The following is a 55816-nucleotide window of genomic DNA, read 5'->3' on the forward strand; positions in this document are numbered from 1 at the left end:
GGCCACCGCGGTGCAGAGCCGCGTCAGGACGGCGTCCCGCATCGTGCCGCTCAGCAGGTCGACGGCGGCCGGCAGGCGCGCCTCGATCGTTTCGCTGCAGGCCCCGCCGCCGTAGCGGTAGTCCCGGGCCCGGAGTTCGGCGACGGCGTACTCGATCCGCCGCACGTCGACGAGACCGACCCGTGCGCCGCGCACGTCGTCCCGCCCGTCACTGCCGGTCATGGCAGCCCTCCATCCGTAGAGAGCCGCCGGCTCGGGCAGCTCCCGCTCATTCCCCTCCCGGCCAGGCCGGAGCCCGGTCCTTCGAGGGACTGGCACCGGGCCACACCCCGGTGGCGGTCAGCACCACGCCGGTGGCGGTTTCCGCGATCTTGACGGCGGCCAGGAGGCCGGTGAGGGCGAGCGAGCCGCCGAGCCCCAGGCGGGCGAACTCGTCTTCGGAGGTTTCGGGGCCGCGTTGCCGCGGTAGCGCACCGGTCACGATTCCGCCTTCCGGGTTGTTCCGGACGTACTCGAACGATACCCGCGAGGAATCAATCGCTCCCGGGCGAAAGAAATCCACCGAACGGTAAGATTCTTCGTTTCCTGCTGCCCTCGCAGCGAGTCCGTCTTGAACTGAATACGCGCGCTCACAGCGCCGCCTCCTGCACATTTCGAACTAGGGTGACACCGGGGTCCGAGGTGCCGAGATTCGCCGGGCCTGCCACGCGGGGCGGCGCCGAACTTTCTCCACGATAACCAGCGGATGTCCGCCCTTCAGCCGCCAACCAGGTCAAATCGGCACGGCTCGCGCGTGCAGCCGCACGCGCAGTGACAGCTCGGCCCCTGCACGGGACGAATGCAATTTCACCGCACGGAACACGATTACCCGGGACCGAAAAACATCGGCGGAAATCGTTTCATCCCGCCGATGTTCCGGGGGTTCAGCAGTTCGATCAGGATTTGACGAGTTCCACCCAGGTGCGCACCGTTTCCGCATCGACCGGCGACGACCAGCCGCCCGGCCGGACCGCGCTCCCGACATGGAACCCGCGCACCCCGCCCGCGCGCAAGAGGTGCACCTGCTGCGCGCGGAGCCCGCCGCCGACGAGCAGCTCCGGCCCGCTCTCACGCTGCGCGAGCCGTTGCAGCACCGAAAGACCACTGGCTACGCCGTTCGGGTGCCCGGCCGCGAGCACGGTGTCACAGCCGAGCTCGGCGAGCTGGTCGTACGCGCGCAGCGGGTCGCGGGTGCGGTCGATGGCGCGGTGGAACGTCCAGGACAGGTCGCCGACCTCCTTGATCAGCGCTTCGCACGCGTCCAGGTCGATCTCGCTGTCGATGTTGAGGAAGCCGAAGACGAACTCGCGCGCGCCCGCGTCGATCAGCCGGGCGGTGTCCGCGCGCAGCCCCTCGAGGTCGCCGATCGCGAAGGAACCGTTGTCCCGCAACATGACCCGCACCGGGAGGTCGGTCGCCGAAAGCACGTCACGCAGCGTCTCCACCGACGGGGTCAGGCCGTCCTGAGCCATGTCCGCAACCAGTTCGAGGCGGTCGGCCCCACCCGCTTGCGCGCCTTCGGCGTCCACCGCGTCCAGCGCGATCACTTCCAGCAGGGGCGTCTTCGAGCTCATGCCTCATCCGTTTCACTGGTTCCGGGTGTCGTCTCCCCTCGCGTGCCGCCCTCGCCGGAAGCCGCCTTGAAGGCTTGTCATCCGCTCGCGCACCGCTTCCGGGGAAAGAGAGAGTATCGGCCGCTGCTCCGGCACCGCTCCGGGGCTCGCCGCCGCATCGGCGGGCTGCAGGAACGGCCAGGTGTCCTCGGCGCCGTCCTCCTGCTCCAGCTCGGCCGGGGTCGGCCACTGGTAGTCGGGCTCGATCGCGGCGGGCGGTGCAACCGGCGGGAACTGCGGATCGGTGTCCTCGTCGTCCGGGTTCGGCTCGGCCTGCTCCGGCGCGACGGCGGGCAGCGGCGGTGGCGGAGGCGGCGGGGGCGGCGGGGGCGGCGGCGAAGAGAGGGCGTGCCGCGGCTCGGGCGGCGCCGGACGTGGTTCCGCCGCGGCCGGCGGCAGCTCTTCGGCGACCGGGCGCGGTTCCGGCGCCCGTCGCGGCTGCTCGGGTGCCGCGGAGGCGTCGAACCAGCGCGACAGGACGTCGCGGTAGGCGGGCATCCGCTCGGTCGGGGCGTCGAAGTCCAGGTGCGAGTCGTCGTCCGCGGTCGGCCACTCCGGGTTGTGGTCGCGGGCCACCACCGGGGCCCGGCGCGGCGGGCCGGCCTCGATCGACGGCGGGGACAGCTCTTCCGGCTCCGGCTCGGGTTCCGGCTCCGGCGGGGTGAGCGGGGCCAGCGGCGCCAGCAGTTCGGGTTCCTCGGCGGCGGCCGGTTCGGCCGGCGGGGGCGGCGCCGGCATCGGCGGCAGCTCGACGATCAGCGCGGTCGGCACCAGCACGGTCGCGACCAGCCCGCTGTCCCGGCCCGAACTCAGGCTGACGTCGATGTGGTGGCGCTTGGCCAGCGTCGCCACCACGAACAGGCCCATCCGGCGCGAGACCTCGACGTCGACGTCCGGCGGGTTCGCCAGCCGCAGGTTGGTGCGGTTGATCTCGGCCTGCGGCATGCCGGCGCCGTGGTCGATGATCTCGATCTGCCAGTCGCCGTCGTGGGTTTCGGCGCTCGCGACGGTGACCGGCGAGTTTCCGGAGTAGCGCGTCGCGTTCTCCAGCAGCTCCGAAACGACGTGCACCAGGTCGTTGACGGCGCCCCCGCGGACCGCGACCTGCGGCGCCGGGCCGAGCTCGATGCGCTGGTAGTGCTCGACCTCCGAGAGCGCGGCGCCGATGATCTCGTCGGCCGAGACGGCGCCGGCGTCCTCGCGCGCCGAGTCCTGGCCGGACAGGACCAGCAGGTTCTCGCTGTTGCGCCGCATCCGCGTCGCGAGGTGGTCGAGCTCGAACAGCCCGGAGAGGGTGTCCGGGTCCTGCTCGTCGGCCTCCATCCGGTCGAGCACCGACAGCTGCCGCTCGACGAGGTCCTGGCTCCGCTGCGAGAGGTTGACGAACATCGCGTTGACGTTCTCTCGCAGCATCGCCTGTTCGCCGGCGAGCCGGACCGCTTCGCCGTGGACCGCGTCGAACGCGCGGGCCACCTGGCCGAGCTCTTCGCGGGTGAACACCGGCACCGGCGCGACGGCGAGCCGCTTCCGCAGGTTCTCCGGCGCGGGCTCGGGGTCGGTGAGCAGGCCCTGGACCGCCGCGGGCAGCCGGTGCTCGGCCACCTCCAGCGCGGTCCGGCGCAGGATCCGCAAGGGGCGCAACAGGGACCGCGCGATCACGACCGACAGCACCCCGGCGACGAGCAGGACGGCGAGCACCACACCGCCGTCCCAGATCGCGGCCGTCCGTGCTTGCGCCGCAAGGGTGTCCGTGCGTTCCTGCAACTGGACCAGCAGCGCTTCCTGCACCTGGTGGGCGAGGTTCACCGTGTGGGTCGCCGAGGTGTCCCACTGGTTCGGGTCGAGGCCCGAGAGGTTCTGGTTGTTCTCGGTGCGGGTGAGCGCGGATTCGACCATGTCGTTGCCGATGTCGACGACCAGGCCGATCACCGTGTCGTCGAACATCCGCTGCTGGTCGGGTGTCGCGAAGGTGCGGTAGTCGTTGCGCGCGGCGGCCAGCTCGGCCTCCGCGCCGAGCAGCGCGCGCGTCCGGTCGCGGTTGAGGGTGCCCGCGGCGAGCGCCTCGGCCATCACCGCCCGCTTGACCGACATCTGGTCCTTGATCCGGGCCAGCGCGTTGCCCGCCAGGCGCAGCCGCGCGAGCTCCGGGTCGGAGACGTCGGCGGCGGCCGAGTCGCTGATGTCGAGCAGCCCGGAGATCAGCTCGCTGTAGGAGCGCAGGACGGCGTCGGCGGGGAACGCCGAATGCTCCGCGGAGAACCGGAGGCCGCCGAGCACGCGCAGCCGGTCGTCGGTCTGCTGCAGGCTTTCCGCGGCCTTGGCGTCGAGGCGGGGCTTGCTGTCGGCGAGGGTCCGCTCGAACGTCCCGATCGCCTGGTCGACGCGTTTGCGCTGGCCGGCGAGGTCGGCGGTGTCACCCTGGCGGTTCTGCGCGACGAACCGCACGGTGAGGTCGCGCTCGCGCTGCAGCTCGTGCAAGGCTTCGGCCACCGTGTTGTCGACGCGGCCGCGCGTGGCGAACTCCGCGAGCTGCCGGGCGTCACGCAGGTCCGAGCTGATCCTCAGGCCGACGAGCGCGATGACGGCGAGCGCGGGGATCAGGAGGACGGCGAAGAGCTTGGTGCCGAGGCGCCAGTTCCGCAGCCGCCAGCGGCCGCCGGCCGGACGTGGATCCGCCGCGTCGCCGCCCTTGCGGGGACGCTTGTCACGACGGGTCACCTGGTTTCCTTTTCCACCGCGGGAGGAACCCGCGGACCTACCGACATCTCGAACCTACTGAACGGTAGCCCGCCCCATGCAGATCCGAAAGCCGTGCTGGCGCGAGACGGCCCTGCCCGCGATCGTATGGGGCGCGGACCATACGATCCAGCACGAGAACCAGATTCTCGCGGTAGGTGAAGGTTCATGATCAGACGCGGACGGACGATTCCGCTGGTGGCGGCGCTTCTGGCGACCGCCGGGTGCAGTGTGTTCTCTTCCGGCACACCGGCCCCGCCGCCGGCATTGGAACGGACCACTCTGCGCGTCGGTGTGGGAAATGCCATCGACACGGCCCCGCTCCGCATCGCCGTCGCGGCCGGGAAGTTCGGCTCCGCCGGCCTGAACGTCCAGCTCGTGGAACTCGGCGGCGACGACGGTCTGGCCAAGCTGACCAGTGGCGACCTCGACGTCACCTTCGCCTCCGACATCGCGATGTTCCGCGCCGCGGCCGGCGGGACGGCGTTGCAGCTGCAGGGCGAGGCCTACACGTCCGGCCCCAACACCATGGCGCTGGTCACACTGCCCGGCTCCGACTACACCGAGCTGACGGCGAAGAAGGCGCCCGAGATCGCGGTCAACATGCTCGACGACGTCGGCGCACTCGCCGCGCGTTCGGTGCTGGGCACCGCGGGCGTGGACGTCACGAAGATCAAGTTCAAGGCGGTCGGGTTCGACCAGATGCCGCAAACGCTGCAGGCAGGCGACGCGGACACGGCGCTGATGATCGAGCCGTACATCACCCGCGCCGAGAAGGACCTCGGCGCCCACATCCTCGCCGACGGCGCCCGCGGCTCGACCCTCGACTTCCCGCTGTCCGGCTACGCGTCGGCCAAGCCGTTCGCCCAGGGCAACCCCCGCACGCTGGCGGCGTTCCGCAAGGCACTGGGCACGGCCCAGCAGAGCGCCACCGACCCGGCCATCGTGCGCGACGCGCTCCCGACGTTCTCCGACATCGACACGACCACGGCGTCCCTGATCTCGCTGGGCTCGTACCCGGCGTCGCTCAACGGCATCCGGCTGCAGCGGGTCGCGGACCTGATGCACAACTCGGGACAGCTGGCGAACCGCCTGGACGTCCAGTCCCTGCTGCCCGACCAGAACAGCTACTGACTTCTTCCGGCTGGTCCCGAGCGCCCCAAGGCCACATTGGTTGCGTCTGACGCACCGAAGGCCGCCTTGGGTGCGTCAGACGCAACGAAGGCCACATTGGGGCGCTCGTCGCCATCCCGACTCGAGCCCTTATTGACTTTCGCCAAACTTGCACTTGGTCTACTTTTGCACTCAGTCTACTTGAGGAGTGCGTGATGACCGACGTCCTGATCACCGGAGCCGGCCCCACCGGGCTGCTGCTCGCCGCCGAACTCGCCCTCGCCGGCGTCGAGGTGACCGTCCTCGAACGGCGGGACGGCCCCGGGCTGCCACGGCCCGTCGGACTCCAGCCGCGCACCGCCGAACTCCTCGAACTACGCGGCCTCCACCCTGCCGACCAGGAGCTCGGCGGCCCGAGCGGGCACTTCGCCGGGCTGCCGGTGCCGCTCGACCACAGCGTCTGGCGGACCCGCCACCCACGTGTCATCAACCGCACGCAGGACGACGTCGAGGCGATGCTCGCCGAACACGCGGTCAAGCACGGCGCCGTGATCAAACGCGGCCACGAGGTGACCGCCGTCGAGGCCGGCGCGGACGGCGTCACGGTCGACGGGCTCCGGGCGCGCTGGCTGGTGGCCTGCGACGGCGCGCACAGCACCGTCCGGCAGTTGCTCGGGGTGCCGTTCCCCGGCCGCACCGAGACCTACGTCGCCACGCTCGCGCACATCCGGCTCGACGCCGCGTCGGAGCTGGTCCCGGCCCGCGCCGCGCACTTCAGCGAAGTCACCCGGCAGGCCAACGGCCACTGGTCGATGCTCACCCCGCTCGGCGACGGCGGTCACCGGTTCGTCTTCGGCTCCACGACGACGCAGCCCGGCCGCGACGCGCCCGTGTCGGACACCGAAGTGACCGAAGCGCTGACAGCCCTGTACGGCCCCGAGACGCGTCTGGGCGAGTTGTACGGCGCTTCGCGGTTCAACGACGCCACACGGCAGCTGGAGCGGTACCGGCACGGCCGTGTGCTGTTCGCGGGCGACGCCGCGCACATCCACTCGCCGCTCGGCGGGCAGGGGCTCAACCTGGGTGTCCAGGACGCGATGAACCTCGGCTGGAAACTGGCGGCGACCGTCCGCGGCAGCGCGCCGGACGGTCTGCTCGACAGCTACCACGCCGAACGCCACCCGGCCGCCGAACGGGTGCTGCGGCACACCGCGGCGCAGCGCGTGTTCACGACGCCGAACCGCAGCGAGAACGTCGAGGCGCTGCGCGAGATCGTCGTCGACCTGATGCGGCTGCCGGACGCCAACCTCTACTTCAGCGGGCTGCTGTCCGGCCTCGGCCTGAGCTACCCGGGCGCGCACCGGGTCCCGGACCTCGACCTGACGACGGCGGCCGGCCCGACGCGGCTTTACGCGCTGCTGCACGGCGGCCGCGGGCTGCTCCTCGACCTCGGCGACCACCCCGAGCCGGCCGGCCTCACCGGGCAGGTCGACTTCGTGCGCGCGGCCACCGACGACGGCGAGCACCGCGGCCGGCTGCTCCTGATCCGGCCGGACGGGTACGCCGTCGACCCCGCCGGCCTGGGCCGGTGGTTCGGCTAGATGTTCTCGCCCGGTGGCGCGAGGCAGACGGTGCGACGCGGCGGGCCCGAGTAGGTGAAGACCTTCTCGGCCTCGCCGCAGGCGTCTTCGCCGCCGAGCCCCGAGAGGACCTCGGCGCGTTCCTCGGCCGCCGGGTCGGTGCAGCTGACCTTGCCGATCGTGGCCTCGTCGTCGACGTTGCGCAGGCAGTCGCCGGTGTCGACGTTCAGCGCCAGGCAGAGCGTCCGGTCCGAGGCGGAGCCGGTGCCGCTGATCTGGAACCGCACGTAGTCGCCGGAGCCGCACCGGAAGGACCCGCGGTAGCTGTCGTCGACCTTGTACGTCGCGGTGTCGTAGCTGCAGCCGACGCGGTGGTAGGCCAGCTTGCCGCCGCCTTCGCGCGTCAGGTACAGGCAGTCGCCGTCGGACGGCGGGCCGTTGCTCCCGATCCAGTAGATGCCCATCGCGCCCAGCGCGCCCAGGCCCAGCGCGGCGACGACGCACGCGACCAGCGTGATCCGCACCTTCACGGTGAACCAGTGCGGGATCGGCGCCTGCCCCGGCGCCGCCGGCATCGGCGCGCCCGGCATCGGCGCGCCCGGCATCGGTGTCGGCGCCGACGGCGTCGCGTAGTCCGGCGTCCGGAACGGGTTGTCGTCGGTCACATGCCCTCCAGTGATCCCCTCGGCACATCTCCCCACCGGCGGACCCGCGACGGGTGCGGGCCGGGGCGAGGCACGTATAACAGTAGTTGTGACTGATGGCCCGCTGATCGTCCAGTCCGACAAGACCGTGCTCCTGGAGGTCGACCACCCCCAGGCGAACGACGCGCGGATCTCCATCGCGCCGTTCGCCGAGCTCGAACGGGCGCCGGAGCACGTCCACACCTACCGCATCACCCCCCTGGCCTTGTGGAACGCGCGCGCCGCGGGCCACGACGCCGAGCAGGTCGTCGACGCGCTGACGACGTACTCGCGCTTCCCGGTGCCGCAGCCGCTGCTGATCGACGTCGTCGACGTGATGGGCCGGTTCGGCCGGCTGCAGATCGCCAACCACCCGGCGCACGGGCTGGTCATGTCGACCACCGACCGCGCGGTGCTGACCGAGGTCTCCCGGAACAAGAAGATCAGCCCGATGCTCGGCGCCCGGATCGACGACGACACCGTCCTCGTCCACCCGTCCGAGCGCGGGCGGCTGAAGCAGGCGCTGCTGAAGGTCGGCTGGCCGGCCGAGGACCTCGCCGGGTACGTCGACGGCGAGGCGCACCCGATCGCGCTCGACGAGCGGGACTGGCACCTGCGCGACTACCAGCGGATGGCCGCGGACGCGTTCTGGGCGGGCGGCTCCGGCGTCATCGTGCTGCCGTGCGGCGCGGGCAAGACGCTCGTCGGCGCCGCGGCCATGGCGAAGGCGCAGGCCACGACGCTGATCCTGGTGACGAACACCGTCGCCGGGCGGCAGTGGAAGCGTGAGCTCATCGCGCGGACGTCGCTCACCGAAGAGGAGATCGGCGAGTACTCCGGCGAGAAGAAGGAAGTCCGGCCGGTCACCATCGCGACGTACCAGGTGGTCACCCGCAAGACCAAGGGCGAGTACCGGCACCTGGAGCTGTTCGACTCGCGGGACTGGGGCTTGGTCGTCTACGACGAGGTCCACCTGCTGCCCGCGCCGGTCTTCCGGATGACGGCGGACCTGCAGTCGCGGCGCCGGCTCGGCCTGACCGCGACGCTCGTGCGCGAGGACGGCCGCGAAGGTGACGTCTTCTCGCTGATCGGCCCGAAGCGCTACGACGTGCCGTGGCGCGACATCGAGGCGCAGGGCTGGATCGCGCCAGCGGAGTGCACCGAGGTCCGCGTGACGCTGACCGACGCGGAACGCCTGGAGTACGCGACCGCCGAGGCCGACGAGCGGTACAAGCTGGCGGCGACGGCGCAGACGAAGACCCCGGTGATCAAGTCCATCGTCGAGAAGCACGCCGGCGAGCCGACGCTGGTCATCGGCGCCTACCTCGACCAGCTCGAGATGCTCGGCGACGAGCTCGACGCGCCGGTGATCCAGGGCTCGACGAAGAACAAGGAGCGCGAGGAGCTGTTCGACAAGTTCCGGCGCGGCGAGCTCCGGACGCTCGTGGTGTCCAAGGTCGCGAACTTCTCGATCGACCTGCCCGAGGCGTCGGTGGCGATCCAGATCTCCGGCACGTTCGGCTCGCGCCAGGAGGAGGCCCAGCGGCTCGGCCGCCTCCTGCGGCCGAAGGGTGACGGGCGGCAGGCGCACTTCTACTCGATCGTCTCGCGCGACACCGTCGACACCGAGTACGCGGCGCACCGGCAGCGGTTCCTCGCGGAGCAGGGCTACGCCTACCACATCGTCGACGCGGACGACCTGCTCCGGCCGCTCTGACCCAGAACGCGGAAGTGCGGGCCACGCCCCCTCGGCGTGGCCCGCACTTCGTGGATCAGTAGCTGGTGAGCTGGAAGTCGCCCACCCCGCCGGTCTGCTCGACCCAGGCGCCGTACGGGCCGCCGTCCTTGACCGCCAGCGAACCGTCGGCGCGCAGCACGCCCACCCGGCCGGTCGGGGCGTCGACCTCGACCTTCGCCGCCCCCGGGAGCTGGTTGATCCAGCCCGTGTAGAGGTTGCCCTGCTTGACCGAGGCGAGGCCGTCGGTGAACACGACCCCGAGGTAGTCCCCGGACAGGTCGACCTGCTTCACCCCGGACGTCTGCTCGACCCAAGCGCCGTACAGGCCGCCGTCCTTCACCGTGAGCGAACCGTCGGTGCGCACGACCGCGAGCCGGCCGGTGCTCGCGTCCACCTCGACGTCGGCGCCGCCGCTCAGCTCGCCGACCCAGGCCGCGTACAGGTTGCCCTGCTTGGCGTACACCGCGCCGTTGTTGTCGACGACGGCGATGTAGTCACCCGACAGCTCGACTTCCTTGGCGTTGTTGGTTTCTTCGACCCAGCCGCCCTGCAGGCCGCCCTCCTTGACCGCGACGGTGCCGTCGGTGCGCAGGACGGCGATGCGGCCCGCCGACGACTCCAGCGCGAAGTCCTTGACGCCGCTCGCCTGGTGGACCCACTGCTCGTACAGGTTGCCCTGCTTGACGAACAGGTCACCGGCGCCGGTGAGCACACCGACCATGTCACCGTGCACTTCGGACTTGACGACGCCGCCGCCGTACACGTTCGTCCAGCCCTCGAAGAGGTTGCCTTCCTTCACCTGCGCCGAACTGTCCCCGAAGAGCACGCCGAGGCGCGGGGTGACGGGCTTCGCGGGCCCGGACACCCCGGCCGGGCTGACGAACGCGGAGATCTGCTGGCCGGCGAGGTACTGGCCGACCCGGCCGGGCCCCGACCCGAACTCGACGCTGTTGCTGCCGGGGCCGCCGGTGCCCCAGTTGCCGTTGATCGTGCGGATGCTGCCGTCGGCGTTCACCGTGTTGACCATCGCGACGTGGTCGGCGTACCCGTTGCCCTGGTAGTTGAAGACGACGGCGTCACCCACCTGCGGGACGTAGCCGGCATCGGTGTGCAGCGTGCCCCGCTGCTGGCCGTACAGGTAGAAGCTGCCCGCCCCGGCGGTCAGCCGGTCGACGTCGATGTTCCGGTTGCCCCACACCCATCTGACGAAGTCGGCGCACCAGGCCCACTGCATCCGGCAGCTGTCCATGAACCCGGTGCCGCCGAGGCTGTTCGTGCTGCAGGTCTGCTTGTGCAGGTTCGCCGCGGCGAGGTCGCGGACGTCGGTCCGCGTGTCGGCGTGGGCGGGGACGGCGCCCAGCAGGGCGAGGACGGCGGCGGCGAGGACGGTCGTGGTGGCGCGTTTGAGCGACATGGCGTTCTCCTTGCAGGGAAACGGAATCAGCGGGTGCAGGTGATGGCGCCGTCGGCGACGGGCAGCGAACCGCCGTTGAAGTAGGCGAGGGCCTTCTTGTAGTCCGCGCACCGGTTGAGCGACTCGGCCGGGTCGAGGGCGTAGGAGTAGCCGATCGCGCGGCCCACCGCGCCCATGTCGTAGTTGTCCGCGGCCGCGTTGATGGTGCGGGATCCCCAGTACCAACGGGCGATCTTGGCGCTCCAGTCGAGCGTGGCGGCGGCGTCCGGGTTGCTCAGGAAGTCGTACCCGAGCGCGGCGCCCGCGGCCCGGTAGTTGAAGTCGTTGGTCAGCTGGATGAAGCCGCGGCCGCGGTAGGTCTCGGAGTGGCCCGCTTCGCCCGCGTTGTATCGGAAGCCGCTTTCGTGCTTGAGCGTGGCGAGCAGCGCGGCCTTGCGGCTCGGCGTGGTGATCGCCCCGGCCACCATCTCGGCGTTGAGGCTCGGCAGCCCGGCCGCGACGGTGTCCGTGGCGTAGGTGGAGCCGTAGACGGCGGTGATGTCGGCCAGCGACACCTGGCCACCCGTCGAGGGCGCGCCGGCGGCGGCGAGGGCCAGCTGCTGGACACCGCCGATCTGCTCGACCCACGTCCCGTAGAGGCCGCCGTCCTTGACGGTGGCGGACCCGTCCGTGCGCAGCACACCGATGCGGTCACCGGCGATCTGCAGGTTCGCGGCGCCCGGGAGCTGGTTCACCCAGCCCGCGTAGAGATTGCCCTCCTTGACCGTCGCGAGCCCGTTGTCCAGCACGACCCCGATGCGGCTGCCGGACAGCTCCAGCTGCTTCACACCGGAGATCTCTTCGACCCAGGCGGACCACAGGTTCGACTCCTTGACCGCCACTGTCCCGTCGGTGCGCAGCACGCCGATCCGGTCGGCGGAGAGCTCGAGGTCGGCGACCGAGCCCACCTGGTCGACCCACGGCGCGTAGAGGTCGCCCTCCTTCACCGTCGCCAGGCCGTTTTCGAACACCACGCCGACCCGGTTCGGCGTCAGCTCCAGGTCCTTGACGCCGCTGGTCTGCTCGACCCAGGCCGCGTTCAGCGCGCCGTCCTTGACCGCGGCCGTGGAGTCGTTGCGCACCACGCCGATCCGGTTGCCGGCGAGCCGGAAGTCGCGGACACCACCGCTTCTTCGACCCAGTTCGTCCAGAGGTTGCCTTCCTTGACCAGCAGGCGCGAGTCCGCGGTCAGCACGCCGATCCGGTCGCCCGCGATCTCGAACTTCTGCACCCCGTCGATCTCCGGGACCCAGGAGTCGTAGAGGTTCCCTTCCTTCACGAGCAGCTGCCCGCCGGCCAGCACCCCGACGCGGGGCGACCCCGGCGGCAGCTCCCCCGCCGACGCGGTCGCCTGCAGCCCACCGGCCGCGATGCCCGCGACGAGCGCCGCGGCGGTCAACGTGATCCTGACCGAAGACATGGCTGATCCCTTCATCACCGTGGGAAAGATCCGAGACGTCCCGAGTGCGGTGCCGCGCACCGCCCCCTGTTCCTCCTCGGGACGGGGATCAGCCTCTCCCGGCGGGGTCAAAGAAACCTGAAAGCCGTTCTTCAGCTGCCGACCGGGCGGGGCCGTTCGACCGGGCTCGCGACGCGGCGCGGCTCCCGGGCCTCACGGCTGCCGTGCAGCCGGAAGATGCCCTCGGCCTCCGTCCACGCCGCTTCGGCGCCCGCGGCCTCGCCGAGGGCGTCGAGCGTCGTGGCGAGGTCGCGCAGGGCGCGCGCCCGCCAGACCGGCAGCAGGAGCGCGTCCCACCACTGGACCGACCGCTCGAGGTGGGCGCGCGCTTCGGGGAACCGCCCGGCGGCGAGCTCCAGTTCGCCGAGGGTGCGCAGCATCAGTCCCTGGCCGAAGCCGTCCTGCATCTCGTGGCACGTGGCGAGGCACGCGAGCATCTCCTCGCGCACTTCGTCGCCGCGGCCCTGGCGGATGCGGACCTTGGCGAGCGCCTGCACGGCGTAGGCGGACATCAGCGGGTCGTCGACACCGCGCAGCAGGTCCACCGCCTCCTGGCTGTATCGGGCCGCTTCGCCGAGCCGTCCGGCGGCGCGGTGCACGAGGCTCACCGAGCGCAGGGCGACCGCCCGGCTGCTCGCGTCCGCGTACCCCGCCACCGCGGCTTCGGCGGCGACGAGCGCGCCGGCCAGCTCGCCCAGCTCGGTGAGGACGCGGCCGAGCCCGTGCAGCGCCTGCACCTCCGCCCGCTCCTCGCCCAGCTCCCGCAGCTCGGGCAGGACGAGCTCGAGGGAGTGCCGCGCCTGGGCGAACTGGCCGTACTCGCACTGCACGGTGCTGAGGTCGAGGCGGCTCATGGCCTGCCCGTGCCGGTCGCCGCCGAGCTCGTACGCGGCGAGAGCCTGCTCGTGGTAGGCGATCGACTCGTCGAAGCGGTCCTGCTCGTAGCGCAGCCAGCCCAGGCCCGACAGCAGCCTCGCCTCCCCGATGCGGTCACCGGTCCGGCGCGCCGCCGCGAGCGCCGCGTTGTGCGTGCGCCACCACTGGCCGAACAGGTTGCGCACGGCGAACACCGACGAGCACAGCGCCGCGGCCAGCCGGGTGGCGACGTCGGTGAGGTCCAGCCCGCTGACCCGCTCGACGACGCCGACGAGACCGGTCTGCTCGGCGTCGAACCACGCCTCGGGGCCGGTCAGGATCTCGTCGACCCGCGCCGGGTCGAGGTGGCGGATCAGCGAGCCCGACCCGGCGGGGACGTGCGGCGCCCGGCCGCCCGCCAGTTCGACCAGCTCGAGCCAGCACTCGGCGGCCCGCGCGTTCACCGCCTTGACGTCGTCCCCGGATTCCTCCGCCTCCCCGCGCTCGCGGGCGAAAGCGCGGGTCAGGTCGTGGATCTGGTAGCGCGCCGCGCCACCGTCGTCCACTGTGGACACGTCGAGCAGCTGGGCGTCGACGAGCCGCTCGACGACCTCTTCCGCCTCGTGGCCGTCGCAGTCGAGCAGCGGCGCCGCGACCCATGCGCCGAACGAAGAGACGTCGAGCAGGCCGAGCCGGCGCAACGCGGTGCGCTCCCGTTCGCCCAGGTCGTCGTAGCTGAGGGCGAGGCTGCCACGCACCTCCAGGTCGCCGAGGGTGAGCTCCTCCAGGATGCGGTGCTGCGCGCGAAGGCGTTCGGCGAGCTTGGCGACCGGCCACCGCGGCCGCGCGGCGAGCCGGGCGCCGGCGATGCGCACGGCGAGCGGCAGGTTGCCGCACAGGCGGACCAGCTCGCGGGCCGCGTCCGGTTGCTCCGCCACCCGCGGGCCGCCGACGACCCGGCTCAGCAGCTCCAGCGCTTCCGCCTCGTCCAGCACGGGCAGGTGCAGGTGGTGGGCGCCGCCGACCGCGCCGAGGCGTTCCCGGCTGGTCACCAGCGCGGCGCAGGTGTGCCCGCCGGGCAGCAGCGGCCGGACCTGGCGTTCGCCGGCGGCGTCGTCGAGCACGACCAGGATGCGCCGGTCGGCGAGCAGCGTGCGGTAGAGCTGGGCGCGTTCCTCCAGGCGGACGGGGATGTCCCGGTCCGGCACGCCCAGCGCGCGCAGGAACCCCGCCAGCACCTCGGCCGGGTCGGCGCGGACGGCCTGCACACCACGCAACGACGCGTAGAGCTGACCGTCGGGGAAGTGCTCGCGGACGCGGTGCGCGACGTGCGCGGCGACGGTGCTCTTGCCCGAGCCGGGCTTGCCGTAGACGGCGCACAGCCGTGACCCGCCGGCCGGTTCGGCCAGTTTCCGGGCCAGCTCCGCGACTTCGTGCGCGCGTCCGGTGAAGTCGGCGATGTCGAAGGGGAGCTGGCTCGGGACCCGCTGGGCGGCTGCTCGCGATCGGCCGGCCGGCGGTCCGGGTTCGTCGCGCAGGACGCGCTCGTGGGCCGCCTGCAGCCCCGGGCCGGGTTCCAGGCCCAGCTCGCCGAGGAGCGTCGTGCGGCCGTCCTGGTAACAGGCGAGCGCGTCGGCCCGGCGGCCGCTCTGGTGCAGCGCGAGCATGAGCTGGGCGCGCAGGCGCTCCCGCAGCGGGTGCGCGGCGACGGCCGAGGTCAGTTCCGGGACCAGCGATTCGCCTTCACCGGTCTCGAGTTCGACGTCGACGCGTTCCTCCAGCGCCGCGACGCGGAGTTCTTCCAGCCGGACGCGTTCGTTCTCCGCCCAGCGGCCCTGCGTGCCGCCCAGCGCGGGCCCCCGCCACACGGCGAGGGCCTGCCGGACGAGGGTGATCGCGCGCCCGGGTTCCCCGGCCGCCCGCGCGCGGCGGCCTGCCGACAGGTCGTGGGTGAAGCGGTGCAGGTCGACCTGGTCGAGGTCGACGGCCAGCCGGTAGCCGCCCCCGCTGCGCGCGATCACGTCCGGCTCGCCGCCGCCCGCCAACGCCCGCCGCAGGGTCGAGACGTAGGTGTAGACGGCGGCGCGGGCCTGGTCCGGTGGTTCCTCGCCCCAGATCGCGTCGACGACCTGCTCGAGCGGGACGACGCGCCCGGCGTGCACCGCCAGCAGCGCGAGCAGGGTGCGCGGTTTCGGGCCACCGAGGCCGACCGCCCGGCCGGCGATCGCCACCTCGACCTGGCCCAGCACGTGGAACTCCATGCACCCCCTCCGATGCCCGGCCGTGTCGCCGGGGTCACGCAGAGCTTGGCAACGGATCCCCGGCTGGGCAAGATCCGCGCCGGTGACCGGTCTGCCGGATTCCTCCTCGACGCCGATTGCTCGTTCGGCCCAGCGAATCGTCACAGGAACAACTTGCGCCACAGGCGTCTCTTTCACGGCTTTGACCTGCGGATTTCCAGATTCACTCGAACGGATGAGCGGGTCGAACGCTGGAAAATGTCAGACCCTCGAACTACTGTTCGACATGCACCAGCCGAACACAAGTTCGAGGGGACGTCCATGACGATCGCACCGCTCCGCCCCGGTACGCCCGCACCGCCGGTCCAGACCCTGCCACCGGGGTCGTGGCACGGCCGGCTGTGGGTGTCCGACCTGCCGCTGACCCGGCCCGAGCGTTATCTCGGCTGCGTGGCCGAGTTCGAGCGGTCCGGGCTCTGGCCGGTGCTGATCCCGCACGACCAGCGCTTCGCGGCGAACGGCGAGGACTGGATCGACGACCGCGGCCGCCTCGCCCCGGCCGGCCACCGGATCGCGTCGGCCGACCCGGCCGGAGTCCTGGACCGCTGGTGGGACGGTTCTTGCTGTGACGGCGCCTGCCTGCGCCCGTTCGGCGCCCGGTTCCCCGGGCTGGCCAGGCGAAGCCCGCTCAAGTCGGACCCGCTGGCGGAAGCGGGCAACACGGGCTCGATCCTGGCGAACCGGGCCGAGCACCGGCTGGGTCTGGTGCAGACCGAGCGGCCCGCGGACATCCCGGCTCTCCTGGGCTGGACGGGCATGATCAAGTGCACGGACCGCGTGGCGGAGCTGTCGGCGGTGCTGCGCAGCTGGGAAGACCGCTTCGGCGCGACGCTGGTGGTGCTGGGCTTCGACACACTGGAGCTGTCGGTGGCGGCCCCGCCGCGCAACCAGGCCCGGGCGTTGACGGTGGCGGCGGAGCACCGGGCGTTCAGCCTGCCGACGTTCGCGGGGCAGCCGGGGAACCTACGCGAGTACGCGTCGGGGTTGGTGCAGACGCGGCACTGGCGGTTTTCTTGGGCCTGAGCGCAGCGGGGCGGCGGCCGGGTTTGCTTCCTGCGCCGGCCACATTCCGCGCTCCGGCAGGATCGTGGCGGCCGGGCGGCCCCCAGCCTGGCCGGCCCGCCGATCACCACCCGCGCCCCACACAATCGCGACGGCAGCCGGCCGGACCGCGGCCCAGCGGCCACTGCTCGGGTCGCTCACTGGTCGCCGTGCGCCGCGCGATGCCCGGCACCTCGCGTCCGCCGGCGGCCCGATGAGCAAACGCCTCAAAGGGCCGGTGAGACGGCCGTCCCCAAAACTGGGTCGGCTGTCCCGGCCGACGGTCCACCGGTCCGGGCGCGGGCGCGTTTGGCCGCGCCGGCGAACGGGAACCACCCACCGCGGAAAGGCGGTGAGGGCGATCGCCGAGATCCGGATCGGCACTTCGGGGTGGCGCTACCCACCCTGGCGCGGGGTGTTCTACCCGCAGGGACTCGTGCAGCGACGCGAGCTCGAGTACCTGTCGCGGCGGCTGAACACGGTCGAAATCAACGGCTCGTTCTACTCCCTCCAACGGCCCGAGCGGTTCCGCGCCTGGTTCGACGAGACCCCGGCGGACTTCCTCTTCGCCGTCAAGGGCGGCCGCTTCATCACGCACATGAAGCAGCTACGCGACGTCGAGACGGCCTTGGCAAACTTCTACGCGTCCGGAGTGCTGGCACTCGGCGCCAAACTGGGCCCGTTCCTCTGGCAGCTGCCCCCGAGGCTGACGTTCGACCCCGACCGGCTCGCGGACTTCTTCACCCTGCTGCCGCGCACCACCACGGACGCCGCGCAGCTCGCGACGAAGCACGACAACAAGCTGAAGGGCACGCCCTACCTGGAAGCCGGCGCGCGGAGGCCGTTGCGTCACGCGCTGGAGGTCCGGCACCCGAGCTTCGCGGAACCCGCGGCGAAGGAACTGCTGCGCGAACACGGCATCGCGCTGGTGGTCGCCGACACCGCCGGCAAGTGGCCGTTCCTCGAGGACCAGACCGCCGACTTCGCCTACGTCCGCCTCCACGGCGACGAGGAGTTGTACGTCAGCGGCTACTCGGACCAGGCTCTGCGCACCTGGGCCGACAAGATCCGGACCTGGCACGACGACGGAAAGCGGGACGTCCACGTCTACTTCGACAACGACGTGAAGGTGGAGGCGCCCCGCAACGCCGAGACCCTCGCCGAACTGCTCGAGGTGACGCCGCAAACGAGACAGTGAGCGGACAGTGAGCGCCATCAGCTTGAGTAGTACCCGCGGGCCGGACCGGCTTGCGTGCTGTCGCTGGGGGTCGGCACGCGAACGGTCCGCCGCCACGCAAACCCCTCGCCGGCCCGCACAGCCGGCGCCGAGAGTCGCCAATTGGGCGCCGGCGGCTGCAGCCGGTGGCACCGCGACCAGCACCGTGCGGCCGCTGCTGCCAGGCCTCCTGACTGCAGTCGTCATCGCTGCCGCAAAGCCGCCGCCGGCACCGCCCCGCGGCCACCACCACCGCCGCGCAGCAACCCCGGCCGACGCCGCACACGGCAGCGCGAAAACCCTCAGCCGCCCGCCCCCACCAGCGCCGCCAGCTTCGCCCGCACGTCATCCGCATCCGGATGGCCCAGCTCCGTCAGCAACCGCACCGACCGAAGCAGGCACTCCCTGGCCCCCACGGCGTCGCCGTACCGGAGCTGAATCGTCCCCAGCTGGGCCAGCACATCCGCCGCCTCGTACTGCTCGCCCATGGCGAAAAACATCGACACGGACTCCCGGATGCACACAATCCCCTCGTCGAGCCGACCCAAGCCCACCAACGCCAAACCGCGCGTGTGCTGCGTGAACCGCGTGTCCACCGGCTCGCCGTCCGGGCCGAGCACCGCCAGTGCCGCGTCGGCCAGCCGCAGCGCCTGTTCGTGATCACCCATCGACGTGCAGATGTCGCCCAGCGCGCGCAGCACACTCGCCTCGAACGCGCCCAGCCCCAGCTCGCGGACGATCTCCAGCGCCTGCATCCCGTGCTCGTACGCCCAGGCGTAATCGTCCAGGTTGTGCGCCGCCATCGCCAGGTTGTACTGCGCCCGGGCCTCGCCCTCCCGCGCGCCGAGTGAGCGCTGGATCTCCAGCACCTGCTCCAGGTACCGGCGTGACTCGTCGTACTGCCGCGCGACGCCGTTGACCACGCCCAGCCCGCTGAGGATGCCCGCCTCGCCCGGCCGGTGGCCGCTTGCCTGGGCGGCTTCGAGCGCCACCGCGAACACCGAACGCCACTCGTCGAGCCGCGAGCGCGTCACAAAATGGCTCTGCAGCAGCCAAGCGAGCTTCCAGCAGACGTCGTCACGACGGCGGCGCCGCGCCAGGTGCACCGCCGCGATGAGGTTGCCGGACTCTTCGCCGAACCAGTCGAAAGCGCTGTGGTAGTCGGAAAACTCGAGACCGCCGTCGAGGTTGTCCAACTCCAGCAAGCGGTAGTAGCGCTCCGGCCGCATGCGTCGTGACGCGTTCAGCGCCGACACCAGGTACCAGCTCAACAGCCGGTCCAAGGCGGCGTCGCGCTCCGAAGCCGAGTCGAGCTGCGAAGCGGCTTCGTCGGCGTAGGCCCGGATGAGGTCGTGGAACTGGTAGCGGCCCGGCCGCGGCTGAGCGAGCAGGTGCGCGGCGGCCAGCGTCTCCAGCATCGGCCGGGTCGTCGTGAGGTCCAGGCCGGCGACCGCGGCCGCCGCCGGGGCGGTGAAGTCGACGCCGGTGGACAGCCCGAGCAGCCGCAGCAGCCGCGCCGTCGAAGGCTCCAGTGCCTGGTAGGAGTACAAAAGCACCGAGCGGATGTTCGTGCCTTCACCGTCGGCGAGGTCGAACGCGCCGAGCACGTCGCTGTCGAGGGAGTCGACGAACTCGTCGAGCGCCAGGTCGGGGAACTGCGCGGCCCGCACGGCGAGGATCCGGATCGCCAGCGGCAAGCCGCCGCAGTAGCGCACGAACCGCTCGGTCGCCGCCGGGTCGCGGGCGACCCGCTCGAGGCCGATCGTGGACGCCAGCAGCTCGACGGCGTCCTCCTCGCCGAGCTCCTCCAGCGCGATCCGCCGCGCACCGTGCGTCGCGACCAGCGCACGCAGCTGCCAGCGGCTGGTGATCACGACCAGGCAGCCCGGCCCGGGCAGCAGCGGCCGCACCTGCTCGGTGCGGTTGGCGTTGTCGAGCAGCACCAGCAGCCGCCGCCCCGCGCTGTGCGTCCGCCAGCTCGCCGCGCGGCCATCGAGGTCACCCGGGATCTGGTCACACGGCACGCCGAGCGCGGTGAGCATCGCCTCCAGCGCCGCCGACGGCTCCACCGGCTCGCCCGGCCCGTACCCGCGCAGGTTGAGGTACACCTGCCCGCCGGGGAACCGGTCGGCGATCTCGTGCGCGAAGTGCACGGCCAAGGTCGTCTTGCCGATGCCGCCCATGCCCTCGACGGACGCGATCGGGGTGGACGCGTCGGCGTCCAGGGCCTCCGGCAGCAGCGCGTGCAGCGCCTTGAGGTCACCCTCGCGGCCGGAGAACGCCGGCAGGTCGGCGGGCAGCTGGTGCGGCACCTGCGGTTCGACGCCGAGCCGGTAGCGCGGCGGAGCGTCGACGTCGTCGGCGGCGCCGGTGAGGATCGCCTGGCGGGTGCGCTGCAGCGACAGCCCGGGGTCGAGCCCGAGTTCTTCGGCCAGCACGTCGCTGATCCGCCGGTACACGTCCAGGGCCTCGGCCTGGCGGCCCGACCGGTACAGCGCGGTCATCAGCTGCTCGTGCAGCCGCTCCCGCAGCGGATTTTCCCTGATCAGCCGCCCGAGCTCGGGGACGACGGTGCCGTACTCGCCGACTTCGAGCAGGGCGTCCGCCCACTGCTCGCGGACGCGCAGCCGTTCTTCGGCCAGCTGACCGGCCTCGTCGCGGTGCAGCGCATCGGACTCGACGTTCAACAGCGCCGGCCCGCGCCACTGCCCGAGCGCCTCGGCGAAGTGCGCGGCCGCCTGCCGGCTTTCGCCGCGGTCCATCGCGGCCTTGCCCCGCGCCGCGAGCGCGCGGAAGCGGGACAGGTCGAGCAGGTCGTCGGCCAGCTCGATGCGGTAACCGCCGCTCTCGGTGCGGATCACGACCTGGTCGCCGAGGGCGCGGCGCAGGCGCAGCACGTACGTCTGGAGCGCGCCCTTGGAGCGGCGGCGGTCGTCGGTCCACAGCCAGCGGCCCAGCTCGTCGACCGGCACCACCCGGTTCGCGCGCAGCAACAGCCCGGCCAGCACGATCAACGGCCGGCTGCCCCCGAGCGGGACCGGGCGGCCGTCGGCCGTGACCTCGGCCGGACCCAGCACGCGGAAATCGAGGACCACGAGGTCATTCTGACCGGAAACGCGCTGATCGGCACCTGCTTGCGAAACCCGGGACGGTGGCATGATCGGCGACGATGAAGGTCTACACGATCCCCCTGCGCAACCGGTTCCGCGGCATCACCGTCCGTGAAGGCGTACTTCTCCGCGGTCCGGCGGGCTGGGGCGAGTTCTGCCCGTTCGCCGACTACTCGGACGCCGAGAGTGTTCCGTGGCTGCAGGCGGCGCTGGAGGCGAGCGAAACCGGCTGGCCGGCGCCGGTCCGCGACCGCGTCGAGGTGAACACCACGGTGCCGGTGGTCGGGCCCGAGAAGGCGTTCGAGCTGGTCCGCGCGTCCGGCTGCCGCACGGCGAAGGTGAAGGTCGCGGACACCCGCGCGTCCCTGGCCGAAGACTGCGCCCGGGTGGAGGCGGTCCGCGCCGCGCTCGGCCCGGACGGCGCCATCCGCGTCGACGCCAACATGGCGTGGGACGTCGACACGGCGGTCCGCGCGATCACCGACCTCGACAAGGCGGCAGGCGGGCTGGAGTACGCGGAGCAGCCGTGCCCGACGATCGACGACCTCGCCGCGGTCCGCCGCCGGGTGCCGGTCCGGATCGCGGCGGACGAGTCGATCCGCCGCGCGGAGGACCCGCTGAAGGTGGCGGTCGCCGGAGCGGCGGACATCGCGGTCCTGAAGGTCGCCCCCCTCGGCGGGGTGCGGCGCGCGCTGGAGGTCGCCGAAGCGTGCGGGCTGCCGTGCGTGGTGTCGTCGGCGGTGGAGACGAGCGTCGGCCTGGCAGCCGGCCTGGCGCTGGCGGGCGCCCTCCCCGAGCTGGAGTTCGCTTGTGGACTCGGGACGATCTCGTTGCTGGACGGCGACGTCTGCGCGGCCTCACTGTCCTCTGTGGACGGCTATCTGCCGGTCCTGCGCCAGGCGCCGGAGCCCACGGACGCATACCCGGCTCCGGCCGAGGTCCGGGCGGCCTGGGAAGACCGGCTGGCGAGGGTGCGCGAATTGTCGTGAGTGTTCAGCCGGGTTCTGGCCCGGCTGAACACTCACAACCACTCAGGCCGCCTGCCACGCCGAGTCGTAGGCGCGCACCAGCCACCGGTCCGCCCAGGCGCGGTCCGGCTGCTCGGGCAACGGCGAGTCACCCCGCACCAGCTGATCGAGCCGGTCCTCCAGCTCCGCCGCCGCCTCGATGGCTTCCTCCTGGGTGTGCTTTCCGCGTCGCAGGTCGCGTAGCCAGGTCAGCCACGGCTCCGCGATCGGGAGCGTCATCCGGCCGGTCTCGAGCAGCTCGACACCCTGGACGCCCAGACGCACCATGTGCATGGCGTACTTCGTGTCGAAGCCGTACTTCTCGATCAGCTCCGGCCGGTTGACCTTCAGCGCCCCTTCGAGCATCCGCTGCCGCTGCGTCCGCAGGTACCCCGCGAACCTCAGGCCCGCCAGGCGCGAACCGATCCGGTCCGCGTTCGCCCGCAACTCGTCGCCGAGACCGGTGATCCGCACGATCTCCACATCCGGGACGAACAGCGGGAGCAGGATCGTCGGATTCCCGGTCAGGGCGAGGCGCATCCACTTGCGCAGCGAGTAGACGATCAGGTCGAGGTCGCCCGGCCCGAACCGCACGCCGACCTCGGGCTGGGTGCGGAAGACGTACTCGAGCCGTGATTTGCGCCGGCCGAGACCCAGCGGGACCAGACATCCCCCGCCGCTCCCTGGGGGGCTGCCCCGTGTCCAGCGTACCGGCGACCACCGACGAAAGCCGGAAAAGTCGGGCCGAGGCGGCGATCTGTCCACATCACGGCCTGCCTGGGGACAACTCGCGGTACGGGGCGGCCCGGAGCAGCGGAGCAGCGGAGCAGCCCGAGCACCTGGTTTTCCCCGAGGCCGAATTCAGGGTCCGGGTCCGGGCCGTTCCCGATGTGGACCGGGGCCCGGAAAGGCGACCATTGAGCCATGACGAACAGCGTGTACACCCCCGAAACCAAGAAGCTCCGCCGCAGCCGGTCCGACAAGATGCTCACCGGCGTCTGCGGCGGCTGGGCCACCTACCTCGGCATCGACGCCAACGTGCTGCGCATCGGCCTGGTCGCCGCCGTGTTCCTGTCGGTCGGCATCGCCATCCCGATCTACGTCGCCGCCGCCATCCTGACCCCCGAAGAGGACTCCTGACCCGGGCGGGCGCCGGCTCGCAGGGGGAGCGGGCGCCCGCCGGATGACGGGGGTGTGCCGATGAACGGCCCGGACGCCAGGGGACGTCCGGGCCGTTCGGCGTAGGCGACTGCGCTGACCGGCCGAAAAGCCGTTCGCGGACCCCGTTCGAGGGGTTAGGGTTCGCGGTCGTGGATCAAGGGAGCAGAACCGCCGCGAAGGTGGTCGTCGGGATCTTGGGCGGGCTGTACCTGGTCGCCGGGCTGGGGCTCACCGCTTTCGCCGCCTTCTTCGTGCTCGCCTTCAACGACACCGGCAGCACGAGCGTCACGAAGACCGTGCTCTACACCGCCGCGGCGCTGGCGATCTGGATCCTGCTCACCGGGATCGGCGCGATCGTCGTCGCGCTGGAAGCGGAAGAAGCGAGCACCGCCTGGCTCGGGGGCCTCGGGGTGCTCGCGCTCGGCGTGGTCATCGTCGGCGCCTTCGCCGTCTGGTTCTTCACCCGCCCGTAGACGGCGAAAAGCCCGGCCCGCCGAAGCGGACCGGGCTTTTCCAGTCAAGCGACCGGACTCAGAAGTCCATGCCACCCATGCCACCGGACGGGTCGGCGGGAGCGGCCGAAGCCTTCTCCGGCTTGTCCGCCACGACGGCCTCGGTGGTCAGGAACAGCGCCGCGATGGACGCGGCGTTCTGCAGCGCGGACCGGGTGACCTTCGTCGGGTCCGGCACGCCGGCGGCGAGCAGGTCCTCGTAGACACCCGTGGCGGCGTTGAGGCCGTGACCCTGCGGGAGGGTCTTGACCTTCTCCACCACAACGCCGCCTTCGAGGCCGGCGTTGATCGCGATCTGCTTGAGCGGGGCCTCGACGGCCACCTTGACGATGTTGGCGCCAGTGGCCTCGTCGCCCTCGAGCTTCAGACCGGCGAAGGCAGCCTCGGCAGCCTGGATGAGAGCGACGCCACCACCGGCGACGATGCCCTCTTCAACGGCGGCCTTGGCGTTGCGCACGGCATCCTCGATGCGGTGCTTGCGCTCCTTCAGCTCGACCTCGGTCGCGGCGCCGGCCTTGATGACGGCCACGCCGCCGGCCAGCTTCGCGAGCCGCTCCTGCAGCTTCTCGCGGTCGTAGTCCGAGTCCGAGTTGTCGATCTCGGCGCGGATCTGGTTGACGCGACCCTGGATCTGGTCGGCGTCGCCCGCACCCTCGACGATGGTCGTCTCGTCCTTGGTGATGACGGCCTTGCGAGCCTTGCCCAGCAGGGAAAGGTCCGCGTTCTCCAGCTTGAGGCCGACGTCCTCGGAGATGACCTGGCCACCGGTCAGGATCGCGATGTCCTGCAGGATCGCCTTGCGGCGGTCACCGAAGCCCGGGGCCTTGACGGCGACGGACTTGAAGGTGCCGCGCATCTTGTTGACGATGAGGGTGGCCAGGGCCTCGCCCTCGACGTCCTCGGCGATGATCAGCAGCGGCTTGCCGGACTGGATGACCTTCTCCAGCAGCGGCAGGACGTCCTTGACGGTGGAGATCTTGGAACCGAAGAGGAGGATGTAGGGGTCCTCCAGCTCGGCTTCCTGACGCTCCGGGTCGGTCACGAAGTAACCGGAGATGTAGCCCTTGTCGAAGCGCATGCCCTCGGTGAGCTCGAGCTCGAGACCGAAGGTGTTGCTCTCCTCGACGGTGACGACGCCTTCCTTGCCGACCTTGTCCAGCGCCTCGGCGATCAGCTCGCCGATGGTGCGGTCAGCGGCCGAGATCGAGGCGGTAGCAGCGATCTGCTCCTTGGTCTCGATCTGGACGGCGGCCTTGTGCAGCTGCTCGGTGATGGCCTCGACGGCCGCCTCGATGCCGCGCTTCAGGCTGATGGGGTCGGCGCCGGCGGCGACGTTGCGGAGGCCTTCCTTGACGAGGGCCTGCGCGAGCACGGTGGCGGTGGTGGTGCCGTCACCCGCGACGTCGTCGGTCTTCTTGGCGACCTCCTTGACGAGCTCGGCCCCGATCTTCTCCCACGGGTCCTCGAGCTCGATCTCCTTGGCGATGGAGACACCGTCGTTGGTGATGGTCGGCGCGCCCCACTTCTTCTCGAGCACGACGTTCCGGCCCCGCGGGCCGAGGGTCACCTTGACGGCTTCGGCGAGGATGTTCAAGCCGCGCTCAAGACCGCGGCGGGCGTCCTCGTCGAACGCGATCAGTTTGGCCATTGCGGTGTGGTCCTCCGGTATTGGGCGCCACCGCCGCGCTGTGTGACTTTGCAGCGGCGGCAGCAGGACTCTTCCTCGGCCAGGCTCGGTGCCCGCGACGGACGACTGACCCGAGTGGGGGTGCAGCCTCACCGTCCCGACCTTCAAGCACGCGATCGGTGACCGCGCACCTGGCACTCAACGGCGTCGAGTGCCAAGTCCGTGTTTAGCACTCTCGGGGGGAGAGTGCAAGAAGGCCTGCTCAGCGCCGCCCGGATTCAGGAGCTCGGCTTGATGGAGATCGACGTCGGGGGCGCGTTGAGCGAGGACGTCGGGTTGCTCTGCGAGTCGCCGGGGCCGACCGGGATGTTCGGGGCCGTCGTCGTGCCGCCGCCCCCGCCGTCGTCGCCGCCGAACAGGAAGATCGCGCCCACGACCAGGCCGGCCACCACGACCACGCCGAGCACGATGAAGATCCACTTCGCGCCGCCGCCGCTCTTCGGCTGCTCGAACGCGCCCGCGCCGCCGGCCGGCATCGGGGGACGCAGGCGCATGGGGTCACCGGGCGGGCCGTAACCCGGCGGCATCCCCTGCGGGGGCATCCCCTGCTGCTGTTGCTGCGGGTAGCCGTAACCGGGGGGCGGGCCCTGCGGCGGCATCCCCTGCGGCGGCATCCCCTGGGGCGGACCCTGCTGCGGGTAGCCGTAACCGGGCGGCGGGCCCTGTGGCGGCGGCCCACCGGGGCCCTGCGGCCCGGGCTGCTGCCCGTAACCGGGCTGCTGCTGTCCTCCGTACGGGTGCACGGGGGCCCCCTCTCCCTGCTGCGGTGCCGTCGTCTGGTGCGGTCCTTGTTGTACCTGACCAGGACGGTGCGGCGCGGGAACTCCACCCGAATTCGTGCCGGGGGGCCCGGGCGGGGTGTCCGACGCGGCCTGGGCGCCGAGCGCGCGGCGCGCGGCCGCGATCATCTCGACGCAGCTGGGGTAGCGGTCGGCCGGGCTCTTGGCCATGCCCTTGCGGATGACCTCGTCGATCGCCGGCGGCAGCGCGACGGCCCGCGAGATGGCGGGCGGCTCGCCGTTGAGGTGACCCTTGATCACCGTCGGCACGTCACCCTTGAACGGCGGGCTGCCGGTGAGGCAGGCGTAGAGGACGCACGTGAGCGCGTACTGGTCGGTGCGCCCGTCCAGCGGCTCCCCGCGCAGGTGCTCGGGCGCCGCGTACGTCGGCGAGCCGAGGAAGTCGCCGCCGCGGGTGCGGTGGCCGGTCGCGCCGCGGCGCGTCAGCCCGAAGTCGGCGACGTACACGTGTTCGCGCGACGTCTCCTTCTTCGTCACGAGCACGTTGGCCGGCTTGACGTCCAGGTGGACCAGACCACGGTTGTGCAGCGTGTCGAGGGCGTCCGCGACCTGGTCGAGCATGGTCAGCGTGCGCGCGGGCGCGATCGGGCCCGCCGAGATCAACCCGGCGAGGTCACCGCCGTCGACCATGCGCATGGCGATGTAGAGCATGCCGTCGAGCTCGCCGAAGTCGTACAGCGGCACGACGTTGGCGTGGTCGATCGCGGAGGTGTTGCGCGCTTCGTCGACGAACCGTTCGCGGAACTCGGCGTCCGCCCCGAGGTGGTCACCGATGACCTTCAGGGCCACCTTGCGGCCCAGCCGCACATCCGTGGCCTTGTAGGTCACACTCATGCCGCCCTTGCCGAGCACTCCGTCGATGCGGTAGTTGCCCAGCCGGCGACCGGTGAGGTCCCCCGACACATCGCCTGTCACGCCCGGCAGCCTAACGTCCCTGGTTCGGCGGCTGCCGGGGGTTCGCCAATCGGGTGATCCGTGTCGTTACGAGACCTTCTTCACGTCGGCTGCCTGGCTCCGCCCGTCCCGGCCGGACTGGACTTCGAACTCGACCCGGTCGCCTTCGTCCAAAGTGCGGAATCCGTCAGCCTGAATGGCGGAATAGTGGACGAACACGTCAGGACCTTCGGTGGATTCGATGAACCCGTAGCCCTTTTCCGAGTTGAACCATTTGACGGTGCCGACAGCCACGGCGCCCTCCCTCAGCACAAAGGATCCGCTGGCCCGAGCGGATGCCAACGGTGCGAGTCCCAATAACGCTACCGGAATTATTCCCCTCGGCAATGGGCAATTCGTCCGAAGATCACGTCGCCGAAAGGCGCCGGTTACGCGCCTGCACGAGCACCGTCCCGGGACCCGCGAAGTCGACCGCGAGCCCTTCCCCCGTGCGCAACGATTGCGCACCGCCCGGGTCGAGCGCCCGCAGCCGGCACTGCACGGTGTCCGGGTAGGCCAGCAGGTAGTCCGGCCGCACCGTGACCACCTCGCCCTGGCCGAGCTCGAACGCGTCCACCGGGCCGGGCGCGGCCAGCACGAGCGGCCCGTTTCCGCTGTAGTGCTCGAGGAATCCCGAATCGGCGCCGAAGAGCTGCTGCAACGGCGCCCAGCCCGGGTCGTGCCGGACGACCGAGGGCCGCACCAGCACCGCGTCGCGGTGCACCGACCAGCCCGTGCCGCCGCCCAGCTCCAGCGGGTAGACGTCGCCGGGGCGCAGCGGCGCGAAATCGATCCAACCGCCGTCGGACGGCGCGGTGTAGACGGCGAACGTGGTCTTGCCCGCGCGGGCGCCACCGCGGCCGGACGAAGTCTCGGTGACGCCGAACCGGCTGGCGAGCAGCGTTTCGGGCGCGGCCTGCACCGCCTCGCCCGGGTCGAGCAGGACGCGGGCGACGCCGAAGGCGGGGGTGTGCCGGGTCTGGACGCGCATCAGCGGGACGGCACGTGGGAGATGATCCAGCTGATCAGCGCGGACGGGTTGCGCGTCTGCGTCATGATCTGGCCGGGACCGGCGAAGTCGAACACGAGGCCTTCGCCGCTCTTCATGGATTGGATGACGCCGGTGGCGACCTTCCGGATCTGGTACTGCACGGTGTCGGCGTACGCGACGACGTGCCCGGTGTCGATGGTGACCGTCTCGCCCGGCTGCAGGGTGATGGTCTCGACGGCGCCGTAACAGCTGACGAGCAGCTCGCCCTGCCCGGTGGCGTGCGTGAGGAAACCGCCCTCGCCGCCCATGAGGTTCTTCATCCCGCCCCACTTGGTCTCCGTCTGCACCCCGTGCGACGACGCGAGCCAGCAGCCGCGGGTGACGGCCCAGCCGGTGCGGCCGTCGAGCTGGATCACCTGGATGTCGCCGGGCAGGTTGGCCGCGACGTCGACCCAGCCGCCGTTGGGCGGCGCGGTGAAGGTGGAGATGAAGAAGGACTCGCCGGAGAGGAACGCGCGCCCGAGGCCCTTCATGATCCCGCCCTGCGCCTGGGACTGGACCTGCACGCCGTAGCTGGTGGCCATCATCGCGCCGGACTCGACCTGGCACGGCTCACCGGGCGCCAGCATCATCCTGGCGACGGCGAACGAAGGCTGTTGACGGACTCGGACCTGCATGCGTACTCCCCGATGGCGTGCTCCGGACGACGCAGAGTCTTGCACGAGCCCCGGCGGGGTGGAGGATGGTCCGGTGATCTCCGTCGACGACTACCGCGACCGCGTTGCCGCGCTCCTGGGCAGCTCCCCCGCGACCGCCCTGCCCCTCGCCGAAGCGGCCGGCCTCGTGCTCGCCGAAGACGTCCGGGCCGGCGTCTCCCTCCCGCCCTTCGACAACTCCGCGATGGACGGTTACGCGGTCCGCGCGGCGGACGTCGCCGAAGCGCCGGTGACCCTGCCGGTCGCCGACGACATCCCCGCGGGCCGGGTCGACGTCCAGCCGCTCGAACCGGGCACGGCGCACCGGATCATGACCGGGGCGCCGCTGCCGCCCGGCGCGGACGCCGTCGTGATGGTCGAAGACACCGACGGCGGCACCGAGACCGTGACGATCTCCGCCGTCGCCACCGAAGGCGCGCACATCCGGCACGCCGGCGAGGACGTCCTCGAAGACAGCGTCGCGCTGCACGCCGGGACCGTGCTCGGGCACTCCCAGCTGGGCCTGGCCGCCGCGGTCGGGCTCGCCGAGGTGCTGGTGCACCGGCCGCTGCGGGTGGTGGTCGCCTCGACCGGCACCGAGCTGATCGACGCGCCGGCGCCGCTGCGGCACGGCCAGATCTACGAGTCCAACAGCGTGATGCTCGCCGCGGCGATCCGCGGCCTCGGCTGCCAGGTCGACGTCGTCCGCAGTGTGGTCGACGACGTCGAGGAGTTCCGCAAGGTCATCGAGCCGAAGCTGGCCGGCGCCGACCTGCTGGTCACCTCCGGCGGCGTCAGCGCGGGCGCGTACGAAGTGGTGAAGGACGCGCTGACCGGCCAGGGTGTCGAGTTCGCGAAGATCGCGATGCAGCCGGGCGGGCCGCAAGGCTACGGCCGCTGGCAGGGCGTGCCGGTGGTGACCCTGCCCGGCAACCCGGTGAGCGTGCTCGTGTCGTTCGAGGCGTTCCTGCGCCCGGCGATCCTGACGGCGCTGGGCCACACCGACGTCTCGCGCCGGCGCGTGCGGGCCCGGCTGACCGAGGCGATGTCCTCACCCGGCGGCCGCCGCCAGTACCGCCGCGGGGTGTTCACGCCGTCCGACCGCGAGGTCACCGGGATCGTCGGGCCGCGCGGCGGGCCGGGCTCGCACCTGCTCGCGGCGTTCACCCAGGCCAACTGCCTGATCGTGCTGCCGGAGGACGTCACGTCGGCAGCGGAAGGCGACGAAGTGGACGTGCTGCTGCTGTGACCGGGAAGTCGCGCTCCTTCACCAGCGGCGCGAGCATCCCGAGCGCGACGATCAGCACGCCGGACATCACCCAGAGCGTCTCGCGGACGCCGATCACCTCGCCCAGCACCCCGCCGAGGACACCGGCCAACGGGATCGTGCCGTAGTTGACGATCGACGCGCTCGAGTTGATCCGGCTGAACAGCTCGGGCGGGCTGTACTGCTGGCGGAACGTCGTGGTCAGCACGTTCGAGGCGACGACGCCGGCGCAGACGCCGAACTCCGCGAGCACGAACAGCGCGAGTCCCCAGCCCGGGCCGCTCAGCGGGCCGAGCAGCAGCATCGGCGCCGCGAAGACCTCGCACAGCAGGAACGCGCGTGCGGTGCCGAACCGCGCGCCGAGCCGGCCGGCCAGCGCCGCGCCGAGGACGCCGCCGGACGCGGCCACCGCCAGGACCAGCCCGACCAGGCCGGGGGCGGCGCCGAGCGTCCGGGACAGGAAGACGATGTGGATGGCCTGGTACCCGGTGAGGGCGAGGTTCGAGACGGCGCCGAACGTCATGAGCGTGCGCAGGTAGCGGTCCTGCAGCACGAACCGCAGGCCCTCGGCGATCTGGCTGCGCAACGGCGTGCGCTCGACCGGGACCACGGCTTCGCGCACCTTGATCGCCCGGACGCACAGCACGGAGACGCCGAAGCTGACGGCGTCCGCGAGGACCCCGCTGACCGGGCCGAACGCCTGCGCCAGCAACCCGGCCAGGCCCGGCCCGCCGACCTGGGTCGCGGACTCGCTGCCCTGCAGCTTGGCGTTGGCCGCCAGCAGCTCGTCCGGTCTCACCAGCGCCGGGAGGTACGCGCGGTAAGCGAGGGTGAAGAACACCTTCGCGACCCCGCCGAGCAGGGCGGCGGCCAGCAGGTACGGCATGGACAGCACCCCGAAGGCCGCCGCGAGCGGGACACTGCCGAACACCGCCATCGACACCGTGTTGCAGGCCAGCATCACCGGCCGCTTCGGCAGCCGGTCGACCCAGGCGCCGGCGGGCAGGCCGACGACCAGCCACGGCAGCCAGGCGACCGCCGTCAGCAGCGCGATCTCGAAGGTGCTCGCCTGTAGCGTGACCACCGCGACCAGCGGCAACGCCGTGCTCGCGACCATGCTGCCGAGCATGCTCGTGGTCTCGCCGGTCCAGAGCAGCCGGAAGTCCCTGTTCCCCCAGAGCCCCTTCACGGCTTGCCCAGCGATGCTCGCGCGGCGAAGAAGACGGGACGCCGCTCGATGCCGTCCCCGGGTTCGGTGCGGTTCTCGAACTCGCCGATCAGCAGAAAGATCCGCTCGTTGAGCTCGTCGAGCTCGTCCTTGGACAGCCGCACCCAGGTGTCGATGCTGAACGGCGCGCCGCGCCACTCCTCGGGGTAGTTCTCCCGGTTGGCGATCCAGTCGCGGGCGATCGCGACCTGGTGGTCGAGCACGAGCACCTCGGCGGCTTCGGCGACCGGGTCGCCGGGGAAGTCGCCGGCAGCCCACCGCAGTGTCTTCGCGCTGCGCTTCCACCAGCGTTCCCGCTGGTCACGAGCCAGTTCCGGGGCCACCTCGACCAGCTTCGCGGCGGCCAGCACCTTCATGTGGTGGCTGACGTTGCCCACCGCCTGCTCGGTCTTCGCCGCGAGCATCGACGCCGTCGCGGGGCCGTCGAGGTGGAGCAGCTCCAGGAGCCGGCGGCGCAGCTGGTGGGACATGGCCGCCAGCACCTTCGAATCGTGGATCTCCCGGATGTCGTCGCTCATGACGCACAAGACTAGTTGCACAAGAGTTGTTGCGCAATGACTCTTGTACAACTGCTCGCGTAAGCTCCCGTCATGGGTTTCGTCGCATGGGTGATCTTCGGCGCGATCGTCGGCTGGGCCGCGAACCTCGTGGTCGGCGGCCGGGACCGGCGCCGGCAGGGCTGCCTGGTCAGCGTGCTGGTCGGGGTGGTCGGCGCGGCCCTCGGCGGACTCGTCTACCGGCTCGCCACGGGCCAGGCGAAGACGTTCGAATTCGACTTCCCCAGCTTCGGCGTGGCCATCCTCGGGGCGGTCGTGCTGCTGGCGATCCTGCGGCTCGTGAGCGGTCTCGGCCGTCGTCCGAGTGACCGTTTGTAACTTTTGCTTCGGTGATCCGTGATCAACGGCGTCCCAGCCGTTAAAATGTGTCCTCACGCGCAACACCCGGTGGCCGGGTGCCTGCGCCGTCGGGGGGCGCATGCACCCGGCCTCCCCCTTTTCCGAAGCCGGCTGTCGCTTCGATGACGACGTCGACCGCGCGCAGCGGATCCACCAAGGACGGCAACGGCACCTCGTCGATCTCCGCGCGCCACGCGCCGAACAACTCGGCGAGGCGAGCGTCGACAGGATCGCGGTGGTCGGTCATCGGTCCCCCTCCCGGTCCGGCGGCAGCGCCCCGAACGGCGTCAACTACTTAGAGTTGTCGATGAATTCGACGATCCGTTACCGGGATGTGGTCGTTCCCACCCGCCGTGGGGACACCCTCGCGGAGGAGCCACCCAGGGGCGCACGGACACCCTCACCTGGGGCAGCGGTAGCGTGGTGGCGCCCGTACGCGGCGGCCGGACCCCGGCGCCGATCCGTTCTTCCGACACGAAACCAGGGGACCCGACCATGAGCGGCACCCGGCCGGAATCCGCCGGCAATCCCGTCGCCCACGCTCTCCAGCTGGCCCGCGAGACGCTGCCGCCGATGCACCCGGCCGGTCGCCCGTTCGTGGTGGGCGGCGCGGTCGCGACGCTGGTCGCCCGCCGGTTCTCCAAGCGCCTCGGCGTCCTGGGCGCGCTGACGACGGTGGCCATGGCCGCGTTCTTCCGCGAGCCGAAGCGGGTCCCGCCGCCGCGTGACGGCGTCGCGCTCGCCTCGGCCGACGGTCTCGTGTCGCTGATCGAGGAAGCCGTCCCGCCCGCCGAACTCGGCCTGCCGGCCGTGCCGCGGATGCGCGTGTCGGTGTTCCTCTCGGTGTTCGACGTGCACGTCCAGCGCGTGCCGGCGAACGGCGTGATCGAGCGCGTCGCCTACCGGCCGGGCAAGTTCCTCTCCGCCGACCTGGACAAGGCCAGCGAGGACAACGAACGCAACTCCGTGCTGATGCGCACCGAAGACGGCCACGAGCTCGTCGTCGTGCAGATCGCCGGGCTGGTCGCGCGCCGCATCCTGTGCGAGATCCGCGAGGGTGACAAGGTCGGCGCCGCTTCGACGTACGGCATCATCCGCTTCGGCTCGCGGGTCGACCTCTACCTCCCGCCGGGCTCGCGGGTGCTGGTCGCCAAGGGCCAGCGCACGGTCGGCGGCGAGACGGTGATCGCGGAACTCCCTGCTTCGCCTGCGAAGGGCTGATCGATGGTCCGCGTGACCACCCCCGGCGTCCGCCTGCTCCCGAACGCCATCACCGTCCTCGCGCTGTGCGCGGGCCTGTCGGCCGTGCAGTTCGCGCTGACGAAGAACTTCGCGATGGCGATCGCTTCGATCGGCATCGCGGCGGTGCTCGACAGCCTGGACGGCCGGATCGCCCGCCTCCTCGACGCGACGTCGAAGATGGGCGCGGAGCTGGACTCGCTGTCCGACGGCATCTCGTTCGGCGTCGCGCCGGCGCTCGTCATCTACGTGTGGCAGACCGGCGCGGACCGGATCGGCTGGGTGGCGTCGCTGATCTTCGCCGTCTGCATGATCCTGCGGCTGGCCCGGTTCAACACGCTGCTGGACGACACCGAGCAGCCGGCGTACGCGGGTGAGTTCTTCGTCGGCGTCCCGGCGCCCGCGGGCGGCCTGCTCGCCATGCTGCCGCTGGTGGCCTGGCTGCAGTGGGGCGGCGGCTGGTGGTCGTCGCAGTGGGTCGTGTGGGCGTGGACGATCGCGATCGCGGCGCTGCTGATCAGCCGCATCCCGACGCTGTCGCTGAAGACGGTCAAGGCCCCGGCCAAGGCGATCGCTCCGCTGCTGATCGGCGTCGCCCTCCTGGCGGCGGCGATCATCCAGTTCCCGCTGGTCGCGCTGCTCGTGGCGATGATCCTGTACCTGGCGCACATCCCGTACTCGGTCTACCGCCACCGCTGGCTGGCCGCGCACCCCGAGGCCTGGACGGTCCCGCCGCGCGAGCGCCGCGCGATCCGCCGGGCCCGGTCCCAGCGCCGCCTCGGCCTGCGTCCCCCGCTGCGTCGTCGCGTCGCGGGCGCGGCGATGCGCGCGGTCCGCCTGCCGCGCAACGGCGAAACGGTCCGCACCCCCCGAGGCAGCGAAAACGGCCAGGGCCCGCGCCGCCGCTCATGGCGCCAAATCGGCCTCCGCCGCAAGTAAAGCCCCACCAGACACACGAGATACCCCGCCAATCACGCGAGATACCCCTCCAGACACGCGAGTTACGCCCCCAATCACGCGAGATCGCCCGCTGATCACGCGAGATACGCCCCGGATCACGCGAGCCGACCCTCCAGGCACGCGAGTCGACCCTCCAGGCACGCGAGTCGTCCGTCTGGGTACGCGAGTTCGCCGTTCCGGTACGGCGATCACCCGTGATCCGGGCGGCATCACGCGTGCTCAGCGGGGCATCACGCGTGCTCAGCCGGGCATCACGCGTGTTTGGCGGGGCATCAGGCGGGTGCGGCTTCCTCGTCGGCCGGGCCGAGGACGAACTTCGCGGCCGTCAGCCGGGACCGCAGCTCGGTGACGTCGGGGTCGCTCGTGCCGCCGCGCATGGCCGCGCCGATGTGCGCGGCGAACCGGTCCTCGAGGTCCTGCACGAGCTGCCCCGCTTCGACGGCGCCGATGAGCTCGCCGACGCGGCCGAGCTTGCCGGTCGTGATCATCGCCTTCCGCGCGGCATCGTTTCGGGACCGCTCGACGCGGATGCGGAACGCGCAGATGCCTTCGAGGTACAGCCGGGCGAGGTCCTTCTCCTGCTCGGTGAGGAACGGCGACCGGCGGATGAGGAAGAAGTTGAGCTCCTGCAGGTGCCGGTAGAACTCCTCCGGCCCCAGCTCGGCGATCCGTGCCGCGGTCGTGTGCTCGTTCAGCACGGACCAGAGTTCCTTCAGGGCCTCGGCACGCTCGGCGCGGTAGTGCTCGGCCGCCGTGGCGGCCCGCTGCCGCCGCCACTGCCAGTGGCTCAGCAGGGCCACGAGTGACGCGACCGCCGCCGCGATGATCGCCGACAGAACACTGGCCATCGCGGACCCCCGTAGCGCCGGAACGTCCAGTCTATCCGCGCCGCAAGCCGCCGATCAGCAGTTCGAGCTGGTATTCGAAGTCCTGGACGCAGTCGCCGGACTCCAGCGCGGGCAGCACCCGCCGCAGGCTCGGCAGCTCCGACGACGTCACCATCCGGTGGAAGTACACGACCACCGGCTCGGCCCGCTCGGCGCGGGTCCCGGTGCCGACCGTCCCGGTGAGCACCGAGCCGAACAGCATCCCCAGCAACGACCGGTAGCTCCGCGCCGCGGCCTCCTCGGAAAGCCCCGCGTCCAGCAACGCGTGCAGCAGCGCGTCGATCACCCGCAACGCCCCCGCCGACCGCGGGTTCGCGTCCTGCGCCGCCAAGGCCCGGACCACCACGGGGTGCCGGGTGAAACTCGCGTGCAACCCGGAGGCCAGCAGCCGCACCCGCGAATCCCACGGCAACGCGGGATCAGGAAGAGAAACCTCCTCGAAGACGCGCGCGGTGAGCCCGTCCAGCAGATCACCCTTGTTCGAGACGTGGTTGTAGAGCGACATCGCCTCGACGCCGGCCGCCGCCGCGACCTTGCGCATCGACAGCGCGGCGAGACCCTGCTCGTCGGCCAGGCGCAGGGCCGCGTCCAGGACTTTCTCACGGTTCAAGACCATACTTACAGTGTACGCATACACTGTAAGTATGGACGCCGAAACCGTGCTCACCACCACCCGATCGGTCCGCCGCAAGCTGGACCTCGACCGCGACGTGCCCCAAGAAGTCCTGGACGACTGCCTGAAGATCGCCCAGCAGGCGCCGACGGCGGGCAGCATGGCCGCCCAGTTCCGCTGGCTGCTCGTCCGCGATCCCCACAAGAAAGCCCAGATCGCCGCGTACAACCGCGAAACCGCCGAAGCGGCGTGGGAGAAGTACGGCCACCTCGTCGAGGAGCGGGCCCTCAAGTCCGCCCAGCACCTCGTCCGGAACCTCGAACGGATGCCCGTGCTGGCGATCCCCTGCATGATCGGCCGCCCGCCGGCGGACGCCTTCACGCAATCCGCGTACTTCGGCTCCGCGTACCCGGCGATCTGGAGCTTCCAGCTCGCGCTGCGCGACCGGGGCCTCGGCAGCTCGATCTGCGGTTACCACCTGCAGGACCACGAAGCCGACGTCGCCGCCCTGCTCGGCATCCCCGGCGACGTCCTGCAGATCAGCCTGCTCGCCGTCGCCCACACCACCCAGCGCGACTTCCGCCCCGCCGTGCGGCCGGCGGTCCGGGACATCACCTACTTCGACGCCTGGGAGCGCTCCGCATCGCTAGGGTGAACGGCGTGAGCCACCCCCAGATCACGCTGACCGTGCGGCACACGCCGTCCGCGCTGGACACCCGCCGCGGTGTCGTCCGCCTGCACCCCGAAGTGCTCGACGCGCTGGGCCTGCGGGCCTGGGACGCCGTGCACCTCACCGGCGCCCGCGTCAGCGCCGCCCTCGCCGCGCCCGCCGACGAGACCGGCATGCCGGGGGTGCTGCTCACCGACGACGTCACGATGTCCAACCTCGGGGTCACCGAGGGCTCCGAGGTCGTGGTCGCGCCGGCCGAGGTCGCGGCGGCGAAGACGGTGACCGTCGCGGGCTCGCGGCTGGCCAGCGTCTCGGTCAGCCCGCACGTGCTGCGGCTCGCGCTGATCGGCAAGGTGGTGACCGTCGGCGACGCCGTTTCCCTGCTGCCGCAGGACCTCGCGCCGCAGCCGGGGTCCGACCCCGCCGGCCTGCGCGGCCAGCTGTCCCGCGCGATCGGCGCGACCTGGACGAACGAGCTGCTCACCGTCACCGCGGCCGAGCCGGCCGGCACCGTGGCCGTCGGACCGTCCACTGTGGTCGTCTGGCGTGACGGCGCCCGCCCCGCGGCCGAGCCCGCCACGCCCCGCACGGCGACCGCGCTCGTGCGCACCTCCGCCGTGACCGCGGCCGAGGAGTGGATCGACGCGGAGATCGTCGAAGACGAGGTGGCGGTCGAGGAAGCCGCCGAACCGGCCGTGCCGCTGGCCGACCTGATCGGCGCCGAAGCCGCCGCGCGCAAGCTCGCCGAGTGGTTCGACCTGGCGTTCCACCGTCCCGAGCTGCTGGCCCGGCTGGGCGCGCCCGCCCACCTCGGCGTGCTGCTGTCCGGCCCCGAAGGCGTCGGCAAGGCGACGCTGGTGCGGTCGGTGGCGAGTGACGCGAACATCCGCGTGGTGCCGCTGGCCGCGCCGAACCTCGCGGTGCTGGACCCGAACGTCGCGGTCGCGCGCCTGCGCGAAGCGATCCGCGCGGCCGAAGAGCCCGCGGTGCTGCTGCTCACCGACGTCGACGCGCTGCTGCCCGCGGCGACCCCGCCGCCGGTGGCCACGGTGGTGCTGGAAGAGCTGCGGGCGGCCCTGCGCCGGGAGCGGTTCGCCGTGGTCGCGACGACGGCCCGTGCGGAGTCGGCCGACCCGCGGCTGCGCGCCGCCGACCTGCTGGACCGTGAGCTCGGCCTGGCGCTGCCGGACGCGAAGACCCGTCGCGAGCTGCTGAACGTGCTGCTCCGCGACGTCCCGCTCGACTCGGGCATCGACTGCGGTGTGCTCGCCGAGAAGACGCCGGGGTTCGTCGCGGCCGACCTGATCGCCCTGCGGCGGGACGCGGCGCTGCGAGCGGCGCTGCGCCAGCGTGACGAGGACGAGCCGCGGATCTCCCAGCAGGACCTGCTGGACGCGCTGGCCACCGTGCGGCCGGTGTCGATGTCCACTTCGGACAACCTGGCCACCGGCGGGCTGACCCTGGACGACGTCGGGAACATGGTCGACGTCAAGCAGTCGCTCACCGAGGCCGTGCTGTGGCCGCTGCGGTACCCGGACTCGTTCGCCCGGCTCGGTGTCGAACCGCCGCGCGGGGTGCTGCTCTACGGGCCGCCCGGTGGTGGCAAGACGTTCCTGGTGCGGGCGCTGGCCGGCACCGGCGCGCTGAACGTGTTCGCGGTCAAGGGCGCCGAGCTGATGGACAAGTGGGTCGGCGAGTCGGAACGCGCGGTGCGGGAGCTGTTCCGCCGCGCCGCGGAGGCCGCGCCGTCCCTGATCTTCCTGGACGAGATCGACGCGCTGGCCCCGCGCCGCGGGCAGTCGTCGGACTCGGGGGTCGCCGATCGGGTGGTCGCGGCCCTGCTGACCGAGCTCGACGGCGTCGAGCCGATGCGCGAGGTCGTCGTCCTGGGCGCGACGAACCGCCCGGAGCTGGTCGACCCGGCGCTGCTGCGCCCGGGCCGGCTCGAGCGCCGCGTCTACGTGCCGCCGCCGGACGCCGAGGCCCGCGCTGCGATCCTGACGGCGAGCTCGAAGAACACGCCGCTGGCCGCCGATGTGGACCTCGCCGAGGTGGCGTCCACTCTGGACGGTTACTCGGCGGCCGACTGCGCGGCGCTGATCCGCGAAGCGGCGCTGACGGCGATGCGCGAGTCCCTGGAAGCCCGCGAAGTCACGGCGGCGCACCTGGACGCGGCGAGGAAGACGGTCCGCCCGAGCCTGGATCCGGGCCAGCTGGCGGCGCTGGAGGCCTACGCGCACGCCCAGGCCGGCGACTGAAACGCCCGAAGGGGCGCCACCCCGTGGGTGACGCCCCTTCGAGGGAAGATCGTCAGCTGCCCTTGTGGCCCGACTCGTATTCCTTCGTCACGATGATGATCACGCCCGGGCTCGCGCCGGCTATCCCGGGGAAGCGGGGCTCGGCCTTGATCCCGAACTCCTGCGCGAGCTGCTTCGCCGCGGCTTCCTCGTCGGTGCCCGGGCGGTAGAACGCCGTGGTCACCGGGATCGTGCCCTGCGAGTAGTTGCCGACCTCGTTGACGGTCCAGCCGCTACCGCGGAAGTCTGCCGCGGCCCGCTCGGCGAGGTCCTTGATCAGGGAGTTGTTGAAAACCCGGACGGTCACCCACTTGTTGCCCGCCTGCTGGTCACCACCCGGCTGCCCGGGCTGGCCGGACGTCGGCTGCCCCGGGGGCGGGGTGGTCGGCGACGGCGGGGTCGGCGACGGGTTCGTCGAAGTGGAGGACGGCGGCGGTGACGACGGCGAGGTCGGCGGCTGGCTGGTGCCGCCCGAGGTGCCGGGCTGTGTGGCCGTGCCGCTCGGCCCGGCCTCGTTGGACCCGTCTCCCCCGCTCAGCGCGGAGATCCCGCCGATCACGGCGGCGATGATCGCCACCCCGACCAGCGCGACGCCCGCGGCCTTCATCGGCCGGGACATGCCCGAAAACACGCTCATTTCAGTTCGATCCCCAGTCGCCGGGCACCACGTTTGCGCTGCCGGGCGGCGCGCGTCTTGCGCAGCCGCTTCACCAGCATCGGATCGGCTTCGATCGCCTCCGGCTTCTCCAGCAGCTTGTTGAGCAGCTGGTAGTAGCGCGTGGCCGACAGGTCGAAGCGCTCGCGGATGGCGTTCTCCTTCGCCCCGGCGTGACGCCACCACTGACGCTCGAAGGCGAGGATCTCGACCTCGCGTTCGGTCAGGCCGGGCACGGGCTTCGGCGGCGACGGCTGCGGCTCAGCCATCGACTCCGCGGCGTCCATCCGGGTCCCTCTCAATCGGGCGTATGGCGAATCAGAACTAGCTCTTCCGCGGGCGTCATTCAACCACGGAAGCGCCCGCCGACGTGGGCATCCGCGTCGGCGCGTCACGGTCTGGTGCAGGTCTACCAGAAGGGTCCGACTAAACTGCGCGGTCGTGACCATCCACGCCATCGTCATCGCGGGCGAGCCCGTGCTGCACCAACCGACTCGGGAGATCACCGAGTTCGACGCGGAACTGCGCACGCTCACCGAGGACATGTTCGAAACGATGTACGCCGCCGAGGGCGTCGGCCTCGCGGCCAACCAGATCGGCCTCGACCTGCGGGTGTTCGTCTACGACTGCCCGGACGACGAGGGCGTGCGGCACAAGGGCCTCGTCGTCAACCCGAAGCTCGAGACGTCGGAGATCCCGGAGACCATGCCGGACCCGGACGACGACTGGGAGGGCTGCCTGTCGGCGCCCGGCGAGTCGTACCCGACGGGCCGCGCGAAGTGGGCGAAGGTGACCGGCTTCGACGTCGAGGGCAACCCGATCGAGGTCGAGGGCACCGGCTACTTCGCGCGCTGCCTGCAGCACGAGACCGACCACCTGGACGGGTACATCTACCTCGACCGCCTGGTCGGCCGGCACGCGCGTGCCGCGAAGAAGATGCTGAAGTCGAACAAGTGGGGCGTCCCCGGCCTGTCGTGGCTGCCGCCGCGCACCCCCGAGGACGACGGCGCCGTCATCTGACCGGGCCCCGAGCGCCCCAATGTGGCGTTGGGTGCGTCCAACGCACCCAATGTGGCGTTCGGTGCGTCAGATGCACCCAACGCCACATTGGGGCGTTTGAGACTCAGCAGCCGAGGAAGTGGCAGCGGACCACGCGAGGCGTCTCCAGCGTCGAGCCCGCCTTGACGTCCCAGGCCAGGCGCACGTACTGCGCGTGCGTCCAGGCCAGCGGCGTCGCCGAGTTGTTCGGCGTCCCGGCCGGGAACCCGGTCTGACCGGACGGCGGGTTCTCGTCCCACACCTGCTCCGGCATGGTCTCCGCCGAGCTGCTCACCCGGCCGAGGTCACGCAGCCGCCGCGCGGCCGACGCCGGGTCGCCGAGCGTCAGCTCGTACTCGCCGCGCTCGCCGGCGAGCAGCGGCCACAGCCGGCCGAACGTCGTGCGGCTCTCGGCCGGGAACGTGTAGTCCCACGGTGAGCCGTCGGCCTGCTCGCCGTAACCGTCCTTCGTGTACCGGTGCCAGAACTGGCCGGTCGGCGTGGTGAACGCGATGTCCTTGTCCGTGACGCGCACACTGTTCTTGATCACCGGGTCATCGGCGCGGTAGATGCCGAGCCGGACCAGGTCGAGGAACCCGGCGTCGGTGACCGCGCGCTGGTCCATCGTGACGCTCGAGTTGCCGAGGTTGTACGTCGTGCCGGCGTTGGCGTTGCCGTCCTTGGTGAGCCGGACGAAGTACGGGTCCTTCGACAGCGGCCCGTTCGTGGTGATCGTCTGCTTGGGCAGGTCGGCCTTGAACTTGTCGGCCGCGGCAAGGTAGCGGGCCGCGTCCGCCGGAGCGCCGTTGTGCGTGGCGAGGTCCGCCGCGCAGACGAGCCCCGCGATCACCGAAGCGATGGTCGACGGCGACCACCCGTCCTGTTCTTCCCAGCGCTCCTGCTGGGTCCACGGCGACGCCTGGCCGTTGGGACCCTTGTAGGACAACAGGAACTCGGCCGCCTTGCGCACGCCGGGCCACACGTCGGTGCGCCCGAGCTGCTGGGCCAGCACGATCGGGAAAGCGGTTTCGTCGAGCTGGATCGACGTCCAGTACGGCACGCCGTCCACCCGGCTGTTCTGCGGCATGTGCCCGTCGGCCTGCTGCTGCGTGCCGAACATGTAGCTCACGGCGCGGTTCGCGGCGCCGGTGTCACCGCCGGCGGCCAGGCCGGTCGCGATCTGGTAGAGGTCACGCGGCCAGACCAGGTGGTAGGTGCCGGACGGCGACCACTCCGGGTCGTTGTTCCCGAACCGCCACGGCATGCTCGGCGACGCGATGAAGGCGCCCGGGTGGTGCTTGTCCTCACTCGCGGCGAGCGTCAGCATCGACGCCTTGTAGAGGTCACGCTCGGCGTCGGTCTTCAGCGACGACGGCGGTTTGCTGATCCCGCGCAGGTACTGGTCCCAGCCACGGTCGTAGGCGCGTGTGATGTCGCGGACGCCGCGTCGCTGCGACGCCTGCGCGTTGCCGAGCGCGTCGGCGGCTTTCGCGCCCATACCGAGCGCGAGGGTGACGTGCCGGTTCCGGAGACCGTCGGCCGTGGTCTGCCCGGTCAGCAGGACGTTGCCCTTGGTGGCGCTGTTGTAGGTAGCGAGCTTGAACGTCTTGGCAAGCTGGGTATTGCCGTCGGACGCGCCCGCGTAGCCGACACTGGTCTTCGTGAAGGCGGGCTTCGCGGTCAGCGCGGCGGCGTTCGTGGCGTCCTGCGCGGTCACGGCGTCACCCTTGCGCGTGGCCGAATCGTCGGAGCCGTCGTTGGTCAGGTCCGGGTCGGCGACCGCGTAGAGCTGGTACGGCCGCCCCGTGAGCGACTGGAAGTCGACGTCCACCAGCACCGTCGTGGCGGCCGGGTCGGTGACGTAGGTCTTCCGCAGGCGCCAGCGGTGCTGGTCGTCGGTGATGGTCTGCTCGTAGGTCAGGCTGTCGTCGTCGGTCCGTCGGACCTGCTGCGACTTCGCGCTGTAGTCGGTGACGGCGAAGCTGCGGCCGTCCGTGACGACGAAGTTCATCGAACGGACGCTCGGCGTGGACAGGTCCGGGTAGTAGACCTCGGACATCTGGCCACCCTGGAGGGTGAACCAGACGTTGCTGGACCGGTTGTGAGCGGTGCCGAAACCGGTCTTGTTCGCGGGCAGCCAACTGGGATGGGCCCCGGGCGCACCGGGGGCCTCGCCGCCGCCCTGAGCCGCCGCGATCCCCGGGATCAAGCCGGTGACCAGCAGCCCGGCGAGGGCGCCGAACATGAGTTTGCGCATATCAACCCCACAGAAAAGTCGCTTCTGCACCGTTACAGAAGCGCCTGGAAGTCTCTCGCCGATCCTTCACCGGCGCATGGTCCGATCCGGTGAACCACTGACCGTCACTGGTCCGGTCACGGTCGATCCGTAGGTGCCTCGCGCTCCCCGCTTTACGCTGGAGGCGACGGAGGGGGCGCAAATGACCTGGATCGTCTTGGGAATCGTGGTCGTGGCGCTGCTGGCGGTCGCCGTTCTGGTCGACCTGAGGGACCGCCGCCGTGGCGGGAAGCGCATCGCCGGCGGCCTGGGCGAAGCCCGCCGGGACCTCCCACCGGACCCCCACCTGGGCGACCAGAACGGGACCTACCTGCCCTGAGCCGCACCGGGTTCTCGTTCGGCGAACGGACTTCCCGCCTTTCCAGGCGCAGACTTGTATTACCTGCAACGGTGTAATCGAGGTGCATTCATGGACGAGGCGATGGACGCCTACTCGCGCGCCGTCAGCACGGTCGCGAAGACCGTCACCCCGCACGTCGCCGGGGTCCAGCTCGGGCGCGGCAGCGGCTCCGCGGTCGTCTTCGCCGACGACGGCCACCTGCTCACCAACGCGCACGTCGTTGATGGGAACCAAAACGGCGTCGCGACCTTCGCCGACGGCAGCGAGGTGCCCTTCGACGTCATCGGCGCCGACCCGCTGTCCGATCTCGCCGTGCTGCGGGCGCGCGGCGAGACGCCGTCGGCCGCCGAGCTCGGGGACGCCGACGACCTCGTCGTCGGGCAGCTCGTGGTGGCCATCGGCAGCCCGCTCGGCTTCTCCGGCACCGTCACCGCGGGCGTCGTCAGCGCGCTGGGCCGAGCTCTCCCGGTGCGCCACGGCCGCGCCGGGCGCGTGATCGAAGACGTCATCCAGACCGACGCCGCGCTCAACCCGGGCAACTCCGGCGGTGCGCTCGCGGACTCCGCCGGCCGGGTCATCGGGATCAACACCGCGGTCGCCGGGTTCGGGCTCGGGCTCGCGGTGCCGATCAACACGACGACGCGGCGGATCATCAACACGCTCGTCGTCGAAGGCCGGGTGCGGCGGGCGTACCTCGGCGTCGTCGGCGTGCCCGCGCCGCTGCCGGACGACATCGCCGAGCGCACCGGCCAGAGCGCCGGGCTCCGGGTGCACGAAGTCGTCTCCGGCGGGCCCGCGGACCGAGCGGGTCTCAAAGCCGGCGACCTCGTGCTGACCGTCGGGCGCACCCGCGTCTCGGACGCGCAGGGCATCCAGCGGCAGCTGTTCGCGGAAGTGATCGGCACCCCGTTGCCGATCACCGTGCTGCGCAACGGAGCCATGGTCGACGTCTACGCGACACCCGCCGAACTGGTCGGGTGAGGTGAGCGGACTTGAGTATGTCGCCCCGGCGTGGCATGGTCGGAGGCACAACACCAACGCGGGAGCTCGCGCCATGGCGGGCTGAGAGGGTGACTTGCGTTTCGCAGGCGTCACCGACCGCATGAACCTGACCGGGTAATGCCGGCGTAGGGAGTGAAAGTCGTTGACAACGCTGGAAAGCTCTGCTGCCCAAAAGAAGCACGTCTCCGTCACCACGGGTCCGATCACCGGATCGCACAAGGTGTACCACCAGACCGAATCCGGGCTTCGGGTTTCGGCACGCCGGATCGACCTCTCGAACGGCGAACACTTCGACGTCTACGACACTTCGGGCCCGTACACTGATCCCGATGCCGAGATCAACGTCCACAGTGGACTCCACCGGCTGCGGGCCGGCTGGGCCGACGGGCGTGAGCACAACACCCAGCTCGGCTGGGCGAAACAGGGTGTCATCACGCGGGAAATGGAGTACATCGCGGCCCGCGAGCGTGTCGAGCCGGAGTTCGTGCGCACCGAGGTCGCGAGCGGCCGCGCGGTGATCCCGGTCAACCGCAAGCACCCCGAGTCCGAACCGATGATCATCGGCAAGAACTTCCTGGTGAAGATCAACGCCAACATGGGCAACTCGGCCGTCTGGTCGTCGGTCGAGGAAGAGGTCGACAAGATGGTGTGGGCGACCCGCTGGGGCGCCGACACGATCATGGACCTCTCCACCGGCAAGCGGATCCACGAGACGCGCGAGTGGATCGTCCGCAACTCGCCGGTCCCGGTCGGCACCGTGCCGATCTACCAGGCGCTCGAAAAGGTCGACGGGGAACCGGAAAAGCTGTCGTGGGAGGTCTACCGCGACACCATCATCGAGCAGTGCGAGCAGGGTGTCGACTACGTCACCGTGCACGCCGGTGTGCTGCTGCGCTACATCCCGCTGACCGCGCGGCGCGTCACCGGGATCGTCAGCCGCGGCGGCTCGATCATGGCCGCGTGGTGCCTCGCGCACCACCAGGAGTCGTTCCTGTACACGCATTTCGAGGAACTCTGCGAGATCCTGCGGCAGTACGACGTCACGTTCTCCCTGGGCGACGGCCTGCGCCCCGGCTCGATCGCCGACGCCAACGACCGCGCCCAGTTCGCCGAGCTCGAAACCCTCGGCGAGCTGACCCACATCGCGCGTTCCCACAACGTCCAGGTGATGATCGAAGGCCCCGGCCACGTGCCGATGCACAAGATCAAGGAGAACGTCGAGCTCGAGGAAAAGCTCTGCGGCGAGGCGCCGTTCTACACCCTCGGTCCTCTCGCGACGGACATCGCGCCCGGGTACGACCACATCACCTCGGCCATCGGCGCGGCGCAGATCGGCTGGTACGGCACGGCGATGCTGTGTTACGTCACGCCGAAGGAGCACCTCGGCCTGCCGAACCGCGACGACGTCAAGACCGGCGTGATCACCTACAAGATCGCCGCGCACGCCGCCGACCTGGCCAAGGGGCACCAGTACGCGCAGGAGTGGGACGACGAGCTGTCGAAGGCGCGGTTCGAGTTCCGCTGGAACGACCAGTTCAACCTCTCGCTCGACCCGGACACCGCGCGTTCGTTCCACGACGAGACGCTGCCCGCCGAGCCGGCCAAGACCGCGCACTTCTGCTCGATGTGCGGGCCGAAGTTCTGCTCGATGCGGATCACGCAGGACGTCCGCAAGTACGCCGAAGAGCACGGTCTGTCCACTGTGGAGGCCATCGAGGCCGGCATGGCGGAGAAGTCGGCGGAGTTCTCCGACGCCGGCAACAAGGTCTACCTGCCCGTGGTGCAACCGTGACTCCGCCCACCGCCCTCACCATCGCCGGATCCGACTCCGGCGGTGGTGCGGGCATCCAGGCGGACCTGCGCACGTTCTTCGCGAACGGGGTGCACGGGCTGGTCGCGCTGACCGCGGTCACCGTGCAGAACTCGCTGGGCGTGCAGGGTTTCACCGAGATCCCGGCGGACGTCGTCACCGCGCAGATCAAGGCGGTGGCGTCCGACATGGGTGTCAACGCGGCCAAGACCGGGATGCTGGCGAACGCCGAGATCATCCGCGCGGTGGCCAAGACGCTCGACGAGCTCGGCCTGGACTTCCCGCTGGTGGTCGACCCGGTGGCGGCGTCGATGACGGGCCACGCGCTGCTGCGCGAGGACGCTCTGGAGGCGATCCGCACGGAGCTGTTCCCGCGCGCGACGCTGATCACCCCGAACCTGGACGAAGTCCGGTTGCTGACGGGCATTTCCGTCGTGGACGCGGCTTCCCAGCGCGCGGCGGCCGAGGCGTTGCTGGCGTTCGGGTCCCGCTGGGTCCTCGTCAAGGGCGGTCACATGGCGGGCACGGCGGAGTGCGTCGACCTGCTGTCGGACGGCGATTCGTTCCTGTCGCTGAGCGGGCCGAGGTACCGGACGGAGAACACCCACGGCGGCGGCGACACGCTGGCGTCGGCGATCACGTCGTCGCTGGCGAAGGGTGCGTCGGTGCCGGATGCCGTCGCGGCGGGGAAGAAGTTCATCGAGCGGTGTGTGGCGGAGTCCTACCCGCTGGGCGCCGGGGTCGGCCCGGTTTCGCCGTTCTGGGTGCTGCCGCAGTCGTGAGGGGTGCCCCCGGGCCACCCCTCACGACCGGGATCAGCGGGTCGTCAGGCGCGGGGCGTCGACCGCCCAGTACCAGTTGTTGCCCGCCGCGTACAGGCGCCAGGTGAAGCGGGCCGAAGTCGCACCCGCCGGGACCGCGACCGACGTGGTTGTCGGCTGGGACAGCACATCGCCGCCCTTGTTGGCCGTGGACGTCTCCGGACCGTACGCCAGGACCGGCTTCTCCGCGCCGCCGTCGAAGGACACCGTCAGCGCGCCGCGCTGGGTGCCGTCCTGGCGGTAGTGCGAGACGAACCCGACGTCCACAGTGGACTTACCGGTCACCGGCAACAACGGCGAGATCAGGGAAGAGTCGAACGTGCCCTTCGCCGACGGCGAGCCCTTGTCGTCCCACTCGTCGGGGTCGGCCACCGCGAACACACCTCGGGAGCGCACGTTGGCTTCCCGCTCCTGGCCGGGCGCGGTGCGCGTCCAGAAGTCGTCGTTCGTGAACGCCCAGCCCTGCCACTCCGTCACCCCGGCCGGCATCCCGGCCGCATTCCGGACGGTCCAGCCCGACGGCGCGTCGTGCGTCCAGCCGAGCACCGACGCCGGGACGCCGGTTTCGTCCACACGCGACTTCAAGACCGCCGAGTCGAACGGATCCGCAGGAAGGGAGCCCAGGGCGTAGCCGTCCAGGGAAAGCGGAATTCCCAGGTGCCGCAACACCGTCGGCGCGATGTCGACGATCTTCGGTGCCACCGCGGGTGTCCCCGGCGGCACCGCGCCACCCGCCGCGATCACGAACGTCATGCGCTCTTCGGGGCTGTCACCACCGTGGCCACCGGGACCGGTGTGGCCGTGGTCGGTGGTCAGCATGATCAGCCAGTCTTCGGTGGCATAAGAGGATCGCGAGCTGATCGCCGACATCAGCCGTCCGAGGTACGCATCGTCCGAGCGCAGGGTCGCCGCGTACTCCGGCGAATCCGCGCCGTGGGCGTGGCCGGCCTCGTCCGTCTCTCCGAAGTAGACGAACGACGCGTCCGCCTTGTCCTGCTTCAGGTGTTTCTCCGCGTCGGCGGCGAGCTGCGGGTCGGTGTTCTCGTACCCCGCGGTGTCGCCGTCCAGGACGTACTTGCGGTCCTGCCCGGTGCGCAGGATCTGGTCGCCGATCGGCTTCCAGTCGACCGCGGCGTAGGTGTCGAGCGCCGGGTTCGCCGTCTCGGCCCGGGCGAGCCAGCTCGGGTGGGCGGCGAGGTTGTTGCCGGTGAACGCGTTGTCCTTCACCAGGTGCTTGTCCGGCCAGACGCCGGTGAGGATCGACGACCAGCCGGGCCCGCTGAGCGTCGGCGCCATGCCGCTGCCGTACAGCGAGCTGCGCGACGAGTACCCGCGCCGGACGAGCGCGTGCACGTTCGGGGTGTCGGCCGCCAGGAGCTTGTCGAACCGGGTGCCGTCGAGCCCGATCACGAGCACCTTGGGCGTTTTAGCGGCCCCTTCGGCGACGCCGGTGGTCAGCCCCGCGGCCGCTACCAGCGCCGTGACCAGGCAGAACAGTCTCCGCACGAGTCCTCCAGGAAATTGGTTCGGATGAGTTATCCGGAGGTTAGGAGGCGTGCTCGTCCAGGAGGTGAACGGCCGGCGAAACCCGGCGAGCCATCAGCGGACCGCGGCGGGCCGACCGGCCTCGTCGAGCAGCTCGAGGCCGGTCGGCCGGGCGTCAGCCCCGGGCCAGGACCTGCGGCAGGACCGTGGTCAGCCCGGTCCAGTCCGAAGTGACCACCGACGCGTGCTGCTTCGCCAGGTCGGCAACACGCTGGTTGGCCTGGTCGACCGTCGGGTTGTGCGCGTCGATGGCCGGCGCGACGTTCTGGCCGTCGGTCATCACGACGTAGTAGTGGTTGGCGTCGTACCACCACGGCCCGGTCTGGGTGACCCACGCGTTCGCGTCGCCGTCGAAGACCACGAACCACGGCTTGAGGTCGGCGGTGTACTTGTCCCGCGGGTCACCGCCGGCCGCGCCGTGCACGGTCGGGAAGATGTTCGCGTCCCCGAGCCGGCCCGCGTTCTTGAGCCCGACCAGGTACCGCGCGTACTCGACGTCCGTCTTCAGCGTGTCGGTCGGGTTCTGCTCCTCCACCGTGCCCGGGATGATCTCGGTGATCACCCGGCCCCGCAACGCGTCCACGGACGGCCAGTTGTCCGCCTTGGCCGCGTCGTCGAGCGTGCCGTAGCTGCCGAGCAGCTCGGCCGGACGGAACGCGACACTGCCCAGGTGCGAGCGGAACGTGGCGTCCAGCTCGTCCGGGCCCATGCCGGTGTTGTCCGAGAAGCCCGTCTTCATCTCCAGCTTGAGCGTGATCGGCGTGTGCCCGGGGTGGGCGGCGAGCCAGATCCGGATGTCGTCGAGGCAGTACTCCAGGTTCTTGTTCTTCCCGCCGCTGTACAGCTGCGACGCCGAGGTGGCCGCAACGCAGTTGTTGTTGTTCCCCAACGGGTTCGAGTGGCTGACCTTCCACTCGTGGGTGATGAAGTCCGGCCAGACGTCCAGCTCGATCAGCGACGAGCCGGCGTCCAGCGCCCGGGCCAGGTAGTCGTAGGCCGCCGGGTCGTACGTGTTGTGCACGCCGACGGTCGTGACGTGGGAGAGCTTCGGGCCGTCCGCGTGGGCGGCGGTCGCCCCGGAGAGCGCGAGAGCGGCCGTGAGGAGTACCACCGAGAAGAGCTTCATCCAGGCTCCTTCGCCCGTAACTGGTGAGTAGCTCACACAATGTGCCACCGTGGTTGACTGCTCATGAAGGAAAAGCGGCCGATTGGCCTAGACCAGAAGTCGGGAAAAGAATGACCACCAGCCCTCCCACGGCGTTGACCATCGCCGGATCGGACTCCGGCGGCGCCGCCGGGCTGCAGGCGGATCTGCGCACGTTCCTGACCTGCGGTGTGCACGGCCTGGTCGCGGTCACCGCCGTCACGGTGCAGAACACCCTGGGTGTGCACGACCGCGCGGACCTGCCGCCGCACATCGTGGCCGGGCAGATCGAGGCCGTCGCGGCGGACATGGGCGTCGGCGCGGCGAAGACCGGCATGCTGGCGTCGGCGGAGATCATCAACGCCGTCGCGGCCGCGTGTGACAAGGCGGAGATCGGCCGCGACGAGAAGATCCCGTTCGTCGTCGACCCGGTGGCGGCGTCGATGCACGGCCACCCGCTGTTCGACAACGCCGGCCTGCACGCCCTGCGCGACGAACTCCTCCCGCGCGCGACGGTGCTCACCCCGAACCTGGACGAGGTCCGGCTGCTGACCGGGATGACCGTGACCGACCGCGAAGGCATGCACACCGCGGCCGTGGTGCTCCAGCGCATGGGCCCGAAGTACGTGCTGGTCAAGAGCGGTCACCTGCAGGCCGACCCCGAGTGTGTCGACCTGCTCTTCGACGGCTCGACGTTCGTGGAGCTGCCGGGCGAGCGGTACCCGACCCAGCACACCCACGGCGCGGGCGACACGATGGCGTCGGCCCTCACCGCGGGCCTGGCCAAGGGAATGTCCGTGGTCGAGGCGGCGCGTTACGGCAAGTGGTTCGTCTCCCACGCCGTCGAGCACGCCTACCCGATGGGCGCCAAGGTCGGCCCGGTCTCGGCCTTCTGGCGGCTGGCACCCGAAGAGCGGTGAGTACCCGCCCGGTTACCCTTTCCTCGTTTACTCATCCTTGACCACAGCGGGGGACGGCCTTGACCGGGCGCGAACGGGTGGCGAAGTTCCTCGAGGACCGCCGCTTCCAGAACTTCATCATCGCCGTGATCGTGTTCAACGCGGCGACCCTCGGCATGGAGACGTCGACGTCGCTGATCGACGGTTACGGGACGCTCCTGCACACCCTCGACCACATCGCGCTGGGCATCTTCGTCGCGGAACTGCTGGCGAAGTTCTACGCCTACCGCGGCGCGTTCTTCCGCGACAACTGGAACGTCTTCGACCTTCTGGTCGTCGGCATCGCGGTGATCCCGGCGACCGGGCCGTTCGCGGTGCTGCGGTCGCTGCGCGTGCTCCGGGTGCTGCGGCTGATCTCCGTCGTCCCGTCCATGCGCAAGGTCGTCTCCGGCCTGCTCGCCGCGATCCCCGGCATGGCGTCGATCGCCGCGCTGCTCGGGCTGATCATCTTCGTCGCGGGCGTGATGGCCACCAAGCTGTTCGGCGTCATCTCGCCGGACAACTTCGGCGACCTCGGCACGTCGCTGTTCACGCTGTTCCAGGTGATGACCGGCGAAGCGTGGCCGGACATCGCGAAGGACATCATGGTCCAGGCGCCGATGGCGTGGATCTTCTTCGTCGTCTACATCCTGGTGTCGAGCTTCGCGGTGCTGAACCTCTTCATCGCCGTCGTGGTCAGCGGCATGGAGGACGAGCTGCGCCAGGACATCCGCGAGGAAGAGGCGAAGCAGGCCGAAACCCAGGCCGCCGCGAACCAGGAGATCCTTGACGAGCTCCGGGCGCTTCGCGCGGAGCTCGCCGAACTGCGCCAGAAGGCGGCTTAGCGGTCTTCGTCGGCGATCAGCGCCTCGAGCGCCGGGATCGCCGCCGTCAGCGCTTCGCGGTGTTCGGGCGACAGCCGGTCGAGACGCCGGTTCAGCTCCTGCACCCGCGTCGACCGGACGCCGGACACCAGCCGCTCGCCCTCTTCGGTGGCCTTCGCCAGCCAGGCCCGGCGGTCGACCGGGTCGGACTCGCGGCTGACGTAGCCCGCCTCGACCAGGGACGCGATGATCCGCGACATGGTCGCCGCGGCGACCCCCTCCTTCGCGGCGAGGTCGCCGAGGCGCATCTGCCCGGAGATCGCCAGCGTCGCCAGCGCCGAGATGGCGCCGTGGCCGGGGCCCGGCACACCGGCCTGCCGCAATGACCGGGACAGCCTGCCCACGGCGAGGTACAACCTGCCCGAGACGTCCTGGACCGAGGTGCTGGTCACGGCTGGCTCCTTCTGCCTTCACCCCGCCGCGGCTGCGCCGGAAAGTGCCGTCCACCTTACGGGTTCGCGGTGCACGTTCGGTGTTAAGGCACCGTGTTCACCGGGGTGGACTCGACGCCTGCGCCCAGAAGCGCTGGGGCACGCGGCCGGCTTCGCGGGCCAGCCGGCCGGCGACGACACCCGCCCGCATCGCCGCGGCCATCCGTTCGGGATCCGCCGCCCGGGTGACCGCCGTGGACAGCAGGACGGCGTCGCAGCCGAGCTCCATCGCCAGCGTCGCGTCCGACGCGGTGCCGATTCCGGCGTCCAGGATCACCGGCACGCCCGCCCGCGAGACGATCAGCTCGATGTTGTGCGGATTCCGGATGCCGAGGCCGGTGCCGATCGGCGCGCCCAGCGGCATCACCGCGGCGCAGCCGGCCTCCTCCAGGCGCAGCGCGAGCACCGGGTCGTCGTTCGTGTAGGCGAACACGGTGAACCCGTCGGCGGCCAGCCGCTCGGCGGCGTCGAGGGTTTCGAACGGGTCCGGGAGCAGCGTCCGGTCGTCGGCGTGCACCTCGAGCTTGATGAGATCGGTACCGAGCGCCTCGCGCGCCAGCTGTGCCGTCAGCACGGCTTCGGCGGCCGTGCGGCAGCCCGCGGTGTTCGGCAGCAGCTCGATGCCGAGGCGCCGGAGCAGTTCCAGGACGCCGGAGCCGCCTTCGGCGTCGGCGCGGCGCATGGCGACGGTTGTCAGCTCGGTGCCGGACGCGACCAGCGCCCGCTCGAGCACGGCCAGGTTGGCCGCGCCGCCGGTGCCGATGATCAGCCGGGACGTCAGCTTGGCGGTGCCGATGACCAGCGGTTCTTCGTCCACTTCAGCCTCCCTGGACCGCGGTGAGCACGTCGACGCCCGCACCCTTGGGCACCGGGGTGGCCGGCCAGTCGCCGCGTCGGACGACGACGCCGTCGACCGCGACGGCGATCCCGGGCCGCTGTCCGCCGGTGGCGTCCAGGACGTCGGCGACGGTGGCGCCGTCCGGGAACTCCGTCCACTTGCCGTTGAGCTTGATCTCCATCACACGTGCTCCTTCTGGTGCAGGCGGGCGGGCGAAGCCGCTTCGACGCCTTCGGGCGGCTTCTCACCCTCGAGCCAGGCGACCACGGCGTCCGCGGTCACCGGGGCCAGCAACAGGCCGTTGCGGTGGTGCCCGGTCGCGGCGAAGACGCCGTCGTCCAGGACGCCGAGGTACGGCAGCGCGTCCCGGCTGCCGGCCCGCAGGCCCGCGGCGGTCTCGGCCAGCTCGTACTCGGTGATCGCGGGGAAGACGCGTTCGGCGCCCTCGATCAGCTCACGCACGCCGCGGGCGGTGACAGCCTTGTCGAAGCCCGCCTCGTACTGGGTGGCGCCGAGGACGAGCTCCTGGTCACCGCGCGGGACGAGGTAGATCGGCCGGCCCTCGACCACGGCCCGCACGGTGTGCGTGGGCGGCGGCAGGCAGCCGCGACGCGGTTTGAGCCGGAGGATCTCACCCTTGAGCGGGCGGACGGCGTCGGCGAGCTGCGGGTGCAATCGTCCGGTCCAGGCGCCCGCCGCGAGCACGACGGCCTCGGCGTCCGGGATGCTTCCGACCCGCTCGCGGACGAACCGGACGTCTCGCTTCTGGCAGGCCGCGTACAGGGCGTGGAGCAGTTTCCGGTTGTCCACCGCCAGGTCGCCGGGCACGTGGAGTCCACTTCGGACGGACCCGACCCCGGGTTCGAGCCGCTTGGCCTCCCGGCCGGTGAGCCGCTCCGCCACGCGGCCGATCGAGTGCAGGTAACCGGCGAGGATGTCGAGGTGCCCGGCGTCGGCGCTGTCGAACGCGACGACGAGCGTCCCGTGTGCCGCCAGGCCCGGGTCGACGCCTTCCTGCGCGAGGTCGCTCGCGAAGCCGGGCCAGCGCCTGAGCGACTCCTCGCCGAGGATGAGCACGTCTTCCTCACCCGGCCAGGCCTCGGTGACCGGGGCGAGCATGCCCCCGGCCAGCCAGGACGCACCGCCGCGGACGGGCTCGGGGTCGTAGACGGTGACGGGGTGGCCGCGGCCGGCCGCACGCCACGCGGCGGCGAGGCCGATCACGCCGCCGCCCACCACTGCCAGGTTCGTCATGGGATCACGCTCCCTGCGCCGGCATGACCCGGATCAGGTTCCACGGTCGGAGCGGCAGCTCCCTCTCAGCCCGTGCCTCGGGCTCCCGTGCGGACCCGTCCACCCTAGCTCGCGAGGTACGGTCGCCGCTATGCCCGCCCTCTCCGGTGACAAGATCCGCGCCCGCCTCGACAGCGCGCGCCTGTACCTGTGCACGGACGCCCGCACGGCCCGCGGTGACCTCGCTTCGTTCGCCGACGCGGCCCTGTCCGGCGGCGTCGACATCATCCAGCTGCGCGACAAGACCGGTCTTTTGGAGGCCGCCGGCGAGATCGCGGCCCTGGAGGTGCTGGCCGAGGCGTGCGAGCGCCACGGAGCGCTGCTGTCGGTGAACGACCGCGCGGACGTGGCACTGGCGGTCGGCGCGGACGTGCTCCACCTGGGCCAGGACGACATCCCGGTGCCACTGGCCCGGCGGATCCTCGGTGACGACGTGGTGATCGGGCGGTCGACGCATTCGGCTTCGCAAGCCTCGGCGGCGGCTTCGGAGGCGGGAGTGGATTACTTCTGCACGGGTCCGTGCTGGCCGACGCCGACGAAGCCGGGACGCTCGGCGCCTGGCCTGGACCTGGTGCGTTCAACGGCGGCTTCGGCGCCTTCGCGGCCTTGGTTCGCGATCGGCGGGATCGACTTGCCGCGGCTGCCGGAGGTGCTGGCGGCGGGGGCGTCGCGGATCGTGGTGGTCCGGGCGATCACGGAGGCCGAAGACCCGGCGGCCGCGGCGCGCGAGCTGCGGGCCCGCCTCCCCTGATTCGAATGCCATGAAGGGCACCTTCAGGGCTCATATGTCCCTGAAGGTGCCCTTCGTGGCAGTTACGGGGTCGGGGTGGACGCCGCGCCCTGGCTGGTGGGCGGAGCCGAGGTCGTCGGCTGCTGGGCCGTTGTGCTCGGCGTGGTCGGGGTGGTCGTCGGCGAGTCCGTCGAGGTTGTCGGCGGGGCCGACGTCTCCGTCGTCGTCTCGGTGCTCGGCGTGGGCGAGTTCTGGGTGTCCTCGGTCGACGTCGAAGGTGTGGTCGACGGAGTCTTGTCCGTCTGAGCCCCGCCGCCGCCGAAGATCTTGCCGATGCCGGCTCCCGTGCCGCCCGCCACGCGGCCGCCCGTGGCCGCGTCGACGCCGACTATCGCCAGGATCGCCACCGCGAACGCCGCCACACTGGTGCCGATGATCAACGGCCAGCGCAGTTTCCGCAGTCGCGAAGGCTCCTCCGGGGGCGGGCCGTCTTCGGGACGGGGCAACTGGACCGTCGGCTGCTCGGTCAGCGCCACTTCGGAACCGGGCCCGCCGCGCCGGCGGATCCCGGACGTCGCCAGCTGCCGCGCCTTGAGCGCGGCCTCGCGGGTGCGCTGCAGCGAGCGCAGGTAGATCTCGCCGCCGACCGTCGTGATCACACTCGCCACACCCGCGCCGACCACGGTGCCCGCCACGCCGAGTGTCGACCCCAGCAGCGCTGCCGTCACCGCCGCCAGCGCCGCCGCCATCACCTGCGCGATGCGCAGACCCGACTTTTCTTCCTTCGCTTCGGAAGCCGCTGCGTTCTCCTTGCTCATGATCCCGATCCGGTAGTAAGTCTTCTCCCCTGTCCAACGTGTAAGGCGCGCGGGAAACTCCCCGCGTTGCCACGGCGTGAGGAGCACCACTCTCACTGTCCACAATGGACAGGTCAAACCAGACACTTTCTTGACATACTAAGCAGATGGAATTGGTGACGATCTCTGACATCGAGGCCGCCGCGAAGCGCGTCGAAGGTGCCGCCGTGCGCACGCCGCTACTGCTCCAAACGTGGGATCCCCGCGGGAACCTGTGGCTCAAACCCGAGAGCCTGCAACCGATCGGCGCGTTCAAGGTGCGCGGCGCGTTCAACGCGATCGGCACCCTCGACGACGCGCGGCGCGCCCGCGGTGTCATCGCGTACTCGAGCGGCAACCACGCGCAGGCGGTCGCGTACGCCGCGCAGCGGTACGGCGTGCCCGCGGTGATCGTCGTGCCGGACGTCGCGCCGCG

At 71.3% G+C, this 55816-nt stretch carries 54 protein-coding genes and 2 riboswitches (2 of these 56 cut by a window edge); of the genes, 23 read left to right on the plus strand and 31 right to left on the minus strand.

The features are described 5' to 3' along the window. From ACIA5G_RS04640 to ACIA5G_RS04655, 4 genes are all read right to left on the minus strand, one after another. Positions 1–222 carry the 5' portion of a hypothetical protein gene (locus tag ACIA5G_RS04640; protein WP_395920825.1) on the minus strand. Its footprint begins 732 nt before the window's first position, so the window shows 222 of its 954 coding nt (coding positions 1–222); the start codon lies at positions 220–222; its stop codon lies off the left edge, out of view. 46 nt (positions 223–268) lie between these two features. Further along, complete coding sequence (locus tag ACIA5G_RS04645; RefSeq protein ID WP_395920826.1) at positions 269–481, minus strand: hypothetical protein; 213 nt, start codon at positions 479–481, stop codon at positions 269–271. A 454-nt stretch (positions 482–935) separates the two neighbouring features. Further along, positions 936–1613: a copper homeostasis protein CutC gene (locus ACIA5G_RS04650; RefSeq protein ID WP_395920827.1), complete on the minus strand. Its 678-nt coding sequence runs from the start codon at positions 1611–1613 to the stop codon at positions 936–938. A gap of 12 nt (positions 1614–1625) precedes the next feature. Then, complete coding sequence (locus tag ACIA5G_RS04655) at positions 1626–4370, minus strand: nitrate- and nitrite sensing domain-containing protein (RefSeq protein ID WP_395920828.1); 2745 nt, start codon at positions 4368–4370, stop codon at positions 1626–1628. A gap of 186 nt (positions 4371–4556) precedes the next feature. Between ACIA5G_RS04655 and ACIA5G_RS04660 the strand changes: the two genes are divergently transcribed. Both ACIA5G_RS04660 and ACIA5G_RS04665 read left to right on the plus strand, forming a co-directional pair. Beyond that, positions 4557–5522, plus strand: coding sequence for an ABC transporter substrate-binding protein (locus ACIA5G_RS04660; RefSeq protein WP_395920829.1), 966 nt, complete (start codon positions 4557–4559; stop codon positions 5520–5522). Positions 5523–5716: 194 nt separating this feature from the next. Next, positions 5717–7102 (plus strand): FAD-dependent oxidoreductase, encoded by a 1386-nt coding sequence (locus ACIA5G_RS04665; protein WP_395920830.1) that lies wholly within the window; start codon positions 5717–5719, stop codon positions 7100–7102. Here the strand turns inward: ACIA5G_RS04665 and ACIA5G_RS04670 are convergent. Continuing rightward, complete coding sequence (locus ACIA5G_RS04670; RefSeq protein WP_395920831.1) at positions 7099–7746, minus strand: hypothetical protein; 648 nt, start codon at positions 7744–7746, stop codon at positions 7099–7101. The two genes, ACIA5G_RS04665 and ACIA5G_RS04670, sit on opposite strands and share 4 nt — an antisense overlap. 88 nt (positions 7747–7834) lie before the next feature. Here ACIA5G_RS04670 and ACIA5G_RS04675 point away from each other — a divergent pair, with 88 nt between their 5' ends. Next, positions 7835–9481 (plus strand): DNA repair helicase XPB, encoded by a 1647-nt coding sequence (locus ACIA5G_RS04675; RefSeq protein ID WP_395920832.1) that lies wholly within the window; start codon positions 7835–7837, stop codon positions 9479–9481. A gap of 55 nt (positions 9482–9536) precedes the next feature. Here the strand turns inward: ACIA5G_RS04675 and ACIA5G_RS04680 are convergent, their stop codons facing one another. From ACIA5G_RS04680 to ACIA5G_RS04695, 4 genes are all read right to left on the minus strand, one after another. Continuing rightward, on the minus strand, positions 9537–10916 hold the full coding sequence (locus ACIA5G_RS04680; RefSeq protein WP_395920833.1) for a CHAP domain-containing protein: 1380 nt from the start codon (positions 10914–10916) through the stop codon (positions 9537–9539). Between the two features lie 26 nt (positions 10917–10942). Continuing rightward, positions 10943–12037: a glycoside hydrolase family 19 protein gene (locus ACIA5G_RS04685; protein ID WP_395920834.1), complete on the minus strand. Its 1095-nt coding sequence runs from the start codon at positions 12035–12037 to the stop codon at positions 10943–10945. Beyond that, positions 11995–12375, minus strand: a complete 381-nt coding sequence (locus tag ACIA5G_RS04690; RefSeq protein ID WP_395920835.1) for a hypothetical protein — start codon at positions 12373–12375, stop codon at positions 11995–11997. The genes ACIA5G_RS04685 and ACIA5G_RS04690 overlap by 43 nt, the downstream gene beginning before the upstream one ends. Positions 12376–12506: 131 nt before the next feature. Then, positions 12507–15530, minus strand: coding sequence for a BTAD domain-containing putative transcriptional regulator (locus tag ACIA5G_RS04695; protein ID WP_395920836.1), 3024 nt, complete (start codon positions 15528–15530; stop codon positions 12507–12509). A 300-nt stretch (positions 15531–15830) separates the two neighbouring features. On the opposite strand from ACIA5G_RS04695, the gene ACIA5G_RS04700 reads away from it, so the two are divergent. Together ACIA5G_RS04700 and ACIA5G_RS04705 are read left to right on the plus strand one after the other, a co-directional pair. After that, positions 15831–16592: a DUF4253 domain-containing protein gene (locus tag ACIA5G_RS04700; protein ID WP_395920837.1), complete on the plus strand. Its 762-nt coding sequence runs from the start codon at positions 15831–15833 to the stop codon at positions 16590–16592. A 370-nt stretch (positions 16593–16962) separates the two neighbouring features. Then, entirely contained in the window at positions 16963–17808 is an 846-nt protein-coding gene (locus ACIA5G_RS04705) for a DUF72 domain-containing protein (RefSeq protein ID WP_395920838.1), read from the plus strand. Between the two features lie 320 nt (positions 17809–18128). Here the strand turns inward: ACIA5G_RS04705 and ACIA5G_RS04710 are convergent, their stop codons facing one another. Continuing rightward, positions 18129–20921 (minus strand): AfsR/SARP family transcriptional regulator, encoded by a 2793-nt coding sequence (locus ACIA5G_RS04710; protein WP_395920839.1) that lies wholly within the window; start codon positions 20919–20921, stop codon positions 18129–18131. 74 nt (positions 20922–20995) lie between these two features. Here ACIA5G_RS04710 and ACIA5G_RS04715 point away from each other — a divergent pair, with 74 nt between their 5' ends. Further along, complete coding sequence (locus ACIA5G_RS04715; protein ID WP_395920840.1) at positions 20996–21925, plus strand: o-succinylbenzoate synthase; 930 nt, start codon at positions 20996–20998, stop codon at positions 21923–21925. Between the two features lie 42 nt (positions 21926–21967). On the opposite strand, the gene ACIA5G_RS04720 is transcribed toward ACIA5G_RS04715, so the two are convergent. Beyond that, positions 21968–22537, minus strand: coding sequence for a DNA polymerase beta superfamily protein (locus ACIA5G_RS04720; RefSeq protein ID WP_395920841.1), 570 nt, complete (start codon positions 22535–22537; stop codon positions 21968–21970). Positions 22538–22867: 330 nt separating this feature from the next. On the opposite strand from ACIA5G_RS04720, the gene ACIA5G_RS04725 reads away from it, so the two are divergent. Together ACIA5G_RS04725 and ACIA5G_RS04730 are read left to right on the plus strand one after the other, a co-directional pair. After that, on the plus strand, positions 22868–23083 hold the full coding sequence (locus ACIA5G_RS04725; RefSeq protein ID WP_395920842.1) for a PspC domain-containing protein: 216 nt from the start codon (positions 22868–22870) through the stop codon (positions 23081–23083). 170 nt (positions 23084–23253) lie between these two features. Continuing rightward, positions 23254–23577, plus strand: a complete 324-nt coding sequence (locus tag ACIA5G_RS04730) for a hypothetical protein (protein WP_395920843.1) — start codon at positions 23254–23256, stop codon at positions 23575–23577. A 58-nt stretch (positions 23578–23635) separates the two neighbouring features. Here ACIA5G_RS04730 and groL read toward each other — a convergent pair whose 3' ends face one another. From groL to ACIA5G_RS04755, 5 genes are all read right to left on the minus strand, one after another. After that, entirely contained in the window at positions 23636–25264 is a 1629-nt protein-coding gene (gene groL / locus ACIA5G_RS04735) for a chaperonin GroEL (RefSeq protein ID WP_395920844.1), read from the minus strand. A gap of 257 nt (positions 25265–25521) precedes the next feature. Next, the gene (locus tag ACIA5G_RS04740; RefSeq protein WP_395920845.1) at positions 25522–27018 is read right to left on the minus strand and encodes a serine/threonine-protein kinase; all 1497 of its coding nucleotides are present in this window, start codon (positions 27016–27018) and stop codon (positions 25522–25524) included. A 66-nt stretch (positions 27019–27084) separates the two neighbouring features. Continuing rightward, entirely contained in the window at positions 27085–27291 is a 207-nt protein-coding gene (locus ACIA5G_RS04745; RefSeq protein ID WP_395920846.1) for a cold-shock protein, read from the minus strand. 112 nt (positions 27292–27403) lie between these two features. Continuing rightward, positions 27404–28027: an AIM24 family protein gene (locus ACIA5G_RS04750; protein WP_395920847.1), complete on the minus strand. Its 624-nt coding sequence runs from the start codon at positions 28025–28027 to the stop codon at positions 27404–27406. Next, positions 28027–28704, minus strand: coding sequence for a TIGR00266 family protein (locus ACIA5G_RS04755; protein ID WP_395920848.1), 678 nt, complete (start codon positions 28702–28704; stop codon positions 28027–28029). The genes ACIA5G_RS04750 and ACIA5G_RS04755 overlap by 1 nt, the downstream gene beginning before the upstream one ends. Before the next feature lie 73 nt (positions 28705–28777). Here ACIA5G_RS04755 and glp point away from each other — a divergent pair, with 73 nt between their 5' ends. Beyond that, complete coding sequence (glp, locus tag ACIA5G_RS04760) at positions 28778–29971, plus strand: gephyrin-like molybdotransferase Glp (RefSeq protein WP_395920849.1); 1194 nt, start codon at positions 28778–28780, stop codon at positions 29969–29971. Here the strand turns inward: glp and ACIA5G_RS04765 are convergent. Together ACIA5G_RS04765 and ACIA5G_RS04770 are read right to left on the minus strand one after the other, a co-directional pair. Beyond that, complete coding sequence (locus tag ACIA5G_RS04765) at positions 29925–31178, minus strand: MFS transporter (protein WP_395920850.1); 1254 nt, start codon at positions 31176–31178, stop codon at positions 29925–29927. The two genes, glp and ACIA5G_RS04765, sit on opposite strands and share 47 nt — an antisense overlap. Then, entirely contained in the window at positions 31175–31735 is a 561-nt protein-coding gene (locus ACIA5G_RS04770; protein WP_395920851.1) for a helix-turn-helix domain-containing protein, read from the minus strand. The genes ACIA5G_RS04765 and ACIA5G_RS04770 overlap by 4 nt, the downstream gene beginning before the upstream one ends. 72 nt (positions 31736–31807) lie before the next feature. Between ACIA5G_RS04770 and ACIA5G_RS04775 the strand changes: the two genes are divergently transcribed. Further along, on the plus strand, positions 31808–32092 hold the full coding sequence (locus ACIA5G_RS04775; RefSeq protein WP_395920852.1) for a GlsB/YeaQ/YmgE family stress response membrane protein: 285 nt from the start codon (positions 31808–31810) through the stop codon (positions 32090–32092). 40 nt (positions 32093–32132) lie between these two features. On the opposite strand, the gene ACIA5G_RS04780 is transcribed toward ACIA5G_RS04775, so the two are convergent. After that, positions 32133–32360, minus strand: coding sequence for a hypothetical protein (locus ACIA5G_RS04780; RefSeq protein ID WP_395920853.1), 228 nt, complete (start codon positions 32358–32360; stop codon positions 32133–32135). 248 nt (positions 32361–32608) lie between these two features. Here ACIA5G_RS04780 and ACIA5G_RS04785 point away from each other — a divergent pair, with 248 nt between their 5' ends. Both ACIA5G_RS04785 and pssA read left to right on the plus strand, forming a co-directional pair. Continuing rightward, a complete protein-coding gene (locus ACIA5G_RS04785) occupies positions 32609–33334 on the plus strand; it encodes a phosphatidylserine decarboxylase (RefSeq protein ID WP_395920854.1) in 726 nt (241 codons plus the stop codon). Between the two features lie 3 nt (positions 33335–33337). Next, on the plus strand, positions 33338–34291 hold the full coding sequence (gene pssA / locus ACIA5G_RS04790; RefSeq protein ID WP_395920855.1) for a CDP-diacylglycerol--serine O-phosphatidyltransferase: 954 nt from the start codon (positions 33338–33340) through the stop codon (positions 34289–34291). Positions 34292–34584: 293 nt separating this feature from the next. Here pssA and ACIA5G_RS04795 read toward each other — a convergent pair whose 3' ends face one another. Together ACIA5G_RS04795 and ACIA5G_RS04800 are read right to left on the minus strand one after the other, a co-directional pair. After that, positions 34585–35160, minus strand: a complete 576-nt coding sequence (locus ACIA5G_RS04795) for a hypothetical protein (RefSeq protein ID WP_395920856.1) — start codon at positions 35158–35160, stop codon at positions 34585–34587. Between the two features lie 31 nt (positions 35161–35191). Beyond that, positions 35192–35815 (minus strand): TetR/AcrR family transcriptional regulator C-terminal domain-containing protein, encoded by a 624-nt coding sequence (locus ACIA5G_RS04800; protein WP_395920857.1) that lies wholly within the window; start codon positions 35813–35815, stop codon positions 35192–35194. A gap of 28 nt (positions 35816–35843) precedes the next feature. Here ACIA5G_RS04800 and ACIA5G_RS04805 point away from each other — a divergent pair, with 28 nt between their 5' ends. Both ACIA5G_RS04805 and ACIA5G_RS04810 read left to right on the plus strand, forming a co-directional pair. Further along, on the plus strand, positions 35844–36467 hold the full coding sequence (locus ACIA5G_RS04805; RefSeq protein WP_395920858.1) for a nitroreductase family protein: 624 nt from the start codon (positions 35844–35846) through the stop codon (positions 36465–36467). A 5-nt stretch (positions 36468–36472) separates the two neighbouring features. Further along, positions 36473–38740 carry an AAA family ATPase gene (locus ACIA5G_RS04810; protein ID WP_395920859.1) on the plus strand — a complete coding sequence of 756 codons (2268 nt, stop codon included), beginning with the start codon at positions 36473–36475 and terminating at the stop codon, positions 38738–38740. A gap of 52 nt (positions 38741–38792) precedes the next feature. On the opposite strand, the gene ACIA5G_RS04815 is transcribed toward ACIA5G_RS04810, so the two are convergent. Together ACIA5G_RS04815 and ACIA5G_RS04820 are read right to left on the minus strand one after the other, a co-directional pair. Further along, positions 38793–39416, minus strand: a complete 624-nt coding sequence (locus ACIA5G_RS04815) for a LytR C-terminal domain-containing protein (protein ID WP_395920860.1) — start codon at positions 39414–39416, stop codon at positions 38793–38795. Continuing rightward, positions 39413–39721, minus strand: coding sequence for a DUF3263 domain-containing protein (locus ACIA5G_RS04820; protein WP_003101701.1), 309 nt, complete (start codon positions 39719–39721; stop codon positions 39413–39415). Before ACIA5G_RS04820 ends, ACIA5G_RS04815 begins: the two co-directional genes overlap by 4 nt. A 154-nt stretch (positions 39722–39875) precedes the next feature. Between ACIA5G_RS04820 and ACIA5G_RS04825 the strand changes: the two genes are divergently transcribed. Next, entirely contained in the window at positions 39876–40454 is a 579-nt protein-coding gene (locus ACIA5G_RS04825; RefSeq protein WP_395920861.1) for a peptide deformylase, read from the plus strand. A 103-nt stretch (positions 40455–40557) separates the two neighbouring features. Here ACIA5G_RS04825 and ACIA5G_RS04830 read toward each other — a convergent pair whose 3' ends face one another. Then, a complete protein-coding gene (locus tag ACIA5G_RS04830; RefSeq protein WP_395920862.1) occupies positions 40558–42729 on the minus strand; it encodes a glycoside hydrolase family 15 protein in 2172 nt (723 codons plus the stop codon). 181 nt (positions 42730–42910) lie between these two features. Between ACIA5G_RS04830 and ACIA5G_RS04835 the strand changes: the two genes are divergently transcribed. The 4 genes from ACIA5G_RS04835 (at position 42911) to thiD (ACIA5G_RS04850) (ending at position 46702) form a co-directional block, all read left to right on the plus strand. Continuing rightward, entirely contained in the window at positions 42911–43087 is a 177-nt protein-coding gene (locus ACIA5G_RS04835; RefSeq protein ID WP_395920863.1) for a hypothetical protein, read from the plus strand. Positions 43088–43177: 90 nt separating this feature from the next. After that, a complete protein-coding gene (locus ACIA5G_RS04840) occupies positions 43178–44089 on the plus strand; it encodes a S1C family serine protease (protein WP_395920864.1) in 912 nt (303 codons plus the stop codon). A 48-nt stretch (positions 44090–44137) separates the two neighbouring features. Beyond that, positions 44138–44259, plus strand: a riboswitch (TPP riboswitch). Next, positions 44253–45902 (plus strand): phosphomethylpyrimidine synthase ThiC, encoded by a 1650-nt coding sequence (thiC, locus tag ACIA5G_RS04845; RefSeq protein ID WP_395920865.1) that lies wholly within the window; start codon positions 44253–44255, stop codon positions 45900–45902. Its footprint overlaps the riboswitch before it by 7 nt. Then, entirely contained in the window at positions 45899–46702 is an 804-nt protein-coding gene (gene thiD / locus ACIA5G_RS04850) for a bifunctional hydroxymethylpyrimidine kinase/phosphomethylpyrimidine kinase (protein ID WP_395920866.1), read from the plus strand. Before thiC ends, thiD (ACIA5G_RS04850) begins: the two co-directional genes overlap by 4 nt. Before the next feature lie 33 nt (positions 46703–46735). Here the strand turns inward: thiD (ACIA5G_RS04850) and ACIA5G_RS04855 are convergent, their stop codons facing one another. Continuing rightward, positions 46736–48247 carry an alkaline phosphatase family protein gene (locus ACIA5G_RS04855; RefSeq protein ID WP_395920867.1) on the minus strand — a complete coding sequence of 504 codons (1512 nt, stop codon included), beginning with the start codon at positions 48245–48247 and terminating at the stop codon, positions 46736–46738. Between the two features lie 154 nt (positions 48248–48401). After that, positions 48402–49412: a phosphatidylinositol-specific phospholipase C domain-containing protein gene (locus ACIA5G_RS04860; protein ID WP_395920868.1), complete on the minus strand. Its 1011-nt coding sequence runs from the start codon at positions 49410–49412 to the stop codon at positions 48402–48404. Between the two features lie 110 nt (positions 49413–49522). Here ACIA5G_RS04860 and thiD (ACIA5G_RS04865) point away from each other — a divergent pair, with 110 nt between their 5' ends. Together thiD (ACIA5G_RS04865) and ACIA5G_RS04870 are read left to right on the plus strand one after the other, a co-directional pair. Then, positions 49523–50350 (plus strand): bifunctional hydroxymethylpyrimidine kinase/phosphomethylpyrimidine kinase, encoded by an 828-nt coding sequence (gene thiD / locus ACIA5G_RS04865; protein WP_395920869.1) that lies wholly within the window; start codon positions 49523–49525, stop codon positions 50348–50350. 59 nt (positions 50351–50409) lie between these two features. After that, on the plus strand, positions 50410–51213 hold the full coding sequence (locus tag ACIA5G_RS04870; protein ID WP_395920870.1) for an ion transporter: 804 nt from the start codon (positions 50410–50412) through the stop codon (positions 51211–51213). Here the strand turns inward: ACIA5G_RS04870 and ACIA5G_RS04875 are convergent. The 4 genes from ACIA5G_RS04875 to thiO all read right to left on the minus strand — a co-directional run bounded on the left by ACIA5G_RS04875 (position 51210) and on the right by thiO (position 53775). After that, a complete protein-coding gene (locus ACIA5G_RS04875) occupies positions 51210–51644 on the minus strand; it encodes a MarR family winged helix-turn-helix transcriptional regulator (protein WP_395920871.1) in 435 nt (144 codons plus the stop codon). The genes ACIA5G_RS04870 and ACIA5G_RS04875 overlap by 4 nt on opposite strands. A gap of 97 nt (positions 51645–51741) precedes the next feature. Next, positions 51742–52500, minus strand: coding sequence for a thiazole synthase (locus ACIA5G_RS04880; protein WP_395920872.1), 759 nt, complete (start codon positions 52498–52500; stop codon positions 51742–51744). Position 52501: 1 nt separating this feature from the next. After that, positions 52502–52702 carry a sulfur carrier protein ThiS gene (thiS, locus tag ACIA5G_RS04885; protein ID WP_395920873.1) on the minus strand — a complete coding sequence of 67 codons (201 nt, stop codon included), beginning with the start codon at positions 52700–52702 and terminating at the stop codon, positions 52502–52504. Beyond that, positions 52702–53775, minus strand: coding sequence for a glycine oxidase ThiO (gene thiO, locus ACIA5G_RS04890; RefSeq protein ID WP_395920874.1), 1074 nt, complete (start codon positions 53773–53775; stop codon positions 52702–52704). The genes thiS and thiO overlap by 1 nt, the downstream gene beginning before the upstream one ends. Further along, positions 53769–53874, minus strand: a riboswitch (TPP riboswitch). It overlaps the preceding gene by 7 nt. Positions 53875–53905: 31 nt before the next feature. On the opposite strand from thiO, the gene thiE reads away from it, so the two are divergent. Continuing rightward, positions 53906–54565 (plus strand): thiamine phosphate synthase, encoded by a 660-nt coding sequence (gene thiE, locus ACIA5G_RS04895; protein ID WP_395920875.1) that lies wholly within the window; start codon positions 53906–53908, stop codon positions 54563–54565. 62 nt (positions 54566–54627) lie between these two features. Here thiE and ACIA5G_RS04900 read toward each other — a convergent pair whose 3' ends face one another. Next, on the minus strand, positions 54628–55362 hold the full coding sequence (locus ACIA5G_RS04900; RefSeq protein ID WP_395920876.1) for a hypothetical protein: 735 nt from the start codon (positions 55360–55362) through the stop codon (positions 54628–54630). A gap of 146 nt (positions 55363–55508) precedes the next feature. Here ACIA5G_RS04900 and ACIA5G_RS04905 point away from each other — a divergent pair, with 146 nt between their 5' ends. Continuing rightward, positions 55509–55816, plus strand: the start of a protein-coding gene (locus ACIA5G_RS04905) for a threonine/serine dehydratase (RefSeq protein WP_395920877.1). The gene runs 640 nt beyond the window's last position; the window shows 308 of its 948 coding nt (coding positions 1–308); it begins with the start codon at positions 55509–55511; the stop codon falls past the right edge of the window.

The sequence above is a fragment of the Amycolatopsis sp. NPDC051758 genome (assembly GCF_044453095.1).
Taxonomy (GTDB): domain Bacteria; phylum Actinomycetota; class Actinomycetes; order Mycobacteriales; family Pseudonocardiaceae; genus Amycolatopsis.

Bases quoted from the DNA above. Each gene is read 5' to 3' on its own strand.
- groL (WP_395920844.1), bottom strand. From the start codon at position 25,264: ATGGCCAAACTGATCGCGTTCGACGAGGACGCCCGCCGCGGTCTTGAG.
- ACIA5G_RS04840 (WP_395920864.1), top strand. From the start codon at position 43,178: ATGGACGAGGCGATGGACGCCTACTCGCGCGCCGTCAGCACGGTCGCG.
- ACIA5G_RS04835 (WP_395920863.1), top strand. From the start codon at position 42,911: ATGACCTGGATCGTCTTGGGAATCGTGGTCGTGGCGCTGCTGGCGGTC.
- thiS (WP_395920873.1), bottom strand. From the start codon at position 52,702: ATGGAGATCAAGCTCAACGGCAAGTGGACGGAGTTCCCGGACGGCGCC.
- ACIA5G_RS04780 (WP_395920853.1), bottom strand. From the start codon at position 32,360: ATGACCGACCACCGCGATCCTGTCGACGCTCGCCTCGCCGAGTTGTTC.
- ACIA5G_RS04900 (WP_395920876.1), bottom strand. From the start codon at position 55,362: ATGAGCAAGGAGAACGCAGCGGCTTCCGAAGCGAAGGAAGAAAAGTCG.
- thiO (WP_395920874.1), bottom strand. From the start codon at position 53,775: ATGACGAACCTGGCAGTGGTGGGCGGCGGCGTGATCGGCCTCGCCGCC.
- ACIA5G_RS04775 (WP_395920852.1), top strand. From the start codon at position 31,808: ATGGGTTTCGTCGCATGGGTGATCTTCGGCGCGATCGTCGGCTGGGCC.
- ACIA5G_RS04750 (WP_395920847.1), bottom strand. From the start codon at position 28,027: ATGCGCGTCCAGACCCGGCACACCCCCGCCTTCGGCGTCGCCCGCGTC.
- ACIA5G_RS04860 (WP_395920868.1), bottom strand. From the start codon at position 49,412: ATGAAGCTCTTCTCGGTGGTACTCCTCACGGCCGCTCTCGCGCTCTCC.
- ACIA5G_RS04795 (WP_395920856.1), bottom strand. From the start codon at position 35,160: ATGGCCAGTGTTCTGTCGGCGATCATCGCGGCGGCGGTCGCGTCACTC.
- ACIA5G_RS04800 (WP_395920857.1), bottom strand. From the start codon at position 35,815: ATGGTCTTGAACCGTGAGAAAGTCCTGGACGCGGCCCTGCGCCTGGCC.
- ACIA5G_RS04820 (WP_003101701.1), bottom strand. From the start codon at position 39,721: ATGGACGCCGCGGAGTCGATGGCTGAGCCGCAGCCGTCGCCGCCGAAG.
- thiE (WP_395920875.1), top strand. From the start codon at position 53,906: ATGCCCGCCCTCTCCGGTGACAAGATCCGCGCCCGCCTCGACAGCGCG.
- ACIA5G_RS04650 (WP_395920827.1), bottom strand. From the start codon at position 1,613: ATGAGCTCGAAGACGCCCCTGCTGGAAGTGATCGCGCTGGACGCGGTG.
- ACIA5G_RS04660 (WP_395920829.1), top strand. From the start codon at position 4,557: ATGATCAGACGCGGACGGACGATTCCGCTGGTGGCGGCGCTTCTGGCG.
- ACIA5G_RS04665 (WP_395920830.1), top strand. From the start codon at position 5,717: ATGACCGACGTCCTGATCACCGGAGCCGGCCCCACCGGGCTGCTGCTC.
- ACIA5G_RS04680 (WP_395920833.1), bottom strand. From the start codon at position 10,916: ATGTCGCTCAAACGCGCCACCACGACCGTCCTCGCCGCCGCCGTCCTC.
- ACIA5G_RS04700 (WP_395920837.1), top strand. From the start codon at position 15,831: ATGACGATCGCACCGCTCCGCCCCGGTACGCCCGCACCGCCGGTCCAG.
- pssA (WP_395920855.1), top strand. From the start codon at position 33,338: ATGGTCCGCGTGACCACCCCCGGCGTCCGCCTGCTCCCGAACGCCATC.
- ACIA5G_RS04830 (WP_395920862.1), bottom strand. From the start codon at position 42,729: ATGCGCAAACTCATGTTCGGCGCCCTCGCCGGGCTGCTGGTCACCGGC.
- ACIA5G_RS04715 (WP_395920840.1), top strand. From the start codon at position 20,996: ATGAAGGTCTACACGATCCCCCTGCGCAACCGGTTCCGCGGCATCACC.
- ACIA5G_RS04785 (WP_395920854.1), top strand. From the start codon at position 32,609: ATGAGCGGCACCCGGCCGGAATCCGCCGGCAATCCCGTCGCCCACGCT.
- ACIA5G_RS04755 (WP_395920848.1), bottom strand. From the start codon at position 28,704: ATGCAGGTCCGAGTCCGTCAACAGCCTTCGTTCGCCGTCGCCAGGATG.
- ACIA5G_RS04805 (WP_395920858.1), top strand. From the start codon at position 35,844: ATGGACGCCGAAACCGTGCTCACCACCACCCGATCGGTCCGCCGCAAG.
- ACIA5G_RS04815 (WP_395920860.1), bottom strand. From the start codon at position 39,416: ATGAGCGTGTTTTCGGGCATGTCCCGGCCGATGAAGGCCGCGGGCGTC.
- ACIA5G_RS04690 (WP_395920835.1), bottom strand. From the start codon at position 12,375: ATGTCTTCGGTCAGGATCACGTTGACCGCCGCGGCGCTCGTCGCGGGC.
- ACIA5G_RS04770 (WP_395920851.1), bottom strand. From the start codon at position 31,735: ATGAGCGACGACATCCGGGAGATCCACGATTCGAAGGTGCTGGCGGCC.
- ACIA5G_RS04695 (WP_395920836.1), bottom strand. From the start codon at position 15,530: ATGGAGTTCCACGTGCTGGGCCAGGTCGAGGTGGCGATCGCCGGCCGG.
- thiD (WP_395920869.1), top strand. From the start codon at position 49,523: ATGACCACCAGCCCTCCCACGGCGTTGACCATCGCCGGATCGGACTCC.
- ACIA5G_RS04725 (WP_395920842.1), top strand. From the start codon at position 22,868: ATGACGAACAGCGTGTACACCCCCGAAACCAAGAAGCTCCGCCGCAGC.